Annotated in this window: 50 protein-coding genes and 1 pseudogene (1 of these 51 only partly in view); 30 read left to right on the forward strand and 21 right to left on the reverse strand. The window is 64.7% G+C overall.

Features of this window, described 5'->3' with window-relative positions; all coding sequences use genetic code 11:
* Nucleotides 1-746, reverse strand: partial view of a peptidylprolyl isomerase gene (locus ASE63_RS11765; protein WP_056801154.1) — the 5' portion only. It extends 100 nt beyond the left edge of the window; 746 of the gene's 846 nt are visible here — the first part of the coding sequence; its start codon is at nt 744-746; its stop codon lies off the left edge, out of view.
* Between the two features lie 380 nt (nt 747-1,126).
* Here ASE63_RS11765 and secA point away from each other — a divergent pair, with 380 nt between their 5' ends.
* The 6 genes from secA to ASE63_RS11795 all read left to right on the forward strand — a co-directional run bounded on the left by secA (nt 1,127) and on the right by ASE63_RS11795 (nt 8,641).
* Nucleotides 1,127-3,892 carry a preprotein translocase subunit SecA gene (gene secA, locus ASE63_RS11770; protein ID WP_056801156.1) on the forward strand — a complete coding sequence of 922 codons (2,766 nt, stop codon included), beginning with the start codon at nt 1,127-1,129 and terminating at the stop codon, nt 3,890-3,892.
* An 86-nt stretch (nt 3,893-3,978) separates the two neighbouring features.
* Nucleotides 3,979-5,052, forward strand: a complete 1,074-nt coding sequence (locus ASE63_RS11775; protein WP_056801158.1) for a MaoC family dehydratase — start codon at nt 3,979-3,981, stop codon at nt 5,050-5,052.
* A gap of 146 nt (nt 5,053-5,198) precedes the next feature.
* On the forward strand, nt 5,199-5,600 hold the full coding sequence (gene sdhC, locus ASE63_RS11780; protein WP_056801160.1) for a succinate dehydrogenase, cytochrome b556 subunit: 402 nt from the start codon (nt 5,199-5,201) through the stop codon (nt 5,598-5,600).
* Nucleotides 5,601-5,611: 11 nt separating this feature from the next.
* Nucleotides 5,612-6,004: a succinate dehydrogenase, hydrophobic membrane anchor protein gene (gene sdhD, locus ASE63_RS11785; protein WP_056801162.1), complete on the forward strand. Its 393-nt coding sequence runs from the start codon at nt 5,612-5,614 to the stop codon at nt 6,002-6,004.
* 4 nt (nt 6,005-6,008) lie between these two features.
* Complete coding sequence (gene sdhA, locus ASE63_RS11790; RefSeq protein ID WP_056801164.1) at nt 6,009-7,841, forward strand: succinate dehydrogenase flavoprotein subunit; 1,833 nt, start codon at nt 6,009-6,011, stop codon at nt 7,839-7,841.
* Nucleotides 7,842-7,855: 14 nt separating this feature from the next.
* Nucleotides 7,856-8,641, forward strand: a complete 786-nt coding sequence (locus tag ASE63_RS11795) for a succinate dehydrogenase iron-sulfur subunit (protein WP_056801166.1) — start codon at nt 7,856-7,858, stop codon at nt 8,639-8,641.
* 280 nt (nt 8,642-8,921) lie between these two features.
* On the opposite strand, the gene ASE63_RS11800 is transcribed toward ASE63_RS11795, so the two are convergent.
* Nucleotides 8,922-10,163, reverse strand: a complete 1,242-nt coding sequence (locus ASE63_RS11800; RefSeq protein ID WP_056801168.1) for an FAD-dependent oxidoreductase — start codon at nt 10,161-10,163, stop codon at nt 8,922-8,924.
* 8 nt (nt 10,164-10,171) lie between these two features.
* Nucleotides 10,172-10,969, reverse strand: coding sequence for a glutamine amidotransferase (locus ASE63_RS11805; protein WP_082609858.1), 798 nt, complete (start codon nt 10,967-10,969; stop codon nt 10,172-10,174).
* 127 nt (nt 10,970-11,096) lie between these two features.
* Between ASE63_RS11805 and ASE63_RS28725 the strand changes: the two are divergent.
* A pseudogene (locus ASE63_RS28725) lies at nt 11,097-11,372 on the forward strand (transposase); the annotation flags it as partial.
* Here the strand turns inward: ASE63_RS28725 and ASE63_RS26525 are convergent.
* From ASE63_RS26525 to ASE63_RS11845, 7 genes are all read right to left on the reverse strand, one after another.
* Nucleotides 11,369-12,055, reverse strand: coding sequence for a DUF2161 family putative PD-(D/E)XK-type phosphodiesterase (locus ASE63_RS26525; protein WP_082609860.1), 687 nt, complete (start codon nt 12,053-12,055; stop codon nt 11,369-11,371). The pseudogene ASE63_RS28725 and the gene ASE63_RS26525 overlap by 4 nt on opposite strands.
* A 257-nt stretch (nt 12,056-12,312) precedes the next feature.
* A complete protein-coding gene (locus tag ASE63_RS11820) occupies nt 12,313-12,702 on the reverse strand; it encodes a cytochrome c family protein (protein WP_056801172.1) in 390 nt (129 codons plus the stop codon).
* A gap of 11 nt (nt 12,703-12,713) precedes the next feature.
* Nucleotides 12,714-13,061: a hypothetical protein gene (locus ASE63_RS11825; RefSeq protein ID WP_056801174.1), complete on the reverse strand. Its 348-nt coding sequence runs from the start codon at nt 13,059-13,061 to the stop codon at nt 12,714-12,716.
* 2 nt (nt 13,062-13,063) lie between these two features.
* Nucleotides 13,064-14,374: a sulfite oxidase gene (locus ASE63_RS11830; protein WP_082609861.1), complete on the reverse strand. Its 1,311-nt coding sequence runs from the start codon at nt 14,372-14,374 to the stop codon at nt 13,064-13,066.
* 79 nt (nt 14,375-14,453) lie between these two features.
* Nucleotides 14,454-15,236 carry a hypothetical protein gene (locus tag ASE63_RS11835; RefSeq protein WP_156410311.1) on the reverse strand — a complete coding sequence of 261 codons (783 nt, stop codon included), beginning with the start codon at nt 15,234-15,236 and terminating at the stop codon, nt 14,454-14,456.
* 6 nt (nt 15,237-15,242) lie between these two features.
* A complete protein-coding gene (locus ASE63_RS11840) occupies nt 15,243-15,752 on the reverse strand; it encodes an RNA polymerase sigma factor (RefSeq protein ID WP_244491382.1) in 510 nt (169 codons plus the stop codon).
* Between the two features lie 54 nt (nt 15,753-15,806).
* A complete protein-coding gene (locus ASE63_RS11845) occupies nt 15,807-16,697 on the reverse strand; it encodes a LysR substrate-binding domain-containing protein (RefSeq protein WP_056801180.1) in 891 nt (296 codons plus the stop codon).
* Nucleotides 16,698-16,941: 244 nt separating this feature from the next.
* Between ASE63_RS11845 and ASE63_RS11850 the strand changes: the two genes are divergently transcribed.
* From ASE63_RS11850 to ASE63_RS11880, 7 genes are all read left to right on the forward strand, one after another.
* Nucleotides 16,942-18,612 (forward strand): hypothetical protein, encoded by a 1,671-nt coding sequence (locus ASE63_RS11850; protein ID WP_156410312.1) that lies wholly within the window; start codon nt 16,942-16,944, stop codon nt 18,610-18,612.
* A 5-nt stretch (nt 18,613-18,617) separates the two neighbouring features.
* On the forward strand, nt 18,618-19,079 hold the full coding sequence (locus ASE63_RS11855; RefSeq protein WP_056801184.1) for a tripartite tricarboxylate transporter TctB family protein: 462 nt from the start codon (nt 18,618-18,620) through the stop codon (nt 19,077-19,079).
* Complete coding sequence (locus ASE63_RS11860; RefSeq protein WP_056801186.1) at nt 19,076-20,593, forward strand: tripartite tricarboxylate transporter permease; 1,518 nt, start codon at nt 19,076-19,078, stop codon at nt 20,591-20,593. The genes ASE63_RS11855 and ASE63_RS11860 overlap by 4 nt, the downstream gene beginning before the upstream one ends.
* Before the next feature lie 42 nt (nt 20,594-20,635).
* Nucleotides 20,636-21,634 carry a tripartite tricarboxylate transporter substrate binding protein gene (locus ASE63_RS11865; protein WP_056801188.1) on the forward strand — a complete coding sequence of 333 codons (999 nt, stop codon included), beginning with the start codon at nt 20,636-20,638 and terminating at the stop codon, nt 21,632-21,634.
* A 473-nt stretch (nt 21,635-22,107) separates the two neighbouring features.
* Nucleotides 22,108-23,244 (forward strand): TRAP transporter substrate-binding protein, encoded by a 1,137-nt coding sequence (locus ASE63_RS11870; RefSeq protein ID WP_056801189.1) that lies wholly within the window; start codon nt 22,108-22,110, stop codon nt 23,242-23,244.
* 72 nt (nt 23,245-23,316) lie between these two features.
* Nucleotides 23,317-23,985 carry a TRAP transporter small permease subunit gene (locus tag ASE63_RS11875; RefSeq protein WP_056801191.1) on the forward strand — a complete coding sequence of 223 codons (669 nt, stop codon included), beginning with the start codon at nt 23,317-23,319 and terminating at the stop codon, nt 23,983-23,985.
* A complete protein-coding gene (locus ASE63_RS11880) occupies nt 23,982-25,730 on the forward strand; it encodes a TRAP transporter large permease subunit (protein WP_056801193.1) in 1,749 nt (582 codons plus the stop codon). The genes ASE63_RS11875 and ASE63_RS11880 overlap by 4 nt, the downstream gene beginning before the upstream one ends.
* 102 nt (nt 25,731-25,832) lie before the next feature.
* Here the strand turns inward: ASE63_RS11880 and ASE63_RS11885 are convergent, their stop codons facing one another.
* From ASE63_RS11885 to ASE63_RS27220, 7 genes are read right to left on the reverse strand one after another with little or no spacing between them, the layout of a single operon-like run.
* The gene (locus ASE63_RS11885) at nt 25,833-26,774 is read right to left on the reverse strand and encodes an ABC transporter permease (RefSeq protein ID WP_056801195.1); all 942 of its coding nucleotides are present in this window, start codon (nt 26,772-26,774) and stop codon (nt 25,833-25,835) included.
* The gene (gene thrC, locus ASE63_RS11890; RefSeq protein ID WP_200962555.1) at nt 26,774-27,952 is read right to left on the reverse strand and encodes a threonine synthase; all 1,179 of its coding nucleotides are present in this window, start codon (nt 27,950-27,952) and stop codon (nt 26,774-26,776) included. The genes ASE63_RS11885 and thrC overlap by 1 nt, the downstream gene beginning before the upstream one ends.
* 1 nt (nt 27,953) lies before the next feature.
* Nucleotides 27,954-28,829, reverse strand: a complete 876-nt coding sequence (locus tag ASE63_RS11895) for an ABC transporter permease (RefSeq protein ID WP_056801198.1) — start codon at nt 28,827-28,829, stop codon at nt 27,954-27,956.
* A complete protein-coding gene (locus ASE63_RS11900) occupies nt 28,826-30,139 on the reverse strand; it encodes a hypothetical protein (protein WP_056801200.1) in 1,314 nt (437 codons plus the stop codon). Before ASE63_RS11900 ends, ASE63_RS11895 begins: the two co-directional genes overlap by 4 nt.
* A 25-nt stretch (nt 30,140-30,164) precedes the next feature.
* Nucleotides 30,165-31,718: an ABC transporter substrate-binding protein gene (locus ASE63_RS11905; protein WP_056801201.1), complete on the reverse strand. Its 1,554-nt coding sequence runs from the start codon at nt 31,716-31,718 to the stop codon at nt 30,165-30,167.
* A 20-nt stretch (nt 31,719-31,738) separates the two neighbouring features.
* Nucleotides 31,739-33,370, reverse strand: a complete 1,632-nt coding sequence (locus tag ASE63_RS11910) for a D-aminoacylase (protein ID WP_056801204.1) — start codon at nt 33,368-33,370, stop codon at nt 31,739-31,741.
* Nucleotides 33,371-33,430: 60 nt separating this feature from the next.
* On the reverse strand, nt 33,431-33,820 hold the full coding sequence (locus tag ASE63_RS27220) for a hypothetical protein (RefSeq protein ID WP_156410313.1): 390 nt from the start codon (nt 33,818-33,820) through the stop codon (nt 33,431-33,433).
* Between ASE63_RS27220 and ASE63_RS11915 the strand changes: the two genes are divergently transcribed.
* The 5 genes from ASE63_RS11915 to ASE63_RS11935 all read left to right on the forward strand — a co-directional run bounded on the left by ASE63_RS11915 (nt 33,819) and on the right by ASE63_RS11935 (nt 40,374).
* Entirely contained in the window at nt 33,819-34,175 is a 357-nt protein-coding gene (locus ASE63_RS11915) for a response regulator (protein ID WP_056801206.1), read from the forward strand. The genes ASE63_RS27220 and ASE63_RS11915 overlap by 2 nt on opposite strands.
* 238 nt (nt 34,176-34,413) lie before the next feature.
* Nucleotides 34,414-37,848, forward strand: a complete 3,435-nt coding sequence (locus ASE63_RS11920; RefSeq protein ID WP_056801726.1) for a response regulator — start codon at nt 34,414-34,416, stop codon at nt 37,846-37,848.
* Complete coding sequence (locus tag ASE63_RS11925; protein ID WP_056801208.1) at nt 37,845-38,684, forward strand: CheR family methyltransferase; 840 nt, start codon at nt 37,845-37,847, stop codon at nt 38,682-38,684. Before ASE63_RS11920 ends, ASE63_RS11925 begins: the two co-directional genes overlap by 4 nt.
* The gene (locus ASE63_RS11930; protein ID WP_056801211.1) at nt 38,681-39,253 is read left to right on the forward strand and encodes a chemotaxis protein CheB; all 573 of its coding nucleotides are present in this window, start codon (nt 38,681-38,683) and stop codon (nt 39,251-39,253) included. The genes ASE63_RS11925 and ASE63_RS11930 overlap by 4 nt, the downstream gene beginning before the upstream one ends.
* A gap of 2 nt (nt 39,254-39,255) precedes the next feature.
* Nucleotides 39,256-40,374 (forward strand): response regulator, encoded by a 1,119-nt coding sequence (locus tag ASE63_RS11935; RefSeq protein ID WP_056801213.1) that lies wholly within the window; start codon nt 39,256-39,258, stop codon nt 40,372-40,374.
* A 372-nt stretch (nt 40,375-40,746) separates the two neighbouring features.
* Here the strand turns inward: ASE63_RS11935 and ASE63_RS11940 are convergent, their stop codons facing one another.
* Nucleotides 40,747-40,935, reverse strand: coding sequence for a hypothetical protein (locus ASE63_RS11940; protein WP_056801215.1), 189 nt, complete (start codon nt 40,933-40,935; stop codon nt 40,747-40,749).
* A gap of 72 nt (nt 40,936-41,007) precedes the next feature.
* Here ASE63_RS11940 and ASE63_RS11945 point away from each other — a divergent pair, with 72 nt between their 5' ends.
* The 6 genes from ASE63_RS11945 (at nt 41,008) to ASE63_RS11970 (ending at nt 46,874) form a co-directional block, all read left to right on the forward strand.
* Entirely contained in the window at nt 41,008-41,985 is a 978-nt protein-coding gene (locus ASE63_RS11945) for a tripartite tricarboxylate transporter substrate binding protein (RefSeq protein WP_082609866.1), read from the forward strand.
* Nucleotides 41,986-42,049: 64 nt separating this feature from the next.
* Nucleotides 42,050-43,162 (forward strand): isocitrate/isopropylmalate dehydrogenase family protein, encoded by a 1,113-nt coding sequence (locus ASE63_RS11950; RefSeq protein ID WP_056801219.1) that lies wholly within the window; start codon nt 42,050-42,052, stop codon nt 43,160-43,162.
* A 25-nt stretch (nt 43,163-43,187) separates the two neighbouring features.
* Nucleotides 43,188-43,874 (forward strand): GntR family transcriptional regulator, encoded by a 687-nt coding sequence (locus ASE63_RS11955; RefSeq protein ID WP_162261760.1) that lies wholly within the window; start codon nt 43,188-43,190, stop codon nt 43,872-43,874.
* A gap of 70 nt (nt 43,875-43,944) precedes the next feature.
* Nucleotides 43,945-44,412 carry a tripartite tricarboxylate transporter TctB family protein gene (locus tag ASE63_RS11960; RefSeq protein ID WP_056801222.1) on the forward strand — a complete coding sequence of 156 codons (468 nt, stop codon included), beginning with the start codon at nt 43,945-43,947 and terminating at the stop codon, nt 44,410-44,412.
* Between the two features lie 2 nt (nt 44,413-44,414).
* The gene (locus ASE63_RS11965; protein WP_056801224.1) at nt 44,415-45,920 is read left to right on the forward strand and encodes a tripartite tricarboxylate transporter permease; all 1,506 of its coding nucleotides are present in this window, start codon (nt 44,415-44,417) and stop codon (nt 45,918-45,920) included.
* A 177-nt stretch (nt 45,921-46,097) separates the two neighbouring features.
* On the forward strand, nt 46,098-46,874 hold the full coding sequence (locus tag ASE63_RS11970; protein WP_244491383.1) for an SDR family oxidoreductase: 777 nt from the start codon (nt 46,098-46,100) through the stop codon (nt 46,872-46,874).
* An 87-nt stretch (nt 46,875-46,961) separates the two neighbouring features.
* On the opposite strand, the gene ASE63_RS11975 is transcribed toward ASE63_RS11970, so the two are convergent.
* Nucleotides 46,962-48,398, reverse strand: a complete 1,437-nt coding sequence (locus ASE63_RS11975) for an amidohydrolase (protein WP_056801228.1) — start codon at nt 48,396-48,398, stop codon at nt 46,962-46,964.
* A 216-nt stretch (nt 48,399-48,614) separates the two neighbouring features.
* On the opposite strand from ASE63_RS11975, the gene ASE63_RS11980 reads away from it, so the two are divergent.
* Nucleotides 48,615-50,408 carry a peptide ABC transporter substrate-binding protein gene (locus ASE63_RS11980; RefSeq protein ID WP_056801728.1) on the forward strand — a complete coding sequence of 598 codons (1,794 nt, stop codon included), beginning with the start codon at nt 48,615-48,617 and terminating at the stop codon, nt 50,406-50,408.
* 56 nt (nt 50,409-50,464) lie between these two features.
* Here the strand turns inward: ASE63_RS11980 and ASE63_RS11985 are convergent, their stop codons facing one another.
* A complete protein-coding gene (locus ASE63_RS11985) occupies nt 50,465-51,358 on the reverse strand; it encodes a LysR family transcriptional regulator (RefSeq protein WP_056801229.1) in 894 nt (297 codons plus the stop codon).
* Nucleotides 51,359-51,831: 473 nt separating this feature from the next.
* Between ASE63_RS11985 and ASE63_RS11990 the strand changes: the two genes are divergently transcribed.
* From ASE63_RS11990 to ASE63_RS12005, 4 genes are all read left to right on the forward strand, one after another.
* The gene (locus ASE63_RS11990) at nt 51,832-52,074 is read left to right on the forward strand and encodes a DUF1427 family protein (RefSeq protein ID WP_156410334.1); all 243 of its coding nucleotides are present in this window, start codon (nt 51,832-51,834) and stop codon (nt 52,072-52,074) included.
* A 43-nt stretch (nt 52,075-52,117) separates the two neighbouring features.
* Nucleotides 52,118-52,807, forward strand: a complete 690-nt coding sequence (locus ASE63_RS11995) for a hydrolase (protein ID WP_056801234.1) — start codon at nt 52,118-52,120, stop codon at nt 52,805-52,807.
* A gap of 222 nt (nt 52,808-53,029) precedes the next feature.
* Nucleotides 53,030-54,880 carry an amidohydrolase gene (locus ASE63_RS12000; RefSeq protein ID WP_056801730.1) on the forward strand — a complete coding sequence of 617 codons (1,851 nt, stop codon included), beginning with the start codon at nt 53,030-53,032 and terminating at the stop codon, nt 54,878-54,880.
* 112 nt (nt 54,881-54,992) lie between these two features.
* Entirely contained in the window at nt 54,993-56,585 is a 1,593-nt protein-coding gene (locus tag ASE63_RS12005; protein ID WP_056801235.1) for an MFS transporter, read from the forward strand.
* 45 nt (nt 56,586-56,630) lie between these two features.
* On the opposite strand, the gene ASE63_RS12010 is transcribed toward ASE63_RS12005, so the two are convergent.
* Nucleotides 56,631-57,524 (reverse strand): LysR family transcriptional regulator, encoded by an 894-nt coding sequence (locus ASE63_RS12010; RefSeq protein ID WP_056801237.1) that lies wholly within the window; start codon nt 57,522-57,524, stop codon nt 56,631-56,633.
* Nucleotides 57,525-57,671: the final 147 nt, after the last annotated feature.

Consider the following 57,671-nt stretch of genomic DNA (forward strand, 5'->3'; position numbering starts at 1 on the left):
TGCTGGGCCTTGCGCTCGAGATACTGGTCGATCTGCGGCTTGACGGCCGCGAATTCCGGCACCGGCTTGGTGCGCTTGTCCTCGAGCTTGATGACGTGCCATCCGAACTGGCTCTTCACGGGGTCGGAGACCTGGCCCTTCTCGAGCTTGAAGGCGGCTTCGGCGAATTCCGGCACCATGCGGTCCTTGGTGAACCAGCCGAGCGAGCCGCCCTCCTTGCCCGAGCCCGGATCCTTGGAGAGCTCGCCCGCAACCTTGGCGAAGTCCTCGCCCTTCTTCAGGCGCTCGGCGACGGCCTTGGCCTGGGCCTCGTCCTCGACGAGGATGTGGCGGGCATTGACCTCCTCGTCGGGCGTCATCGCCTTGGTGGTCTCGTCATAGAGCTTCTGGGCGGCCTCCGGGCTGGCGGCCTTCTTGCCCTCGACGGTCAGGTACTGGTCGAGCAGCACCTTTTCGCGGAAATAGGCGAGGCGGGCGGCAAAATCCGGCCCCTCCGCGACCTTGGCGGCGGCGGCGGCCTTTGCGCCCAGCTTCAGGTCGACGAGATAGTTGATCACCTCGTCACGCTTGCGCTCGTCCGGCAGCTGGGCGAGGCGCTCGCCGAGGTCTTCCGTCGCCAGTGCGACCTCGCGCTCGGTGATGGCGATGCCGTCGACCTTGGCGACGACCTTGTCAGCCTGAGCGTAAACCGGCGACGCGACCAGGGCGAGGCCGAGCGAGAGCATGCCGAGACGGGACATTTTCATGGGAGCGCCCTTTCCGGAGTGGAGCCGAAAGCTGTGTTCGCGGCTGCACTGCCAGTTGAACGCGGCAAAGGCAAGGCGTGTTCAAGCCCTGTCCGGCGCCATCACGAAGCTTTGCGCGGCGCTCAGGGGCAGGGCGACGTTGCGTCGTGCAACTCCCTATTGCCGGCGGCCTTGGAAGAGGCGGGCGGAAACCTTACATCGGGCACCGTCCGCCGGATTGCGGCCGCGTGCCCGCACGAGGCGCAGCCGGAGTGCAAAGCGGCGCTGGACCCCGCACCCGCACGCGTCTAAACACGCGGTCGCATCGAGAATTCAGGGTTTCGGCTGGGCGCGGCATCGGCGCCGCGAGGCCGGAAGCCAATATCACCGAAAGGCCCAACATGCTTGGCGCGCTCGCAAAGAAACTCTTCGGCTCGTCGAACGACCGGCGCGTGAAGGGCTATGCCCCCCGGGTCGCCGCCATCAATGCGCTGGAGAAAGAGGTTGCCGCCCTCAGCGACGAGGCGCTGCAGGCGCGCACCGCCGAGTTCCGCCAGCAGCTCACCAATGGCGCCAAGCTCGACGATCTCCTGGTGCCGGCCTTTGCGACCGTGCGTGAGGCGGCCAAGCGCGTGCTCGGCCAGCGCCCCTACGACGTCCAGCTCATCGGCGGCATGGTGCTGCACGAGGGCGCCATCGCCGAGATGAAGACCGGCGAAGGCAAGACGCTGGTCGCGACCCTGCCGACCTATCTCAACGCGCTCGAAGGCAAGGGCGTCCACGTCGTCACGGTCAACGACTACCTCGCCCGGCGCGACGCCGAGTGGATGGCCAAGCTCTACAACTTCCTCGGCCTCTCCGTCGGCGTCATCGTCCACGGCATCGAGGACGAGGAGCGCCAGCGCGCCTATGCCAGCGACATCACCTACGGCACCAACAACGAGTTCGGCTTCGACTACCTGCGCGACAACATGAAGTATGAGGTCGCGCAGATGTCCCAGCGCGGCCATCATTTCGCGATCGTCGACGAGGTCGATTCGATCCTGGTCGACGAAGCCCGCACGCCGCTGATCATCTCCGGCCCGCTCGACGACAAGTCGGACCTCTATGTCACGATCGACAAGGTGCTGCCCGGCCTCGTACCGGCCGACTACGAGGTCGACGAGAAGCAGCGCACGGTTTCGCTGACGGAAGCCGGCAACGAGCATATCGAGGAGCTGCTTCGCGAGGCAGGCCTCCTCAAGGAGGGCGATCTCTACGACGCGCATAACGTCACCCTCGTCCACCACGTCAACCAGGCGCTGCGGGCGCATGCGCTCTTCACGCGCGACAAGGACTACATCGTTCGCGGCGACGAGGTCGTGATCATCGACGAGTTCACCGGCCGCATGATGCAGGGCCGGCGCTATTCGGAAGGGCTGCACCAGGCGCTCGAGGCCAAGGAGAATGTTACCGTCCAGCCCGAGAACGCGACGCTGGCCTCGATCACCTTCCAGAATTATTTCCGGCTCTATTCGAAGCTCGCGGGCATGACCGGCACGGCCGCGACCGAGGCCGACGAATTCTTCCAGATCTACAAGCTCGAGGTCCTCGAGATTCCGACCAACGTTCCCGTCTCGCGCAAGGACGAGGACGACGAGGTCTATCGCACCTTCGAGGAGAAGGTCCGCGGCGTGATCCGCGAAATCCAGGCGGCGCAGGAGAACGGCCAGCCGATCCTGGTCGGCACCACCTCGATCGAGCGCTCCGAGCTCGTCGCCGAGATGCTTGAGAAGGCGGGCTACAAGCTGCTCGACTTCACCGACCCGACGGCGCTCGAGCCGGTCTACCAGGCGGCGCGCGAGGGCAAGACGATCAAGGCCTTCGCCGTGCTGAACGCCCGCTTTCACGAGCAGGAAGCCTATATCGTCGCCCAGGCCGGCGTTCCCGGCGCGATCACCATCGCCACCAACATGGCTGGCCGCGGCACCGACATTCAGCTCGGCGGCAATGCCGAGATGCGGATCAACCACGATCTCGCCGGCATGGAGCCGGGCCCGGAGCGCGACGCGAAGGCGGCTGCGATCCGCGTCGAGGTCGCCTCGTTCAAGCAGCGCGTGCTCAAGGCCGGCGGGCTCTACATCGTCGGCACGGAGCGCCATGAGAGCCGGCGCATCGACAACCAGCTGCGCGGCCGTGCCGGCCGCCAGGGCGACCCCGGCCGCTCGAAATTCTTCCTGTCGCTGCAGGACGACCTGATGCGGATCTTCGGCTCCGACCGGATGGACGGCATGCTGACGAAGCTCGGTCTCAAGGAGGACGAGGCGATCGTCCATCCCTGGATCAACAAGGCGGTCGAGAAGGCGCAGGGCAAGGTCGAGGCGCGCAACTTCGACATCCGCAAGAACATCCTGAAATACGACGACGTCATGAACGACCAGCGCAAGGTCGTGTTCGAGCAGCGCCGCGACTTCATGAAGCAGGCGAGCGTGCGCGAGACCACCGACGACATGCGCCACGGCGTCTGCGAGGACCTCGTCGCGCGCCATATCCCAGCGGAAGCCTATCCGGAGCAGTGGGACACCGCCGCCCTGAAGGAAGGCGTCGTCCAGTATCTCAATCTCGACCTTCCGATCGAGGAGTGGGCCAAGGAAGAGGGTATCGCCGATAGCGAGCTGCGCGAGCGCATCCGCAAGCTCGCCGACGAAGACTATGCCGCCCGCATCGAGCGCAACACCGACGAGGTAATGATCTATGTCGAGAAGCAGGTTTTGCTGCAGACGCTCGACACGCTCTGGCGCGAGCACCTGGTCACGCTCGACCATCTGCGCCAGGTCATCGGCTGGCGCGGCTATGCCCAGCGCGACCCGTTGAACGAGTACAAGCAGGAAGCCTTCGAACTGTTCGACGGGCTGATCGGACGGCTGCGCGAACAGGTCACCGGCAATCTGATGCGCATCGAGGTCCGCTTCGACCAGCCGCAGGACGAGGCGCCGCAGGACGCGCTGCCGGCGCCCTTCGGCGACTACGGTTCGGGCGGCGTGCAGTTTGCGGCGCTGGAAAGCGATGCCGCGGTGCTCGAGCGCGATCCGGCGGACCCGGCGAGCTGGGGCCGGGTCGGCCGCAACGAACCCTGCCCCTGCGGCTCCGGCAAGAAGTTCAAGCACTGCCACGGGCAATACGTCTGAGGCGGCGGCGCCCCGGCCTTGCGCCGGGGCTGGACGGCTCGTAGCGGGGCATCGCACAATCGCTCACCGCAGCCGCGAGTGAGCCGATGCACGCAACCGCCAGCCAAGCCGCGACCAAGACCAGCACCGGGCGTTTCTTCGAGGATTTCCGCATCGGCGAGGTCATCGCCCATGCCCCGCCGCGGACGATCCGGGCCGGCGACGCCTCGCTCTATGCCGCGATCTACGGCTCGCGCTTCGCGGTCCAGTCCTCGGACACCTTCGCCCAGGCAGTGGGCTATCCGGCTGCGCCGATCGACGACCTGCTGGTCTTCCATGTCGTTTTCGGCAAGAGCGTGCCGGACATCTCGCTCAATGCCGTCGCCAATCTCGGCTATGCCGATGGCCGCTTCCTGAAGCCGGTCTTCGTCGGCGACACGCTGTCGGCAACCTCGGAGGTCATCGGACTGAAGCCGGTCTCGGCTGGCGATGCGGGCATCGTCTATGTCCGCTCGATCGGCCGCAACCAGCATGGCGAGATCGTGCTGAGCTATGCCCGCTGGGTGCTGGTGCGCAAGCGCCACCCGGGCACGCCGTCCGACGAGGCGCAGACGCCCGAGCTGCCGGTCGCGGTCCTGCCCGAGCAACTCGGCGAGGGCTGCCCGCCTCTGGCGCCGGCCGCCTATGACGACGCGCTGGCGGGCTCGCCCTTCCGCTGGCACGACTATGCCGTCGGCGAGCGCATCGACCATGTCGACGGCATGACCGTCGAGGAGGCGGAGCATCAGATCGCGACGCGGCTCTACCAGAACACCGCGCGCGTCCATTTCGACGCCCATGCCGCGCAGGGCAGCCGTTTCGGCAAGCGCCTGATCTATGGCGGCCATGTCATCAGCCTGGCGCGGGGCCTGTCGTTCAACGGGCTCGGCAACGCCTTCCACATCGCCGCGATCAATGGCGGGCGCCATGTCGCGCCGCTCTTCGCGGGCGACACCGTCTATGCCTGGAGCGAGGTTCTGGCATGCGCCGAGCTGCCGGGGCGCAGCGATGCCGGCGCATTGCGGTTGCGGCTGGTGGCGACGAAGAACCGCCCTTGCGCCGACTTTCCGCTCAAGGCCGGCGAAAACTACGACCCCAGCGTGATCCTCGATCTCGACTACTGGGCGCTACTGCCGCGCTGAGTTTTCGTCATCGAATGACGAATTCAGGAATCTGTAACTTCGCTTTGCGCATGTCGCATTGCAGCACCGTTCCGGTTTCGTTACAGAGCGGGGCACTCTAGAATGATCCCAAAGGGTCCGCCATGGGCGGGCCGCTTGATCGGAGAATGATTTTGGCCGAGGTCAAGCCCGCGGCGCGCCCGCTTTCGCCGCATCTGCAGATCTACCGCTGGTCCTGGACGATGGCGATGTCGATCGCCCACCGCGTCACCGGAACCGGGCTCTATCTCGGCACGGTGCTGATCGCTGCCTGGCTGGTCGCCGCTGCGTCGGGCCCCGCCGCCTACGACGCGGCCCAGGCCGTCGCCGGCTCGATCATCGGCCTCCTCGTGCTTTTCCTCTACAGCTTCGCGCTGCTGCACCACATGGTCGGAGGCCTGCGCCATTTCATCTGGGACATGGGCCACGGCTTCGATCCGCAGACGCGCACGAACCTCGCCAAATACAGCGTCTTCGTGTCCGGTGGGCTGACCCTGCTCGTCTGGATCGCTGCGCTGGCGCTGCGCTGAGGAGACAAGCCATGCAGTCCAATTCCTCGATGCGCACCCCGCTCGGCCGCGTTCGCGGCCTCGGCTCCGCCAAGTCCGGCACCGGCCATTTCTGGCTTCAGCGCGTCACCGCGGTCTCGAACCTGATCCTCGCGATCATCTTCGTCTTCGTGGTGATCTCGCTCGTCGGCAAGCCGTATCCGGCCGCGGTCGCGACGCTCGGCAACCCGTTCATCGCGATCCTCGCCCTGCTCTTCATCCTCTCGGCCTGCGTCCATATGCGGCTCGGCATGCAGGTGGTGATCGAGGATTACGTCCATACGGAGGGTCTCAAGATCCTCGCCGTGATAGCCAACACCTTCTTCGCCATCGCGATCGGCGCCGCCAGCGCCTTCGCGGTGCTGAAGCTGTCCTTTGGAGGTTGATCCGATGGCGATCACCAGATCCCGCCCGGTCCCGGCCTATACCGGCGCCGCCTACCAGATCACCGATCATACCTTCGACGTCGTCGTCGTCGGCGCTGGCGGCGCGGGGCTTCGCGCCACGGTCGGCTGCTCGCAGGCCGGGCTTCGCACCGCCTGCATCTCGAAGGTGTTCCCGACGCGCTCGCACACCGTCGCGGCCCAGGGCGGCGTCGCCGCCTCGCTCGGCAATATGGGCAAGGACACCTGGCAGTGGCACATGTACGACACCGTGAAGGGGTCGGACTGGCTCGGCGACCAGGATGCCATCGAGTATCTCGTGCGCAATGCGCCGGCTGCCGTCTACGAGCTCGAGCATTGGGGCGTGCCCTTCTCGCGCACCGAGGACGGACGCATCTACCAGCGCCCCTTCGGCGGCATGACCACGGAATTCGGCGAGGGCCCGCCGGCCCAGCGCACCTGCGCCGCGGCCGACCGCACCGGCCACGCCATGCTGCACACGCTCTACGGCCAGGCGCTGCGCTACAATACCGAGTTCTTCATCGAGTACTTTGCCATCGACCTGATCATGGACGATGACGGCCATTGCCGCGGCGTGATCGCGCTCAAGCTCGACGACGGCACGCTGCACCGCTTCCGCTCCCAGCAGACCATCCTGGCGACCGGCGGCTATGGGCGCTCCTATTTCTCCGCGACCTCGGCCCATACCTGCACCGGCGACGGCGGCGGCATGGTGCTGCGCGCCGGCCTGCCGCTGCAGGACATGGAGTTCGTGCAGTTCCATCCGACCGGCATCTACGGCTCGGGCTGCCTGATCACGGAAGGCGCGCGCGGCGAGGGCGGCTACCTGACCAATTCGGAGGGCGAGCGCTTCATGGAGCGCTATGCCCCCTCGGCCAAGGACCTCGCCTCGCGCGACGTCGTCTCGCGTTCGATGACGATGGAGATCCGGGCCGGCCGCGGCGTCGGCAAGAACAAGGACCACATTTACCTGCATCTCGACCATCTCGATCCGAAGATCCTGCACGAGCGCCTGCCCGGCATCTCGGAGAGCGCCAAGATCTTCGCCGGCGTGGACGTGACGCGCGAGCCGATCCCGGTGCTGCCGACGGTGCATTACAACATGGGCGGCATCCCCACGAACTTCCACGGCGAGGTTCTGACCAAGGTCGACGGCAACCCGGACACGGTGGTGCCCGGCCTGATGGCGATCGGCGAGGCGGCCTGCGTCTCGGTGCACGGCGCCAACCGCCTCGGCTCGAACTCGCTGATCGACCTCGTGGTGTTCGGCCGCGCGGCCGGGCTGCGCTGCGCCGAGACGGTGACGGCCGGCGAAAAGCAGCCCGAACTCGCCAAGGGTTCGGCCGACCTCGCGCTGACCCGCCTCGACAAGTACCGCAATGCGTCCGGCGGCACGCCCACCGCCGTGCTGCGCGACAAGATGCAGCGCACGATGCAGAACAACTGCGCCGTCTACCGCACCGGCGAGACGCTCGAGGAAGGCCACAAGCTGATCCACGAGATCTGGGACGGCATCACCGATATCGGCACGATCGACCGCTCGCTGATCTGGAACTCGGACCTGATCGAGACGCTGGAGTTCGACAACCTGATCACCCAGGCGGTCGTGACCATGGACTCGGCGCTGCAGCGCCCGGAGAGCCGCGGAGCCCATGCCCGCGAGGATTATCCGAACCGCGACGACAAGGACTGGATGAAGCACACCCTGTCCTGGATCGACGACGAGAAGCGGACCGTGACGCTCGACGACCGCCCGGTGCACACCTACACGCTCTCGAACGACATCGAGTACATCAAGCCCAAGGCGCGGGTGTACTGAGGACGATCTGACAGATGGCCGAATTCAACCTCCCGCAGAACTCCCGCCTCGTCGAGGGCAAGGCCTGGCCGAAGCCGGCCGGCGCCAAGAACGTCGCCGAGTTCAAGATCTATCGCTGGAACCCGGACGACACCGCCAATCCGCGCACCGACACCTATTATGTCGACCGCAACGATTGCGGGCCGATGGTCCTCGACGCGCTGATCTGGATCAAGAACAAGGTCGACCCGACGCTGACCTTCCGACGTTCCTGCCGCGAGGGCATCTGCGGTTCCTGCGCCATGAACATGGACGGCAAGAACGGGCTCGCCTGCACCACCGGCATCGACGAATGCGGTTCGAAGGGCAAGGTCGCGATCTACCCGCTGCCGCATATGCCGGTCATCAAGGACCTGGTGCCGGACCTGACGCGCTTCTACGCCCAGCACGCCTCGATCGAGCCCTGGCTCAAGACGACGACGCCGGCTCCCGAGAAGGAGTGGCGCCAGGCCAAGGATGATCGCGAGAAGCTCGACGGGCTCTACGAGTGCATCCTGTGCGCCTGCTGCTCGACCTCATGCCCGAGCTACTGGTGGAACGGCGACCGCTATCTCGGCCCGGCCGCGCTGCTGCAGGCCTATCGCTGGCTGATCGACAGCCGCGACGAGGCGACCGGCGAGCGACTCGACGATCTGGAAGATCCCTTCCGGCTCTATCGCTGCCACACCATCATGAACTGCGCGAATGCCTGCCCGAAGGGCCTGAACCCGGCAAAGGCGATCGCGGAGGTGAAGAAGATGATGGTGGCGCGCCAGGTCTGAGCTGGCGCAACCTTCGGTGCTTCGATTCAAACGCCAGCCTTACCGGGCTGGCGTTTTTGTTTTCCGCTATCGACAAACACCGATGATGAAGGGCGCGGGGAACCCTTCTCCCGTGTGGGAGAAGGGCAGGGATGAGGGCCTGCCCTTTCAGGATCATACGCGCTGCTGAAGCTGGTTTGGCATCCCGATCAACTGGATGAGCGGCGGTCCCTCACCCCTGCCCCTCTCCCATCCGGAAGAGGGGTTTCCCGCGCTTGTCCGGTGAACGTCGCGGTCCGCGTCAGCGGATATACCGCCCCGGCCGGAACGGCGTCGGGTCGATCGGCGGCTTCTCCTCGCAGACCAGGGCTGCGATCAGTTCCCCGGTGATCGGGCCGGTCGAGAGGCCGAGATGCTGGTTGCCGAAGGCGAGCCAGAGGCCCGGATGGCGCGGCGCGGCGCCGATCATCGGCAGGGAATCCGGCAGCGTCGGGCGGGCGCCGCGCCAGGTCTCGCCGGCGAACGGCTCAAGCGGCAAGGCCTCGCGGGCGCTCTTCGTCACCATGTCGATCTGGCGGTGGTCGTCCGGCGCATCGCGTTGACTGAGATCGACGCCACTGGTGATGCGGTAGCCCTGTTCCATCGGCGCCATGAAGTAGCAGGCGTCGACGTCGTAGACCGGGCGCGACAGGCTCGCGCCCTTTTCGGCCTGGAGATGGCGGTGATAGCCACGCTCGACGTCTAGCTTCGTATCGAGACCTAGCGGCGCCAGAAGATCCATACTCCAGGGACCGAGCGCGACGACCGCGATCTCCGCCTCGAAGGGGCCCTTCGTCGTCTTCGCCTGCCAGCCGGCACCTGTCCGGCCCACCCCCTCGACCCCAGCCTGCTCGATCCGCCCGCCGCGCTGGACGAACAGCTCCGCATAGGCTTGCGTCACGGCGCCCGGCGAATCCACCGAGGCGTTCTCGAGGCAGAGCAGGCCGGCATGGAAGATCGGGTTGAGCGACGGCTCGATGCCGGAGATGCCCTGCCGGTCGAGCACCTGCGAGGCGACGCCATGTGCGGCCAGGAACGCCTGCTCGGCCTTCGCCGCGTCATGGCCTGCGTCGGTCCGCCAGACCTTGAGTGTGCCGGTCTCGCGCAGCCGGTGCGGGATGCCGGCCTCGGCCATCAGGGCGCGATGGCGCTCGACCGTGCTGGCGGTCAGGGATTCGAGCGCGGCGATGCGGGCCGCAGCTTGGGAGGGGCGGGCCTCCCAGAGGAAGCGCAGCAGCCAGCTGGGGCGGGTCATGGCCCGCTTCCAGTTCAGGTTCAGCGCCGCGTGCCGGTTGCCGAGATAGCTCGCCAGCTTGCCGAACAGGCCGGGATTGTTGAGCGGCACGATCGAGGATCGAGCAAGCACCCCGGCATTGCCATAAGAGGTTTCGCGGCCTGGCTCCCGCCGATCGATCAGCGTGACGTCGAAGCCGCGCTTCTGGAGGCTGAGCGCGCAGGAGACGCCGACCATGCCGGCGCCGAGGACGAGGGCGGAACGTGTCACGGGAGGTTTCAGCTTTCTGCGGGCGGTTTCAGCCAATGGTCGAGGAAGCGGTCGAGCCAGAGCCGGACCGCCGGATCGTGCTGGTACCAGCCCTCGAGATGCAGGTGCCGCAGCTGTGCACCCGGCATCAGGGTCCGTTCATGCCCGCGCACACCCCAGCGGCACATCATCGCCGGCGTCACCTCCGGGTGGAACTGGACGCCGTAGCCGCGCGAGCCGGCGCGGATCGCCTGCACCGGAAAGTCGCCGCCGGTCGCTAGGCATTCGGCGCCGGTCGGGCAGTCGAAGCCGTCGCGATGCCATTGATAGACCGTGCCCGGCCAGTCGAACCCCGCCTCGGTGGCGTGGTCGCGGCCGGCATCGGTCTGGTCGAGCCGGTAATAGCCGACCTCGGCGCGGCCCTCGCCATGGGTATAGACGCGCGCGCCGAGATGCTTCGCGAGCATCTGCGCGCCGAGGCAGATGCCGAGGAAGGGCGCATCCTCCTTCAGGCAGGTGCCAATCCAGTCGATCTCGGTCTTGATGAATTCGTCGGGATCGTTGGCGCCCATCGGCCCGCCGAAGATCACCGCCCCGGCATGGTCGCGCATCGTCTGCGGCAGCGGATCGCCATAGCGCGGCTTGCGGATGTCGAGGGCATGGCCGCGGGCTTGCAGCAAGCGGCCGACGCGGCCGGGCGTCGAGTGCTCCTGATGCAGCACGACCAGGACCGGTTTGAGCGGGAGCAGCTTGCCAGGGCGCGGATGCTTAGCGTGCGCGCGGCGAGGTCTGCGCAGCGCGCGAGCCAGAAATGCGTGGTCGTTCATCGCAGGATCAGGGTCGCCCGGAAGCGTTCTTGAAAAAGGGTGCTGCACGAGGTGTCGTGCATGTATGGGCCGAGAATGCGGTCGCAATGCGGGTCGGGCAAGCGATTATTGGGCCAATGTTGCATGGCGCGGCGGCATCGGCAGCGACTACCGCCGTTTTGTCGAGGCTGTGCTGTGGATCGTGCGGACAGCAAGCCCGTGGCGGGACCTGCCAGCGTCGTCTGGTAAGTGGATCACGGTTGTCTTGTGCTTCCGCGATTGGGGCAGGGCGGATGTTTTCGTCAGGTTTTTCTTCGACGGATTGATCGCCGACAATTCCTTCGAGCTCAAGCGCATGACCATGAGAGCCGGGCTCCTGCGGGCCGATGTTCGCGAGGCGCGTGGATTGGTTGTCGGACCCTAAGCAGACGCCTCATTGCCGTCCGGGTAGGTCGGTGACTGAGATTGCCAGGTTGCCAACGCGGTTCGACCAATCTCGGTCAAAGCGTAGACCCCGCGCTCGGAGCGCTCGAACCAGCCATAGACATTCCGGTGCAGGATCTTCTGGGCATCGGGAAAGGAAGGCTTGAGATCCCGCGGTCGTCGTGGCGCTATTGTCATCGCCGCTGCGCAGGCAAGTGCCTGCTGGCGATACGCTGTCATGATAGGTTTGCGTGTGCCTCCGCCCGGAACGGGGTCGCCCTGGCGTCGTTTGTGCTCCTCCACCAATCTTGAGCGTCGGCGAGGATTCTTCCGCGGCGCTGGCGCAATCGGAGACACGAGGATATCGACACGGCCGTTTTCGGAAACGCCAAGCAATCCAAAGCCGAGGCGTCGGCAGAGATTGCGGTATCTCGGATCGCTTTCGCGGCCCTTGCCCTTGGCGGAAAGTTGCGCCGCCAACCAGATCTCATCGCCGAGGCTCATTCGGTCCACGCCTTGCAGAATGAGTTCGAGATTGAACGTCAGCTTCAATTCGCCGATCACCACGACGGCTGGGTCATCGTCCCGAAGGCCGACAATATCGCAGTGCCCGATTTCTCCCTTCACAGAGTAGCCCAGGCCCTCGAGGAAGCGCTTGACGGGTAGATACAGAGACGTTTCCACAGCCCACCTCGGACGACAAACCGCATAGGTGACTGACAGTCGTTTCGGAAAGGCAAACGCCGCCGAGCGCTCGCCATTGCCCCATTCGTCTGGAAGTAGATTGCAGCCTGGATCAGGGGCACATCGTCGGATTTAACGTCCTCCGATGAGTCTGGAGCAAGCCTGGGGCGATGCGGTCGCGAGAGCGCACAACTGGCCGAGGAGCTCTCCCTGAGCGGGCAACCACCTCGGCTGGGAGTTGGCGTTTGCAGCGCTCCTCAATCGGCCTTCTTGCCGGCAGCGTCGAACTGCTTGAGATAGGCGATCAGATCCGCCATCCGCTTTTCGTCCTTCAGCCCGGCATAGATCATCTTGGTGCCCGGTATTTTCAGGCGCGGATTCTGGAGGTAGGCGGCTAAGGTCGCCTCGTCCCAGGTCACGGCGGAATCCTTCATCGCGGCGCTATAGCTATAGCCCTCACGCATCGCCGCCTTCTGGCCGATCACGCCGTTGAGCACGGGGCCGACGGTATTCCTTGCCGTCTCTCCCACCTGATGGCAGGCGCGGCATTGCGCAAAGACCTTCTCGCCCGCGGCGGCATCCTGCGCATGACCGGGCTGAACGGCGGCCGCCAACATAGCGGCGCCGAGAATTATTGCAAGCTTCATATCGGATTGTCCTATGGCTTTGGAGCGAAGGGGTTGACCCAGCCGCCGCCCTGGCTCGGGGCCTTGGGCGGGAAGGCCTGCACGAGATAGTCGAGCAGGGTCTTGCGCATGTCCGGATCGGGCTCCGGCATGCTGTGCTTCTGGGTCATCCAGGTCAGGGTCTCGTCCCAGCGGGACCGCTCCATGCCCTGCCGGCTCACAACCTTCATCGAATGGCAGCCGATGCAATAACCGAAAGTCTCGTCGCGGCCGGGGAAGTCCGGAAGCTGCTCGGGCGTCTCGTCTTCCGCAAGACCGACCGAGGGGGCGAGGAGGATGGCCGCAAGCGCGGCCATCCGGAGGAAACGGCGGTTCGGCATCGTCAACCGACCAGGACCGCGACGCGATGCAGCGGATTGGAGCCGTACCCTTGCGGGTTCCAATTTGTCGCCACATGCGGCTGGGCAACGCCGCGCGAGTCGGTGGCGCGCACCCAGAGTTCGAAATAGCCGTCGCTCGGAAGCGCCGCCTTGCCGGTCCAGCGCACCCAATCGTAGCGGTTCTTCGGCTTGGCCAGCGTCATCGCATGCCAGCGCTGCCCGGCATCGAAGGAGACCTCGACCCTGGCGACCTCGTGATCGCCGGCCCAGGCGGCTCCACGAAGGGCGACCTCGCGGGTCGCGGCCGGCAGCCGCGTCCCGTTGGCCGGCGAGCTTATGATGGCCCGCAGCGGCATCGAGGTCATGTCTGTGAAGTTCGCCTTGCCATCGGCGTTTGTGCCCGGAACGATCGGTACCGTCGGGATGCGGTAGGAGGTGCCGCCCATGCCCTGTCCGTCATGCGGCGTCGCCCGCACCAGGATGCGGTTGAGCCATTTCGAGGACAGCGACGCCGGCCAGCCCGGGACGACCAGACGGAGCGGGCCACCATGGATATGCGGCAGCGGCTCGCCATTCATCGCCCAGACGATCAGCGAGTGCGGCTCGAGCGCCTTCTCGATCGGCATGCCGCGCGAGATCGCATCGCGGGTGGTATCGCCGGAGAGATGCGGGTCGGCGCCGAAATGGCCGGTGAACTTGGCGGTGTCCTTGAGGCCCGCCGCCTTGAGCACGTCGGCGAGGCGCACGCCGGTCCATTCGGCGCAGCCGGCACCGCCATTGGTCCACTGATTGCCGCGGGCCGCCGGCTGGTAGAAGGAACGGCCGTTGCCGCCGCATTCCAGAACCATCCGGAAGGTCTGGGGCGTGAAGCGGGATTTCAGCTCCGCAACGGTCAGGGTGAGCGGCTTGTCGACCTCGCCCTCGATCTTGAGCTGCCACGCCTCGGCATCCTTGATCGGCTCGGGGATCTGGCCGTTGTTGCGGATGAAGAACTTGCTGATCGGCGTGGTGTCGTCATCGAGCAGGCTTTCCGGCGTCTCGGCGACGAGCGGGCGGTCTCCGAGCAGGGTCAGCCCCTTGTCCTTGCCGGGGTAGTCGAAGGGCTGCGGGCCCTTGGGGGCGGCGGGAGCTGCCCCTTGCGCTGCCGCTGGCGACACGGCGAGGCGTGGCAGGCCGCCGAGCGCGAGACCGAGAGCGGCAAGGCTTGAGCCGAGCACGAGGCGCCTGGATCCGTTCAAGGTTGCAGCGGCATCGGTGGTGGAGGTTGCACGGGTTTCGTCCGCGGCATCCCGCGGCTGGACTTCTTTGAGCATGGCGTTTCTCCCGAGGACATATTCCTCGCTGGAGACGACGCGCGAGCGCTTCGATTTATTCCAAATCGATTGATCCAGATCAACCGATGCAGGCCGGGCGGCCGCTGCGTGCCTCGGCCAGGGCCGCGACCTGGTCGTTCGGGATGCTGTGCTCGCCACCGGTGATCCGGGCGACGAGCGCGGCGATGCCGTCGATCCGGGCCGTGTCGATGCCCTCGCCGAGCAAGGCATAGCTCGCTTTCCGGCCACGCCAGGCGCGGATCGTCAGGCCGTCGCGGTCGCGGATTGTGGGCTGCGTCGGCAAGGCATCGTCGACCGGCGCGATCCAGAGGCCGACGCGGCAGCCATTGGGCCCGACATAGCCGGCAAGAATGCCGCCTGCGCGCCCTGAGAGGTCGAGCGCGAGATGCGACAGGGTCAACGATGCGAGCGTGAGGTCCGGAAGATTGCCGAGATCGGCACCGGCCAGCGCCACATCAGCGCGCTGAGCCTGCTGCTGTGTGGGTTGGGACAGCCAGAGCCGATGCGCCGCGATCGCGTCGGACAAGGGCGGCTTCGGCGATTGCGTGTTCATCAGGCCGATCACGAGCGCGCCGATGCAGACCAGGACGAGCGCGGCAGCGGCCATGGCGGATCGGCGCAGGGGCCGCGGCCGAACCCGCGGCAGCACAAAGGGTGGGGCCTGCTCTCGCGGCTCCTCCACCCTGACGGCGGCGCGCAACCTTGTCAGCGTCGCGACCTGTGCCGCGGCCTCGCGATCGGCCACCAGGGCCGCTGCAACCTTAGCGGCGACCTCAGGCGTCAACTCGCCGTCGACATAGGCGTTGAGCATCGTCCAGGAGGTGATGTCGGGTTCCGGCACGTGATGCTAACTCGCTTGACGGCGCCGCGTTGCAAGCGCCCGGACATTTCCGCCTTCGATCGCCTCGAGGAGCGAGAGCCGCGCCCGGCTGAGACGGCTCATCACCGTTCCAACCGGCACGTCGAGGATCTCGGCGGCCTCGGCATAGCGGAATCCGGCAAGCTCGATAAGTTCGAGAATTTCGCGGTGGGGCGGCTCCAGCCGATCGAAGGCCTGTCGTACCGTGATCTCGGCGATCAGGCGGTTGTCGTAACGCCAGCGGCCGTCATCCGGCTCGTTCGGCCCCAGCTCGGCCGAAACCTGGCTGCGGCGGTACTCGTCGATCCAGATATTGCGCAAAATCGCGAACAGCCACGCCCGTATCCGCGTCTCCTCCGCAGGCGGTGCGACGGACAGCGCCTTCAGGGCGCAGGACTGGAGCAAGTCGGCTGCGGCGTCGCGGCTGCCACTCAGGCGGCGCGCATAGGAGAAAAGGCGCTCCCAATTCTGGCACAAGGCTCGCTCGACTGCCTGCACGATCTCTTCCTTATGTGAACGATTGTTCGTCCATCCGTGCAAGCTAGCAGGATTTCATGCTGCATAATGCGTGGCGGCCTGCCGGATAACTCCGATGAACGCCTGGCCCGTGCGGGACAGTGCCACGTGATTGGCGTGAATGACGCGTGGAACAATTTTCACGACAGGCAAGAACTGCTTTTTGATCGCAAGCGGGAACATCTCCGATACGCCCATCGGCTCGACAATGGCGACGCCGCAGCCTTTCATCGCAAGGGCGCAAGCACTGATCGTGTAATTGCTGCCGATCATGACGTGCTGATTGAGATCGATCGCTCGAAACGCCTGTCCGAGCAGTTCATGAATCGGCTCGCTTTGGATATTCGTGATGATCGCCTCGCCCGCCAGGTCGCTCGGCCGAATGACGGCGCGGTCTGCAAGCGGGTGATCGGGGGCCATGACGCAGACCAGTGCGGTTTCGAACAGGGGAAGCGTCGTGACGCCCGCGTGGTCGCCCGGGGTGAAGATGATGCCGAGATCGATTTGCCCGCTGGCCGCCATCGCCAGGATTTCCTTCGTCTTGGCGACCTGGAGCCAGACGCGGACGCCAGGGTGCCGTCGTCTGAACTGCGCGATCGCATCGGCGACGAAGCTGCAGGACAATGTCGGCGTGCAAGCCAACGTCAGAACGCCCGAGCGGCTCTCCTTGAGATCCCGCGCATATTTCTCGACCACGCCGACCGAGTGGAAGACCTTCTCCACCTCGCGATAGAGGTTGAGCGCCTCCGGGGTCGCCTGAACCCGGCCTCGACTGCGCTGGAACAAGGCAAACCCGACCAGGTCCTCCATCCGCCGGACGGCCTTCGAGATGGCGGGCTGCGACATCTGCAGATGCCGCCCGGCGGCGGTCAGGGTGCCTGCCATCATGACGGCACGGAACACTTCGAGTTGGCGCAGGCTGAACATGCGTCACCATAACTCGAGGTTATCGAATGCGCATCATCCAGCGCTCGACGTCGCGGTGAGGCTCGTCCAGTCTCGGTTCACGAACAGCGCCACAAGGCGCGGCAGGGAGGAGACATCGGGCGGCAGGCGGCATAGAGATGCCGTGCGTGCCAGCGCGTCCTCCCGCTTGAGGAGTTGACGGATGGCGCGATTTTCCACGCGAGCGATCGAAATCCACAGCGCCTATGCCTGGAATTTCGACTGGGTGCGCAAGGCGATCGAGTTCGCGCGTCGTCACGAGATGACGTCACTCGTTCTCCACCGCAACGACATCGTCGACATGGTGGTTTATCCCGGCAAGCTGTTTGGTGCTTCCGATGCGGGACGGAACATTTTCGAGCGCTATCGCGAGATTTTTCCGAAACTTTACAAGTATACGCCGACACGACGCAGCGGGCCGTATCAGCGCCGCGACTACCTGCGGCGTGTGATCGAGCTGGCGGGTCGCAACGGCATCGATGTCTGGTTCGAGAACAAGGAGTTGTCCTTCCCCGACATCCTGCTCGAGCTGAATCCACAGCTGGTCAAGAATGGCACGCTGTGCCCGAACGACCCGTTCTGGTGGGATTTCGTCGATACCAAGTACACCGAGCTGTTTCAGGACCTGCCGGAGATCCGCGGAATCATCACGGCGCCGGGGACCGGCGAAAGCCGGTTGGCGATCTCGTCGAACCGCTGCACCTGCGAGGCTTGCCGGGGCAGCACCCCGCAGGGCTGGTACCGCAAGCTGATCATGGCGATGCACGCTCCGATCCGCGCCGCGGGGCGGGAACTGGTCGTGCGCGACTTCGTCTTCGACCGGAAGGCGCAGACCGAACTGGCCGAGACGATAACCAGTCTGCCCTCAGATGTGATCGTCAGCCTCAAGAATACGCCGCACGACTACTATCCGACATTCCCCGACAATCCGCGCCTCGGCGATGTCGGCGACCATCGGCAATGGGTCGAGTTCGATACCATGGGCCAGTATTTCGGCTGGGGGATCGGGCCGGCGGTGATCACCGACGACTATCGTCGACGCATGGAGACGGCACTGCGCCATGGCGTCGAAGGCATGATCCTGCGTACGGACTGGGAAAGCCTGGACGGCCATTCCTGCTTCCATACGCCGAACCGGCTCAACCTCCATGCCGCGGCGGCGCTGGCGGTCGATGCCGATGTCTCCGACCGTGAGATTCACCGCTCATGGCTCACGGAGACGGGCATGACGGCCGACGGCACCGGGGATGAAGAACTCGACGCCGCGGCCGATTGGAGCGTGCGCCTTTTCGCGAGGTCGTGGGAGATCGTCTCGAAAAGCCTGTACGTCAACGATTGCGTCTTCTCGGACTCCAGCAACTATCCCGTTAGCCTCGACCATGCCTGGTGGCTGGCCGAGGAGAAGAACAGCCTGAAGGACTGGGACCCGTCGAAGGAAAATGCGCTCGAGACCTCGGAAGCCAATATCCGCCGCATCCTGGCCGAGAAAGACGAGGCGCTGAGGCTTGTCGGGCAGCAGCCCGGCCTTGCCGGCGAACGGCCGGCGGCTTTGACCGAAACGGCCCATCGCGATCTCGTCAGCCGCATGGAGACCTTCAGGCTTTACGTCGCCGGTTGGCGGGCGGCCGTCCGCGCCTGCATCTTCACGAAGTTTCTGCTCGACCATCCCGGAAGCGATGACGCGTTCGGCACCGAAATGCGTGACGCATCGGAGGAAGCGTTCGAACTGCTGCGGACGCTGGCCGATGAGATGAAGAGTTACGCCGCCGCCACGGACCAGCATTTCGCCGCCTACAACATGCTGGGGTGGGAACGGCTGTTGACGCTTCGCGACGATCTGTCAGGGCGTCTCGCCGCCTTGTCGCAGCGCGCCGCGGATCCTGTCCCAGCGGAGTAGATTCCTTGCAGAAGACCGATCGCTCCGGCCCGTCGCCGCGTCTCGTCCAGCTCGTGGTGGCGGTCGCCCTTTTCGCAGGTTGCTCGCTTTACCTGTATGCGGCGCTCGGGTTTTCCTTCGGGGCCTGGAGCAATCCGCGGGCCGGTTTCATGCCGACGATCGCCGGCTGCATCGGTGTCGCGCTGGCGTTGGGCAATCTCCTGCGCGTCTGGCGTGCCGGAGACGCGGCTTCCGCCGATCTCGGCTTGTCGCCGAGCCGTGCGCTGGCATTTCTCGCAATCCTGGCAGGCTATGCCGCGCTGCTCGGCCGCCTCGGCTTCCTGCCGGCGACGTTCGGCGCCGCGCTGGCTCTGCTGATGGTCAGCAGGGGCATGCGGGGACCCGTCGTCACGCTCTCGCTCGCGGCGGTGTTCTCGCTCGGCATCTGGCTCTTGTTCTCCCGCGCCCTCGATCTGCCGCTGCCATGACCTCGCTCGACGCGCTCATCCAGGGTTTCCAGCTTGCGGCTACCCCGACCAATCTGGTCGCGGCGGGGATCGGCGTCATGCTCGGGACCTTCGCCGGCATGCTTCCGGGTCTCGGGATCTCGGGCACGATCGCCCTGCTGATCCCGATCAGCTTCGGGCTCGATCCGCTGACCGCGCTGGTGATCTTCGGCGGCATCTACTACGGCGCCGCCTATGGCGGTTCGACCACGTCGATCCTCCTCAACGTGCCGGGCGAGGGCGCGTCTGTCGTGACCTGCGTCGAAGGCTATGCCATGGCCCGCCGCGGCCGCGCCGGGGCGGCGCTCTCGGTCGCGGCGCTCGGCTCGTTCTTCGCGGGCATGCTGGGACTCGTCGGCCTCGTCCTGTTCGCGCCGACCATCGCGGGCTGGGCGCTCGCATTCGGCCCGCAGGAATATTTCTGCATCGCGCTGCTCGCGCTCGTGGTGCTGTCGGGCATCAGCGGCCAGTCGATGGTGCAGTCCGGCCTGATGGTCGTCGTCGGCATCATGCTCGGCACGATCGGCATCGATCCGATGACGGGCGTCGAGCGGTTCACCCTGTCGAGCGACGTCCTGCTCGACGGCATTTCCTTCATCATCGTCGTCATGGGCGTCTACGGCATGGCGGAAGTGTTGCAGACGGCGGCCGATGGCGACGCCGCGGTCTCTGCGCCGCGCGTCGCCTTCCGGGATCTCTACCCGACGCGCGAGGAGCTGTCGCGCTCGATGCCCGCGATCGGCCGCGGCAGTCTCATCGGTCTTCTGATCGGCCTCGTTCCCGGCCCGTCGGGGACGATTTCGACCTTTCTGTCCTATGCGGTCGAGAAGCGTTTGAGCCGCGGTCGCGATCAGTTCGGCTCGGGCGCCATCGAGGGCGTGGCCGGGCCGGAAGCCGCCAATAACGGAGCCGATACCTCCACCCTGATCCCGCTGCTCTCGCTGGGCCTGCCGTTCAATGCCGGCGCGGCCCTTCTGCTCAGCGGCTTCCTGATCCACGGCATCACGCCCGGTCCGAATCTCGTGAACACGCGCCCCGATTTGTTCTGGGGCCTCGTGGCGAGCCTCTTCATCGGCAATCTCATGCTGCTGGTGATCAATCTGCCATTCGTCGGGTTGTTCGCCTCGCTGCTGCGCATACCGCTGGGCATCCTGATGCCGCTTGTGGCCGTCGTGGTGATGAGCGGGACCTATTTCATCAACAACAACCTGTCGGACCTTTGGCTGGCCGTCGCCTTCGGCCTGGTCGGCTGGCTTCTGAAAGGAACCGGGTACAGCGTCGCGCCGCTGATCATCGGACTGTTCCTGGGGCCGCTCATCGAAAAGGGCTTCATTCAGTCGATGGTGCTCGCCGATGGCAGCTTCCTGACGCTGATGTCGCGGCCGTTCAGCGGCCTCATGCTCGGCACTGCGGCCCTGTTCATCCTGGTTCGTATCGGTCTCGGGCTTCGCAGCCGCTTCGCCCGCGCGCCGCTCGCGCCCACTCCGCCTCGATGAACGGATGAACGATCACAACAACTGAAAATGGGGAGAGAAACCATGAATAGCGCTGCCACACGCCGCCTGGCGCTCGCCGCCTTCGGTCTCGCATCGGTCGCGATGACGTTGCCGGCCCTCGCTCAGGCCTATCCGCAACGGCCGATCCGCGTGATCGTGCCGTTCCCCGCCGGCGGCGCCACAGACGTGATGGGCCGGATCGTGACGAAGGCTGTGGAAGCTCGTCTGGGCAAACCCCTGATCATCGAGAACAAGCCCGGAGCGGGCACGATGACCGGATTGAACGAACTGGTCGGGGCCCGTCCCGACGGCTACACGATCGGCATGGTCACCAGCACCATGGTGCTCCAGCCGCTCTATGGCGGGTCGCGACACGATTATCCCAACGCCCTTCAGCCCATCGCGCAGATCACGGTCACGCCGCCCGTGCTCGTCACCGGCTCCGACACGCCCTGGAAGACGGCTCAGGCCCTGATCGACGACGCCAAGGCCAATCCCCGCAAGATCAAGTACGGTATCACCGGCTTCGGCAATTCGTCGCATATCGGCCCGACACAACTCGCTCGCGTTGCCGGGATCGAGATCGAGCCGGTCTCCTTCGACGGCGGCGGCACGCTGCTGACGGCGCTGCTCGGCGGCCACATCGCGGTCTCGGCGGGCAGCACCGTCGACTACAAGCCCCATATCGAGGCGGGCAAGTTGCGCCCGTTGCTGAATTTCGGGCCGGAGCGCAGCCAGGATCCGCTCTACAAGGACGTACCGACGGCGAAGGAGCTCGGCTACGACGCCGAGATCGTGTCCTGGACTGGCGTGGCCGCTCCCAAAGGCGTTTCCGCCGACGTCGCCACCAGGCTCAACGAGGCGTTCACGGCGGTGATGGCCGATCCCGAGGTCAAGGCCGCCATCGCCAAGCTCGGGTCAGAGCCTGTCCATCTCGATGCAGCCGGTTTCGGAGCGCGGTGGGCGTCCGAAACCACGAAGCTCCGCCAGGTCGTGACGGAGACCGGCATCCTCGAACTCGTGAAGAGCCAGAGGCGGTGAGCGCCATCATGGTCTTGCTGTATGGAGGCCGGCGCGGAAACCTGAGCACTCTCCCGCCCAGCTGCCGAGGGCATCGAGGCTGCTGCACTCGGCTTCCGCAAGGACGAAAACGACCAGATCAATCGCTTCGACAACGCGACAAGCGATGCCACCAGTCGAAAGCAATGATGGGGCGGATCACGTCGCGCAGCGGCTCTCATCACGCCCTGCTGCGATAGCGCGAACGTTCCCGATCATGCGCTTTGCGGATGGGATGATTGCGTAGCGGGAGATCCTGGCGAAGCAGGCATCGCGTCATAGGGCAGTGTAATAGCGTTATACCCCAGCCAGAGCCTGGGGCCGCGGGTCCCTTCTGCGCACGTTTCCACCAAAATTCTGTCTTTTGACTGAAGACTATTGCGTTCCGAAGGCCTTCCTGCTCTGCTGCGGCTAAGACGCCAAACAAAACGGCGCTTACTCAGAGGGAGAGAAACATGAACACCGATAAAACGGCTGGGGGATCACGTCGAAAATTCTTGAAGACCTCGCTGATTGCGTCGACCGCGACGTTAGCGGCCCCCGCGATCGCGCAGCAATCCGGGCCCATCGCTATGCGCTGGCAGAGCACCTGGCCATCCAAGGACATCTTCCACGAATACGCTCTCGACTTCGCCAAGAAGGTCAATGACATGACCGGTGGCGAATTGAAGATCGAGGTGCTGCCTGCAGGCGCGGTCGTCCCGGCATTTGGCCTGCTCGAGGCGGTGTCCAAGGGCACGCTCGACGGCGGCCATGGCGTCCTCGTCTATCATTACGGCAAGCAGACGGCGCTGGCGCTGTGGGGCTCCGGCCCGGCCTATGCAATGGATGCCAACATGCTGCTCGCCTGGCACAAATATGGCGGCGGCAAGGAACTGCTGGCCAAGCTCTACGCCTCGATCGGCGCCAATGTGCAATCGTTCTGCTATGGGCCGATGCCGACGCAGCCACTCGGCTGGTTCAAGAAGCCGGTGACCAAGCTCGAGGACCTGCAGGGGCTCAAGTTCCGCACCGTCGGCATCTCGATCGACATCTTCACCGGCATGGGCCTGGCCGTGAACGCGCTGCCGGGCGGCGAGATCGTCGCGGCGATGGATCGCGGCCTGCTCGATGCGGCCGAATTCAACAATGCCAGCTCCGACCGCGTCCTCGGCTTCTCTGACGTTTCCAAGGTCTGCATGCTGCAGAGCTACCATCAGAACGCCGAGCAGTTCGAGATCATGTTCAACAAGACCAAGTTCGACGCGCTGCCGGAGAAGATGAAAGCCATCATCGCCAATGCGGTCGAGGCCGGCTCGGCCGAGATGTCCTGGAAGGCGATCGATCGCTATTCGCAGGACTATCTCGACCTGCAGACGAAGGACAAGGTGCGCTTCTACAAGACTCCGGACGCAGTTCTGAAGCGCCAGCTCGAACTCTACGACGAGGTCGCGAAGAAGAAGGCGGCCGAGAACCCGCTCTTCGCCGAGATCCTGCAGTCGCAGCTTGCCTTTGCCAAGCGCGCGACGCGCTGGGAGCAGGACACGGTGGTCAACCGCAAGATGGTGTTCGACCATTACTGGGGTCCCAACGGCGTCGCGGCCAAGCTCTAAGCCCGAGTCAATGACATCGGCGACGACCCGCACCTTGCGTGCGGGCCATCGCTGCTGCCTGCGAGGTCCCGCATGAGCGTCGAAAAGCTTCTTCTCGCCTGCGACAGCATCAGCACGTTCTTCGGCAAGCTGGCTGCCTGGCTGATCATCGGGCTGATGCTTCTGGTCTGTGCCGAGGTCTTCAAGCGCTATGCGCTGAACGCCCCAACGGCCTGGATCTTCGACGCCAGCAACATGCTCTATGGCTCGCTGTTCATGCTGTGCGGCGCTTACACGCTCGCCCAGAACGGCCATGTCCGCGGCGATTTCCTCTATAGCTCGATGAAGCCGCGGACGCAGGCGTCGCTCGATCTCGCGCTCTACATCCTGTTCTTCCTGCCGGGCATCTGCGCGCTGGTTTATGCGGGCTATGACTATGCCGGCGATTCCTGGCGGATCAACGAACACTCGAACGTTACCGCAGACGGCCCGCCGGTCTATCATTTCAAGACCGTCATTCCCATCGCCGGCGCGCTCGTCCTGCTGCAGGGCGTGGCGGAAATCGTCCGCTGCATCGTCTGCCTGAAGACCGGCGTCTGGCCGAGCCGCCTCAAGGACGTCGCCGAGATCGACGTCGTCGGGGAGCAGCTCGCCGCCAGCGAGCACATCGACGAGGCGACGCGCCGCGCCGCGATCGAGCAGGCCCAGGCGATCGATGAAGCGGCTCGCCAGCGCGGCCTCGGCGGAGACAGGCAGCCATGAGCGATCCAGCCCTCGGCCTGAGCATGCTCGGCCTCATCGTCGTGGTCATCATTCTGGGTTTCCCGACGGCGTTCACCCTGATGGGGCTCGGGATGCTGTTCGGATATGCCGCGTTCTACGACCCGTCGCAGGCCTGGTACACGAACAAGATCTTCGATCTGATGGTCCAGCGCACCTACGGCGCGATGACGAACGACGTCCTGATCTCGATCCCGCTCTTCGTTCTGATGGGCTATGTGATGGAGCGCGGGGCGCTCGTCGACAAGATGTTCTATTCGGTGCAGCTCGCCTTCCGGAACGTGCCGGCGGCCCTGGCCGTCGCGACGCTGCTGGTATGCACCTTCTGGGGCATCGCGAGCGGGCTGGTGGGCGCGGTCGTCGTGCTGATGGGCGTGATCGCCTTCAACCCAATGCTGAAGGCCGGCTATGACGTGCGGCTCGCCGCCGGCGTCATCACCGCCGGCGGCACGCTCGGCATCCTCATCCCGCCCTCGGTGATGATCATCGTCTACGCGGCGGTCGCAGGCCAGTCGGTGGTCAAGCTCTATGCCGCCGCAATGTTTCCGGGTTTCTTCCTGGCCCTTCTCTACCTGCTCTACATCGTTGGCTGGGCGCTTCTGAATCCCCGGATCGCGCCGAAGCTTCCCGCTGAGAACACGCAGGTTCCGGTGCCTGAATGGACGGAAGCGCTGTGCGGGGCTTATGGCAAGCGCATCTTTCCGGCCTTGTTCCAGGCGCTCTTCGCCCCGGCGAAGGCGCGGCGGATCGTCAGCGACGGTAAGCCCGTCGGCTATGGCGATATCCTGCGGGCCTTCGCCTATGCGCTCGTGCCGCTGACCATCGTCGCGGTGACGCTGGCCGTGGTGTGGTGGTATGTCGTGATCCACCAGCAGTCGGGCGCCGCCGAGGCCGTGACGGCCGTCGAACAGCTCGGATCGCCGGATCTGCCGCCGGACGAGGCGAGCGATGCCTCCAACGGGCCGGCGCCCGCCTTCTACTGGTGGTTCGGAGCGATCGCCCTGGGCTTCGCTGCCCTGATGGTGCGTTACTATCGCCGGATGTCGCCGGAGCGGCTCGAGATCATTCGCCTGCTGACGGACTCGGTCGCGCCGCTCGGATTTCTGACGGCGATCGTTCTTGCCGTCATCCTGTTCGGCATCACGACAGCCACCGAATCCGCCGCTGTCGGCGCCGCAGGTGCATTCCTGCTCGCCTTCCATGCCAGGACCCTGAACTGGAAGCGCACCAAGGAAGCGGTGTTCCTCACCGCCAAGACCACATCGATGGTCTGCTGGCTGTTCGTCGGCTCAGCCATCTTCTCGGCGGTCTTCGCGCTGCTGGGCGGGCAGGCCCTGCTGGAGAGCTGGGTCCTGTCGCTGAACCTGTCTCCCCTGCAGTTCATGATCCTGTCGCAGGCGATCATCTTCATTCTGGGCTGGCCGCTCGAGTGGACCGAAATCCTGGTGATCTTCGTGCCGATCTTCCTGCCATTGCTGAAGCATTTCAGCATCGATCCCATTCTCTGGGGCGTGCTGGTCTTCGTGAACCTGCAGGCAGCGTTCCTGTCCCCGCCGGTCGCGATGTCGGCGTTCTACCTCAAGGGCGTCGCGCCCTCGCATGTCACGATCAACCAGATCTTTGCCGGCATGATGCCCTATATGCTGATCGTGATCCTCTGCATGGTACTGCTGTATCTTTGGCCGGGGCTGACCCTGTGGCTGCCGCAATATCTTTACGGCGGCTAAGCTTGCTCGGCGCAGGGCGTTCTCGCGAGATGCAGAGCGCCGATACAGCCAGGTGGGTGCGAACCCTGGCGGCTGGGCGGGCTTCTGTTTGCACGTGGCGGACTATCGGCTGACTCTCGGATCGATCAAGCTGTAGAGCACGTCCACGATCAGGTTCACGACGACGAAGGTCAGGGCCATGAACAGCACGATGCCCTGGATGACCGGATAGTCGCGCCGCGAAACGGCATTGATCAGCAGGCGCCCGACGCCGGGGATGTTGAAGACCATTTCGATGGCGATGGCGCCGCCCATGAGGACCGCGAAGGTGATGCCGATCGCCGTGAGTATGGGCATCAGGGCGTTTTTGAGCGCATGGCGAACGATGACGACGCGGCCGGCCAGGCCCTTGGCGCGGGCCGTGCGGATGAAGTCCTCGCCGAGGACGTCGAGCATGCTCGAGCGCGTGATGCGCGCGATGAAGGCCGCCTGGACGAGACCGACCGACAATGCGGGCAGGGTCAGCGACCAGAGGCATTGCCAGAGGCCGCGATCGAGGGGGATATAGCCCGCGACCGGGAACAGCCGAAGCTCGACGGCGAACAGCAGGATCAGCATCAGGCCAAACCAGAATTCGGGCATCGAAACCCCGAGCATCGCGATGCCCATCGCCACCTGGTCCGCCGGGCCGCCGCGATTTACCGCCGAGATCACGCCCGAAACCATGCCGATGCTGACGGCGATCACGAGCGCATAGAGCGTCAGGATCAATGTCGGCTCGACGCGCTGCAGGATCGCCTGCGTCACCGGCATGCGCAGGAAGATCGACTCGCCAAGATTGAACGTGGCCATCTGCTTCAGCCAGGAGACGAGCTGGATCAGGAAGGGCTCGTTCAGCCCGAGCCGCTCGCGCAGGGCTGCGACCTGGTCGGGCGAGGCATCGGCGCCGAGCATGACGGCTGCCGGATCGCCCGGCGCCAGATGCAGCAGGATGAAGACGAGGAACAGCGGAACCAGCAGGCTCGGCAGGAGCAGCACGAGGCGCTGCAGGATGAAGCGTGCCATCAGTGCAGGGCTCCCGGCCCGGTGATCTCCCGCAACGCCCCGGTGATGACGGTGGCGGGAGCGTCGGCCTCGACCCTGATCTCATGCACCGGCATCTGCCGGTAGATCGCAAACTGCTTGAAGCCGTGGCCGGTCACCATGCAGACGACGCGCTCGCCCGGCCTGATTTCGCCGCGCGCCATCAGCTTCTGCGCGGCTGCGAGCGAGCTCGCTCCGGTCGGCTCGGCGAAGATGCCGTTGCCGGCCGCCAGCACCTTCATGGCCTGGATGATCTCGTCGTCGCTGACGGCGATCGCCCGGCCGCCGCTTTCACGGACCAGCCGCAGCGTATAGGTGCCGTCCCGCGCATAGCCGATCAGCGGGTCCGAAATGCCCGAGGCGATCGTTTTTGGCTCGCCCCAGGGCTGGACCTCGGCGGCGCCCTCGTCGAAGGCCTTGACGATCGGCGCGCAGCCTTCCGCCTGGACCGCCACGATCTTCGGTGTCCGTCCGCCGCGGTCGGCGAAACCCTGAACGACCCCCTTCACCAGCGGACCGGAGCCGGTCGGCACGATCACCCAATCCGGGGCGGTTTCGCCGAGCTGGGCGTGGATCTCGTGCCCGACAAGGCGCAGCGCATCGGTGCCGTAAGGGTTGATGAACGTGGTGGTGACGTTGACGAAGCCGGTTTCCTCGGCCACCGCCAGCGCCATGGCGTAGGAGTTGCTGTAGTGGCCGGCCACGCGCACGAGCAGGGCGCCATAGGCCGCAATCTGGGCCATCTTTTCGGCCGGGGTCTGCTCGGGCACCAGGATGACGGCGGGAATGCCCGCCCGCGCGGCATAGGCGGCGGCCGAAGCTCCGGCATTACCGCTCGACGCGCAGACCAGCCCTTTCGACCCGAAGCCGAGGGCGGTCGTCAGCGCGGCGCTGACGAGGCGATCCTTGAAGGAGCCGCTCGGATTGCGGGTCTCGTCCTTGATCCAGATCGCGCCCTCGGCGGAGCCGGCGCGGGCCCGCAGAAGTGGTGTTCCGCCCTCGCCGAGCGTGACCTCCGGCGCGACCAGTGCGGCGGCGTCCGATGGCGGGCCGCCGGCATGGACGACTTCGAGAATGCCCCCGCATTCCTCGCAGGCATAGCGCAGCGTGGCTGTATATTCGGCGCGGCAGTCCACGCAGCTCAGCATCATCGTCGTCATCTCAACGCTCTCGCATCTTGGGGTCGAGCGCATCGCGCAGCCCGTCACCGAACAGATTCAGTCCGAGAACGGTGACCATGATCGCGACGCCGGGAAACACCGCCATCCACCACGCCATGACCACGAAGGTTCGCGACTCCGCCAGCATGTTGCCCCAGCTCGGCTGGGTCGGCGGGACGCCCGCGCCGAGAAAGCTCAGGGCGGCTTCACCCAGCACGGCATAGGAGAAGATGAACGAGGCCTGGACGATGATCGGGGACAGGACATTGGGCAGGACGTGGCGGAACAGCGCGTAGAGACGGCTGCCGCCGACGGCGATGCAGGCCTCGACATAGGGCAGCTCCCTGACGACGAGGACCGAGCTCCTGACCACCCGTGCCACGCGCGGCATGTAGACGGTGCCCAAGGCGATGACGACGGTCGAGCTGCTGGCGCCGAGCACGCCGGCCATCGCGATCGCCAGCACCAGTCCCGGAAACGACATCAGGCCGTCGAGGATGCGCGACAGCACCATGTCGATGCGGGAATAGAAGCCTGTGAGCAGGCCGAGCAGGCTGCCGATGCCGACCGCGACGAGAACGACCGCGCAGCCGATCACCAGCGAAGTCCGGGCGCCGTGCATCACGCGCGACAGCACATCGCGGCCGAACTCGTCCGTACCCATTAGATGGGTGGAGGAGGGCGGCTTCAGGCGGTTCTGCACCGCCAGCGCATTCGGATCGGCCGGGGCGAGCAGGTCGGCCGAGAAGGCGGTTGCGAGGACCAGGACGAGCAGGCCCGTTCCGATGATGACATTGGTGCGCGAAAACAGCTTGGCGAGGAAAGGTGCCTTGCGCGGCTCGGCCCAGGCTCCGGGCTCATGTGCGGCCATGCTCATGATGGGGCGTGCTCGCGCATGTCGAGATCGATCCTGTAGAGGGTTGATGGCCGGCCGTGGCCGATCGGGGTGCTTTCTCCGACCGGGATGGCGAGCCCCGCCTCGGTGAGTTTGGCCAGCACGCGGCGGGCGGTCCGCGAGGTGGCGTCGAGGATGTCGGCGAGCTCGACGGCGCTATAGGCGCGCGAACGCTCGTCGCCGATGGCTTCCAGCATGCGCGCCAGATTGGCAGCGGTGATGCCGGTGCGCTCGGCCAGCGCCACCAGCATGCTGTCCTCGACCCGGATCAGCCGCGTGCGGCCCTGGCCGAGAGGGCCGATCAGCCGATCGTCGTCGAAGACGATGTAGAGCCCGTCGCCATTCTTCAGCTCGGCCTGATGCAGCGCCTTGCGGGCGCCTTCCTCCGCGAGGGCGGCGCTGGTGCCGGTGCCGATGCCGATCTGCAGGGAGAAGCCCGGCAGCGGAACCGGCTCGAGCGCCGGCGCGACGGTGAAGTCCTGCGTCTGCTGCCGCAGAGCCCCATATGTCGTGTAGAACAGGTGCAGACCGCTGCCGATGTCCAACAGGTTCACCGACAGCCTGTCGGCGAAGGCGACGAGATAGGTCTCGACCGCGAGCGCATGACGGCGGGCATCGGCGATGGCGCCGTTGAATTGCGGCGTGTTGACCCGCAGCAGGCCGATGGCGATCTGGGAGCCGCGATAGCGCTGCTGGAGCACGTTGGAGACCAGCAGGTCCAGTGCCTTCAGGATCGTATGCTTGGTCCAGAACATGAAATGGCAGGGTATGCCCGCCTGCTCCAACTCGCGCTTGACGATCGAGCGGCAGGTCAGGGCATGGCGGACGCGACCCGCCCGATAATTCTCGATGTGGAAGCCGGCGAAATCGTCATGGATGCGCCCGTTCACCAGCGGCATGCTGGCGATCCGGCTCGGGTTGATCTGCAGTTCACGGCAGACATTGGCGATGGCGTCGTCCGACACCGTGTCGACGCTGATCGTCGCGGGATCGATCCCGGCCCGGACGAGATCGAAGAAGGCCTTCACCAGCGAGACTTCGTCGAACAGGACGTGCGAGACCGGCACCGTCAGTGGCCGCTCCGCCAGCGCGACGTGATACGGTACCGGGCCGGAGAAGAGGATCGCGTCGACGCTTCCCTCCAGCCCATAGGCGAGGTCGCGTGCCTCGTCCTGGTGATCGTAGAGGCGGATCTTGACGTCGAGATCCGGGCCGGCATCGCGGAGCGCGAGCTCGAGCGGCTCGCTGAACTCCGCATTGGCGATGATGCCGATTCGAATCCTGACTGCCATGAAACGCCCCTGCCGAACCCGTTGCTTACTGCTTCCAGGCGTTCCAGTAGAACGGGAACGGCGTCGCCGCGACATTCTTCAGCTCGGCGCTCTTGACGCCGAGGATGAAGAAATCCCCGAACTTGGCCATCGGCGCCTGCTGCCAGAAATGGTCCTGCAGCTCTTCCCAGACGCCGTAGCGCTTCTTGGTGTCCATCTCGGTGTTGAGCTGGCGGACGAGCTCGTCCTTGCGCGCATCGACCCAGAAACCCGGCCAGGCGGAATCGAAGCACGGCCAGACGCCGGGATCCGGCGTGAACGTCGTCGCCCCGCTGAAGATGTCGTAGGCTTCGGGGTTGTTTCGTTGCTGGACGATGGTCGCCCAGTCGACGACCTCGAGCTGAATGTTGAAGCCGACGGCCTTGAGTTGCTCGACCGCGACCAGTGCGTTCTTGTACATGAAGTCGTATTCGCGCGTCGTCAGCCACTTGATCGGCTGCCCGGCATAGCCCGATTCCTTGAGCAGCGCCGTTGCTCTGGCGACGTCGTGCTTGTTGTAGAGCCCGCCATCGGCCTTGCTCCACCACTGCTTCTGCTCCTGGAAGAGGATGCCCGGATCGAGCCGGTAGAACTCCTCCGAGGCGAAGGCCGCGCCCATCACGTCCTTGTTGGCGACGCCGAGCACGAAGGCCTGGCGGGCGCGCACGTCGTTGAACGGCGCGCGCTTCTTGTTGAACACCGCCATGGTCCACCAATAGGGCTTGGTCACCAGCGGCTCGACATTCGGATACATCTTGATCATCGGGAGCATGTCCTGGCTCACCTGATCCGCGATGTCGTAGATGCCGGTCTGGACGCCGTCGAGCCGCACCGAGACCTCAGGCGTCGGGACGAGGCGCAACTCGTCGAAATGGGCTTCGCGGCGCCCGCCCATACCGTCGGCCTCGCCCCCGATCGCGGCATATTTGTCGAAGCGGGCCAGGATCAGGTGGCGGTCCGGGACGTGCTCCTTGAAGCGGAACGGACCGGTGCCGATGTAGCTGCGGATCTCGTTGTCGCCGAACTTGTCGATGACGCTCTTCGGATAGATCGCGGCCTGCTGGTTCGGGAAGGCGAGCATCATCGGCACGACCGGCGAAGCTTCCTTGAGCGCGATCTCGACCGTCAGCCCGTCGACCTGCTTCAGCCCGCTGACATTGGTGAACATCATGCGCCCGTAATTCGACTTGCGGCCCCAGCGCTCGAGCGAGGCGACGACGTCGTCGGCACCGAGGATCGAGCCGTCATGGAACGGCACATTGGCGCGCAGCTTGATGACATAGGTCTTGCGGGCTTCGTCGAAGGCGACGCTCTCGGCCAGCATCGGGACGGCGTCGTACTTGGCGTCGAGCGTGAAGAGTCCTTCATAGATGTGCCAGCCGACCGACTGGGTGATGAAGGCCGTGGAATGATGCGCGTCGAGCGTCGGCGGCTCGCCGGTGATGGCGACGTTCAGGACGCCGCCCTTCTTGGCCTGTGCGAAGGCCGGCAGGCCTGCGGCTCCGAACGTGGCCGCGAGGCCGGCGACGGCTGCCCGGCGCGTGATCCTTCCAAACGTCATGGTCTTCCTCCCGTTTCTTCTCAATTGCAGGCGTAGGACGGCTGCGGCGTGCAGCAGGCACAGCGATGCCGGATCAGCTGCCCGGCGCGCTCCGCCGACGGAACGCCACCCTCGGCGGCGAGCCGCCCGTTGACGTAGATGGCGTCGAGGCCGACCGGATGACGCCGCGGATCCTCGAAGGTCGCCGTGTCGGCGATGGCCCCGTCGTCGAAGACGAGCAGGTCGGCAAAGGCGCCCTTGGCGATCACGCCGCGCTGCGCGAGCCCGAAGCGCGGAGCGGAGATCGAGGTCATCTTCCGCACGGCCTCCTCGACCGACATGATCCGCTCCTTGCGGACATAGTGGGCGATCATGCGGGGGAATGTGCCGTAATGGCGCGGATGGACCTTGCCGGTTTCGAGCGGAATGCCGTCCGAGCCAACCATGGCGAAATCGGAGCGCAGCACCGACTTCACATCCTCGTCCGACATCTGGTGCAGGATCATGGTCACGCGGCCGCTCTCTTCGAGCAGGATGTCGAGCATGCAGTCGATCGGGTGCTGGCCGCGCTCCGCCGCGATCGTCTCGATGTTGCGGCCCTCGAGGCCGCGGTTCGCCTCGGTATCGACGCCGGAGATCACCACCCGGTCCCAGCCCAACATGCCGGCGAAGTTGTCCCAGCCGGGGAGATTGCCGGCCATGTCGCGATGGATGCGCTCGCGCGCGGCCGGGTCGGCGAGGCGCGCCAGCACTTCGTTGCCGCCGCCGGCAGAGACCCAGGGCGGCAGGACCGAGAGCAGCGTACTGCTGCCTGCGGTGTAGGTGTAGATGTCGCAGGTAACGTCGAGCCCGCGTGCCCGGCGGCCGGCGATCAGGTCGAGCGCGCGGCCGATCGTGCCCCAGTTGTGCTTTCCGACGACCTTGAGATGGCTGACATGAAGCGGCGCGCCGGCCGCCTCGGCGATGTCCATCACCTCGTTGAGGGAGTCGAGCAGCGTGTCGCCCTCGGTGCGGATATGGCAGTTCAGGATGCCGCCCGCGCGTGCCGCCGTCGTCGCGACCGCGACCAACTCGCGCCGATCGGCGAAGCAGCCCGGCGCGTAGAGCAGGCCGAATGACAGGCCGATCGCGCCGGCCTCCATCGCTTCCCGTACCATCGCGCACATGCGCTCGACCTCCGCCGGCGTGGCGGGGCGGTTCTCGAAGCCCATGACCGCGATGCGCACCGCGCCATGCGCGACCTGGGAGACGGCATTGACGGAACTCGGCGCCGACGAGAGCGCGTCGAGATAGTCGCCGAACGCGTGCCAGGCACCGGCGCCGGGCATCGGGCCGAGCACGGGCGCGGCATAGCGGACGAGGTCGTCACGACGCTCCCGGGTCGACGGGCTGCCGCCGAAGCCGCAATTGCCGAGCACGACCGAGGTCACCCCCTGCAGCAGTTTGGGAGCATGGCTTGAATCGCGCAGCACCGCCAGATCGTCATGGGTGTGCACGTCGATGAAGCCCGGCGACAGGACGCGCCCGGCGACGTCGATGATCTCGCGGGCCTCGCCTTCGATGTTCCGGCCGACTTCGGCGATGCGCCCCTCGGCCACAGCGACCTCGCCGCGAAACCAGGGCGAGCCGGTGCCATCCATAATCCGGGCATTGATGAATTTACGCTCGAGCATCGATTTACAGAAATGTCCGTTAATGTCCCTAAAGCGATTATGCGAGGCGTTGCGGGAATGTCAAATGCCTATCGCCAAGAGGCAGTTTGGAAATGGTTCAGTGGGCGGCGCGGCGTAAGGTGAGGCTTCCCACGGCAAGCTGGAACATCGCCTCCGCAGACGGCGATGCGTGCCTCGTGGTCGCGGGCGAGGCGGCGCCAGCGTGGCATCCAGCCGAAGCTCGGTCCACTCAGCGCCGCGGCAGAGCCTTGAAGCCGACTCGCCGTCGATCTGACGGACGATCTCGATGACGAAGTCGAGGAATGCCGCCTTGTCCATCAGCTTGGCTGTGTCATAGGCGCTGTCGGCAAACGGATGGCTGAGCGAGTAGTCCGGACAATTCTTTCGAATCGAGCGCAACAATGATCGCTGGCGGCAGTTGGCTCGTCGTGACACTTGAAAGTCGGCCATGCCAAAACCTGTCGTGTTGATTGTTGAGGACGAGCCCATCCTCCGAATGGATGCGGCCGATTTTCTTGAGGATGCGGGCTTCGAGGTGATCGAGGCCGCCCATGCCGACGAGGCAATCGCCGTCCTGAACAGCCGCCACGACATCGCCGTCGTGTTCACGGACATCGAGATGCCTGGTTCCATGAACGGCATAGCCCTCGCGCACGCCGTGCGGCTCGGTTGGCCGCCTATCGTGATCGTCGTCGCAAGTGGGCGTGTCGCGCCGCGCGCGGGCGAGTTGCCGCCGAACGTTCGCTATTTCCAAAAGCCATATGGGGCAGCCGAGTTGATCGACGCCTTGAGGCCGACTGACTGAGCGGCCGGCCTGGGGCGTCCGTTGAAGTCATGCTCCCAAGTTGCTGCAGGGGTGATCTCGGTCGGCTCGGATCAGAAGGCACTCCGCCTGATGCCGGCCGCGCGCTCGAGCTCAGCCGTTTCAAAGCCCATCTGGACAAACAGGCAGCTCCATTGAGCAAGCCGTGCCTCGGGCTGGCGTCGATCGAGCTGCTCGGCTATGCCCGTCGGCTTGGTCCTTCTGGTTGATGAGAGTGTATATGAAACAGGTTCGTATGCCCGATCACTCGAAGAGGACCTTAGGCCTCGAGCCGCTTGTCACACTAGGCCTTGCCGGCGCGCTCGCGTTCTTCCTGATCAGCGGCGTCATTGCGTATTTCAATCTGCAAGCCCTGCGAGTGGGTAATGAACGGATCGCCCAGACACATCAGGTGATCATCGCGCTTGAGAGACTGCTGTCGAACACGCAAGACGCAGAGACCGGGCAGCGCGGCTTCCTATTGACGAACAACGAGAGATACCTTTCGCCTTACAACGCCGCGGTGCTGGCAATTCCGCAGCAACTCGATGAGATCGCTCAGCTAACAAGCGACAGCCCCGCGCAGAAGCTGAGGGTCGACGCGTTGCGGGGCCATGTCGGCGCCAAGCTCGCGGAGCTCAAGGAGACGATCGAACTGCAGAGAACCCAGGGCCCTGAAGCGGCGCTGGCAGTCGTGAATTCGGACCGCGGAAAAGCTGAAATGGACGCGATCCGTGCGCACGTGGCATCCGTTTCCCGGGTGGAGGCAGAAACCCGCGCTATCCGCCTCATCGAAATGAACGACGTCCAGAAGACCGCGCTGGCCACCAGCCTTCTCTCGGGGCTTCTCGGCCTTCTTCTCACGGCAACGATCGGCGTTTTGATCCGCAGAGCCACTCTCGCGCGCCGGCGGGAGGAATGGATTCAGGCGGGCCAGACTGGATTGGCTACCGCGGTGTTGGGGAGCCAGCATGTAGAGGAACTCAGCAGCGGCATTCTCGAGTTCCTGGCGCGGTATCTGGGCGCTGTCGCCGGGGCGCTCTTCGTCGGGGGCGACAAGGGTTTTCGGCGCGCGTCGACCTACGGCGTTCCCGCTAATGCAGCAATCGCAGCGCAGTTCAAACTGAGAGAAGGCTTGCTGGGTCAGGCCGCCGCCGACAATCGTCCGATGCTCATTGGTGAGGTTCCCTCAGGTTATCTCGCATTCGGCTCGGCCTTGGGCCAGGATAAGCCGAAACACTTGGCCATTCTGCCCGGCAGTGTCGACGGTTCAGTCAATTCGGTCATCGAGTTGGGTTTTCTTCGTCCCGTCGACGAACGTGTCATGGCTCTGCTCCAGCTTGCCTCTGAAACGGTGGCAGTCGCGATCCGTTCGGCGGACTATCGCGACGAGCTTCAAAATCTCCTCGAGGAGACACAGCGTCAGTCGGAGGAGTTGCAGACCCAGAGCGAGGAATTGCGCGTTTCAAACGAAGAGCTGGAGGAGCAGAGCCGCGCGCTCAAGGAGTCCCAGGCGCGGCTCGAACAGCAGCAGGCCGAACTCGAACAGAACAATTCGCAGTTGGAGGAGCAAACCCTCCAATTGGAGAGGCAACGCGATGATCTGGAGCGGATCAATGCCGCCATGCAGCTCAAGGCGCGAGAAGTCGAGCAGGCAAGCCGGTACAAATCGGACTTTCTCGCCAACATGTCGCACGAGCTGCGAACGCCGCTCAACTCATCGCTTATCCTCGCCAAGCTCCTTGCTGATAATCCGGATGACAATCTCACGGACGAGCAAGTCAAGTATGCCAAGACCATCCAATCGTCCGGCAATGACTTGCTTAATCTAATCAATGATATCCTCGATCTTTCCAAAATCGAGGCCGGCCATGTGGACATCAGGTCGGAATCGGTCTCGATCGAGCGGCTGGCCGGGAATCTACGGCAGACATTTGAGCCTGTGGCTCAGGACAGGAAGCTGAATTTTGTTGTGGAGGTTGAGGCGGACTGCCCCTCTCACATCGAAACCGACCTGCAGCGGCTGGAACAGGTCCTGAAGAATCTCTTGTCGAACGCCTTCAAGTTTACCGAGCGCGGGCAGGTCGGCGTCTTGATCCGGAGAGCCGGCGACGGCCAACTGGCCCTGTCCGTTTCGGATACAGGCATTGGCATCGCCGACGACCAGCAGCGAAGCGTCTTCGAGGCATTTCACCAGGCCGATAGCACCATCAGTCGCAAGTTCGGCGGCACCGGTCTGGGCCTTTCGATCTCGCGACAGCTCGTCCGCTTGCTGGGCGGCTCGATCCATCTCGAGAGCCGTGAGGGCCAAGGTAGCACCTTCACCCTTACCATCCCCGAATCCTACGATCCGGCGAAGGTCGGTCCGCGGCTGCCACGCGAAGCCCCTTCAATCGCGCCTGCGCCATCAAACCAGGAAGCGCCCCGCGCAGCGGTGCCGGTTCGCCAGCGCAAGGTCGAGGATGACCGCGACGCGCCATCCGATGCCAAGCGCGTCCTCCTCGTCATTGAAGATGACGACTCCTTCGCCAGCATCCTGCGTGATCTCTCTCGGGAAATGGGTTTCCGATCCCTGGTCGCAGGCACGGCCCACGAGGCGCTCGGCCTGGCCAGGGAGTTCATGCCCAATGCGATCATTCTCGACGTCGGTTTGCCGGACCAGTCCGGGCTTTCCGTCCTCGATCGGCTCAAGCGTGACGTTCAAACCCGCCATATTCCCATTCACATCGTCTCAGCCGGAGACCACGCCGAAACCGCGTTCTCGCTGGGCGCCGTCGGCTATGTTACGAAGCCGGTCCAACGGGAGCAGCTGGTCGACGTTCTTGCGAAGCTCGAGAACAAACTGTCCCAGAAGATGCATCGCGTCCTCATCGTCGAGGATGATTCGGTGCAGCGCGAGGCCGTCGCAAGACTGCTGACGTCTCACGACGTCGAGACCGTGACTGCCGCTACCGCGGCCGAATGTCTCGAGCGGCTTAAAGAGCAGACATTCGACTGCATGGTGCTCGACCTGTCGCTTCCCGATGCGTCCGGCTACGCGCTCCTGGAGACGCTCAGCCAGCAAAGCGCCTACGCCTTTCCGCCGGTCATCGTTTACACCGGTCGCGAGCTTTCGGCGGATGACGAGCAGCGGCTGCGCCGCTATTCGAAGTCGATCATCATCAAGGGGGCAAAGTCGCCGGAACGCCTGCTCGATGAAGTCAGCCTCTTCCTGCATCAGGTCGTTTCCGAGTTGCCGGACGAGCAGCAGAGAATGATCCGCAAGGCGAGAAGCAGGGACGCTTTGCTGGAGGGACGGCGTATCCTCGTGGTTGAGGATGATGTTCGCAATGTCTACGCGCTGACCAACATTCTCGAGCCCCGTGGCGCGATCATCCAGATCGCTCGCAATGGCAAAGAGGCGCTGGCTGCTCTGGAGAAGTCCACGAACCAGCCAGGGCCCCGAATCGATCTCGTCCTCATGGATGTCATGATGCCGGTCATGGACGGGCTCACCGCCACCCGCGAGATCCGCAAGAACCCGCAGTGGACCAAACTGCCGATCATCACCCTGACCGCGAAAGCAATGCCCGACGATCAGCAGCGGTGCATCGAGGCCGGTGCGAACGACTACATGGCAAAGCCGCTGGATGTGGAGAAATTTCTGTCGCTAGTACGGGTCTGGATGCCCCGATGAAAGAGACTGTCGCTATCGAGAAGATCGAGGATATCGAGATCCGGCTGTTGCTTGAGGCGCTATACTCTCGATATCACTATGATTTTCGAAATTATGCGATGGCTTCGATCAAGCGCCGCCTCAAACAGGGGCGGGACCAGCTGGGATTTGCCAGTTTTTCTGCGTTGCAAGAAAGCTTGCTACACGATGCGGCCATGCTGCCGCGAATTCTCGGATACCTGACCGTTCAGGTCAGCGAGATGTTCCGTGATCCGACCTACTTTCGAGCCATCCGGGAGAAGGTCGTGCCACATCTGCGGACCTACCCCTCTCTCAAGGTTTGGGTCGCCGGTTGCAGCGGCGGAGAGGAACTATATTCCCTGGTCATCCTGTTCAGGGAGGAAGGTCTCGAGGAGAGGACGCTGTTCTATGCGACCGACATCAATCAGGACGCGCTTCGTTCGGCGGAGGCAGGCGTTTTCGCGATAGATCGGGTGCCACTTTTCACTGAGAACCATCGGAATTCCGGGGGGAAATCGTCGCTTTCCGACTATTATCATGCAGCCTACGGCAAAGTTTCGTTCGACAAAACTCTGCGCCGCAATGTCGTTTTTTCTGACCATAGTTTGGTGACGGATGCGGTTTTTGCCGAAATGCAGCTGATCTCGTGCCGGAACGTGCTGATCTATTTTGATCGCTCCTTCCAGGATCGCGCGCTCGGGCTCTTCAAGGACTCGCTCTCACGGAGCGGCTTCCTTGGATTGGGCGCGAAGGAAAGCTTGCGCTTCTCGCAGCATGCGGGAGCCTTCAAGGATTTCATCCGCGAAGAGAAGATCTATCAAAGGCGCGGCGCATGAACTCAAGGCAAGCCGAGGCCGTGGTGATCGGCGCGTCCGCAGGCGCGCTCGAAGCTTTGTCGGTGATCCTGCCCGCACTGCCTGTGGGATTCAGCCTCCCGGTGATCGTCGTCGTCCACGTGCCGCCGAACAAGCGAAGCATGTTGACCGAACTCTTTCAGGCCAAGTGCCAGGTTCCGGTTCGCGAAGTCGAAGACAAGGAACCGATCAGTGCGGGCACGGTCTTTTTCGCGCCCCCTGACTATCACCTCCTGATCGAGGTGGATAAGAGCCTGGCGCTCTCCAGCGACGAGGCCGTTCTTTTTTCCAGGCCGTCGATCGATGTCCTGTTCGAAAGTGCGGCTGATACCTACGGTTCAGCGTTGATCGGCATCATTTTGACCGGTGCCAATCAGGATGGAGCTAGGGGATTGAAGGCGATTGTCGAAGCCGGAGGTTTGGCGCTCGTCCAAAGTCCGGCTGGCGCCTTTGCATCGACCATGCCCGAAGCTGCCATCGCAGCCTGCCCCAGCGCGCAGGTCATGTCACTCGACGCGCTGGCAGCATGCCTGAAAAAGTTTGGAGGTTGACCTTGGGTCCCGTTTCTTTCTTGCTGGTCGACGACCTCGAGGAAAATCTGCTCTCACTCGAAGCCCTGTTGCGGCGCGACGGCCTTAAGCTTCTAACGGCGCGGTCCGGCGACGAGGCACTTGAGTTACTGCTTACGAACGATGTCGCACTGGCATTGGTCGACGTTCAGATGCCTGGCCTGGATGGCTTCGGATTGGCCGAGTTGATGCGCGGCAACGAGCGCACTCGACGCATCCCGATTATTTTCGTGACCGCTGGCAGCGCCGATCGTCAACGCCGCTTTCGCGGCTATGAAGCCGGCGCCGTCGATTTCATGCAAAAGCCCATCGAGCCCGACATTCTACGCAGCAAGGCCGACGTATTCTTTGAACTTTACCGGCAGCGGCAGCAGATCGCGGCCCAACGCGACGAGCTGGCGGCGCAGACCAAAATCCTCGAGGAAGCAGGGCAGCGCAAGGACGAATTCCTCCTCGCTCTGACGCAGGATATCAACCTGCATGAGAATGCGCGGGCGCAGCAAGACGTCCTCCTACGTGAGATCAATCATCGCATCAAAAATCTCTTCAGCGTAACGGCAGGACTGATCTCCCTCAGTGCCAAGACGGCGAAAAGCGCAGAGGAACTTGCGACCGATCTGAAATCGCGGCTGCAGGCGCTCGGACGTGCTCACGAGCTGACCTTGCCCGATCTGAGCCAAAACGGGACTTCGGAAAATGCAACGACCGTATTGGCCTTGACGCGCGCCATCCTGGCGCCCCACGAACATGAGCAGGGCTCGCGAATTGCGATCACTGGTTCTGACATTCAGCTCTCGGGCAATGTGTTGACGTCCCTCGCACTTCTGCTTCACGAGCTGACGACGAACGCCGCAAAATACGGCGCCCTTTCCACGCCCGCGGGTCGATTGACCATAGATGTCGATGCGGCAGGCGATCTTCTCCATGTGAAATGGGAGGAGCGCGGGCCGGCTCCCAAGTCCGGGTTGGGCTTGCCCGAGGGATTTGGATCGATCCTCGAAAAGGCGCTGCTGAAGGGTATGGGTGGGGCGATTTCACGAGATTGGAAAGCTGATGGGCTTTCCCTTACGCTTCAAATTCCACTGGCAAGGCTCGCGCACTGAAGCCGTGACGTCTCCTATCGAGGGGCCCTCATGGCTCTCCGGCGCCCCTGCCGGCATGAGCCCTAACCCCGGAAAATTCCAGCTCGCACTGGCCCAAAGTCGGGGGGCACCAATTGCGTGCTCCGCACTCCCCGGTTTCGGCTACCTAGCCAATGAGGCCATGCGCAGCGCCAGTTGCGCCTCGGCAAGCTCCTCGCACATGTCGTAAAAGTCCTCGCTTCACCAGCGGCGACAACCGCCTGACCTTCGTCAACGGCACGTCCGGCCTGACCGGCGGCATCGTCATCGATTCCGGCACGCTGCCTTCGCCCAGCCCACCGATGCCAATCTCGGCGACGCCTCCGGCGGGCTCGCCTTCGGCGGTGGCACGCTTCAGGTCAGCAGCAGCTTCAGCTCGGCGCGCAATGTGACGCTGGACGCCGGCGGCGGCACTTTCGCGGTCGATTTCGACCAGTCCCTGCTCATGACCGGCGACATCACCGGCACTGGCGGCCTGACCAAGAGCGCGACGGCATATTCGTGCTGCTCACTCGGACCGCCACGCTGCAGGTTGCTTGACATTCTAATTGAAATATCACGTCATACATCAGACCTGCCGTAGAGTGGGAAGAGAGAAATGCCAGGGAGAAATTCATGACCTCTAAAATGCTGCGTCTCGCTCTCGCGATGGTGGCCGCGGGCGCCGCGCTGGCCACTGCGGCTCACGCGGAAGGGTATCCGTCCCGCACGGTCACCATCATGGTCGGCGCCAATCCCGGCGGCGGCAGCGACGCGATCGGACGGCTGATCTCGCAGAAATTCTCGCAGTTGCTCGGCCGCTCGGTGGTTGTCGAGAACCGGCCGGGCGCCTCCAACACGATCGGCGCCGCGGCGACGACGAAGGCGAAGCCCGACGGGCACACGCTGTTCGTCGCGGCGAGCACGCCGGTCTCGATCGCGCCGCACCTGCTCAAGCTGGATTACGATACGCTCAAGGATCTGCAGCCCGTCGGCCTGATCACGCTCGTTCCCAACGTCCTCGTCATCAACAAGGACATGGGCGTCAACACGGTGGCCGAGCTCGTCGCGTACATGAAGGCGAACCCCGGCAAGGTGAAGTACGGCTCGTCCGGCTTCGGCACGACCCACGTCATCCTGGCCGAACAGTTCAACATGGCCGCCGACGTGAAATCCGTGCACGTGCCCTATCCGGGCGCCGCGCCGACGCAGGTCGACATCATCTCCGGTGTCATCCAGATGACCTTCGACACGGTCCCGGCCGCGACTGCCCAGATCAAGGCCGGCAATCTGAAGCCGATCGCAGTGACCTCGCCGGAGCGCCTGCCTGACATGCCCGATGTCCCGACGATCCGCGAGGCGGGCTATCCGCAGGTCGAGATGCAGACGATGTACGCGCTCTATACCACCGGCGGGACGCCGCGTCCGACCGTCGAGAAGCTCAACGCCACGCTCGCCAAGGCGCTCGAGGACCCCGATTTCAGGAAGCGCATCGAGGCGTTCGGCGGCACCGTCAAGGTGATGAACACCGCCGAGTTCGAGCGGTTCAACCGCGAGGAATACGACCGCTACGGCGAGATCATCCGCAAGGCCGGCCTAAAGGCCACCAACTGAGCCTCCATTGCCACAATCATGGCGGCCGGACGGCTCGCCATACTTCTCTCATCGAAGGAATGTCATGGTGTCGAAGACTTACAACATCGCCGTCGTGCCAGGCGACGGCATCGGCCCCGAGGTCTGCTCGGCAGCCGTCGAAACCATCTGCGCGGCGGCCGGCCGCGATCGCTTCAAGCTGACGGACTATCCCGCAGGCGCCGAGCACTTCCTCAAGACCGGCACAGCGCTGCCCGAAGAGACGTTCGAAGCTTGCAAGGCGGCCGATGCCATTCTGCACGGCGCCGCCGGCATTCCTGGGGTGGTCTATCCGGATGGCACCGAAGCCGGCATCGAGTTCGGCTTGCAGCTGCGTTTCCGCCTCGACCTCTACGCCAATGTCAGGCCGATCAAGCTTCATCCCGGCGTGAGTTCGCCCCTCAAGGACGTCGAGCCGAAGGATATCGACTACATTATTCTGCGGGAGAACACCGAAGGACTCTATGCGAGCCGTGGCGGCGGCGTGAGCGTACGCGGCGAGGTCGCCACCGACACGGTCGTAATGACCCGCAAAGGGGTCGAGCGGATCGCCCGCAAGGCCTTTGAGCTCGCCCGCAAGCGCAATGGTGCGCCGTTCGACGGCAAGAAGCGCGTCACGGTCTGTGACAAGGCGAACGTCCTGCGCAGCTATGCCTTCTTTCGGAAGGTCTGCACGGAGGTGGCGGCAGACTATCCTGATGTCGAACTCGACTTCGGTTATGCCGACGCCATGATGGTCCATATGGTACGCCGCCCGTCATTCTACGACGTCATCGTCACCGAGAACATGTTCGGCGACATTATCTCCGACCTCGGCGCGGTCACCGTCGGCAGCATGGGCATGTCGCCCTCCGCCGAGCTCGGAGACAGCCGCGGCTTCTTCCAGGCGGCTCACGGCTCGGCGCCCGACATCGCCGGGCAGGGCATCGCCAACCCGCTCGGCACGATCCTCGCCAGTGCGATGATGCTCGACTGGCTCGGCGAGCGGCACCAGGATCGGGCTCTGGTGGAAGCCGCGGTCCGGATCGACGCGGCCGTGCAGCAGGTGCTCTCCAGCGGGCAGATGCTGCCCCGCGATCTCGGTGGCCAGGCCGGCACCCGTTCGGTTACCGATGCGGTGCTGCACGCGCTCGACGGACATCGGGTCGCGGCGGCATAGAACAGCCACGCGAGGGAACGGGCAGATGTCGGTCGAGGCAACAGCAGGCGAAGTGGAATCGGGTTCGCTGGTCGACCGTGCCTACGGTTGGCTCAAGCGCTCGATCATCACCAATGAACTGCCCGCGGGCGCCTTCATTGACGATGCCAAGATCGCGCACGGGCTCGGCATGAGCCGTACGCCCGTGCGCGACGCCCTGCGGCTGCTGCAGGTTCAGGGCTATGTCGAAGTTCTGCCGCGAAAGGCGACACGCGTCGCCTTTCTGAACGTCGAGGATATGCGGCAGATCTACCAGATCATCACTGCCCTGGAGGTCCAGGCGGTGTCGCTTCTGGTCAATCGTCGCCTCGGCGCCGCAGACATCGAGCCGCTGTGGCTGGCCGTTGCCGGGATGCGCGATGCCGAGGGCGGCGAACTGCCGGAATGGCATTCGGCCGACGAGCGCTTCCATCGCGCACTGCTGCAGCTCTGCGGCAATGCCCGTCTCGCCACGGTCGCGTTCGAGCACCGGGATTTCGTGCAGCGGGCTCACCTCGTCGCGCTCCGGCTGCGCTCGGTCACGAAGCGTTCGACGGAAACGCATGCGGAACTGGTCGAACTGATCGCGGCCGGTGATGCGCCGGGCGCCTATACCAACCACCTCGGCCAGCGGACCCGCATGGAACACGATCTGATCGGCGCGGTCGAGCGCGCCGGTCTCCGCATGCTCTGACGATAACGCCCCTCCAGAGGGCGATGACGACGCCGGCGCGACGACGCGGCGTCCTGAGGGAGGATTCAAGGTGGCTTTCACGCTCAACAAGCGGGCGCTGTCGAGCCTGCTGTTCATCCTGATCGGCGGCGGCTTTGCAGCAATGTCCTGGTTCCAGCACCCGCTCGGTACGGCGGCGAGCATGGGACGCGGCTTTTTCCCGTTCTGGGTCGGGCTGACACTAGCGGCCCTGGGCAGCCTCGGCCTGGTCCGCTCACAAGCCCTGGAGGGAGACGGGGGGATCGCGATCGCCTGGCGGCCCTTCATCCACATCATCGGTGCGGTGCTGCTGTTCGCGATCCTGCTGCCCGAGGGCGGACTCTATCTGGCCACGCTGGCGGGCACCTTGCTCGCTTCGCGCGCCGACCGAGGCTTCCCCATCGGGGCGGCGCTGATGCTGGGGCTCGGCCTCGCCATCGCCGCGCATCTCGCCTTCGTCGCCGGACTGGGCTTGCCGGTCACGGCGTTCCCCTCCGCGCTATCGCTCTGGGGGAGGTGAACATGGATCTTCTCGCCAATCTCGTCCTCGGCTTCGAGGCAGCGCTGACGCTGCAGAATCTGGGCTATGCGACCTTGGGGGTCGTGCTCGGCACGGCCATCGGCGTGCTCCCCGGTCTGGGCCCGGTTCCGACCATCGCGATGCTGCTGCCGCTGACCTATGCCCTGCCGCCCGAGAGCGCGGTGATCATGCTCGCAGGCATCTTCTACGGTTCGCAATATGGCGGCTCGACCACATCGATCCTGGTCAACATTCCCGGCGAGTCCTCGTCGGTCGTGACCTGCCTCGACGGGCACAAGATGGCTCGGAACGGACAGGCCGGGCTTGCGCTCGCGACGGCGGCGCTGAGCTCATTCTTTGCCGGCTGCGTCGCGACCGTGCTGCTCGCGGCCTTCGCGCCGACGCTGGCTTCGGTGGCCTTCAAGTTCGGCCCGGCAGAGTATTTTTCGCTGATGGTCCTGGGTCTGCTCGGTGCCGTAGCGCTGGCGCATGGTTCGGTGTTGCACGCGATCTGCATGATCCTGTTCGGCATCCTGCTGGGACTCGTCGGCACCGACATCACCTCAGGGGGGCAGCGCTTCACCATGGGCTTCTCGGAGCTGTTCGACGGCATCGAGTTTGTCGCGCTCGCGATGGGGCTGTTCGGTCTCGCGGAAGTCATCAGCAATGCTGGCCGGCAGGACGACCGCCAGCTCGTCACGAAGAAGCTCTCAGGACTATGGCCCAGCCGGGCAGACCTTCGACGCATGACGGCTCCCGCCGTGCGGGGCACGGCCCTGGGTTCCCTGCTCGGACTGCTTCCCGGCGGTGGCGCCACGCTGTCGTCCTTCGCCGCCTACGCGCTGGAGAAGAAGGTCTCGAAGCGTCCGCGCGACTTCGGCACCGGCGTGCTCGAAGGCGTCGCCGCTCCGGAGGCCGCCAACAACGCCGCTGCCCAGACTTCGTTCATCCCGATGCTAACGCTGGGCATGCCGAGCAATGCGGTGATGGCCCTGATGATCGGAGCCCTCATGCTGCACAACATCCAACCCGGTCCGCAGGTGATCACGAACAACCCGCAGCTGTTCTGGGGCCTCGTTGCGTCGATGTGGATCGGTAACGTCATCCTCGTCGTGCTCAACTTGCCGATGATCTTCGTCTGGGTGAAGATGCTCAGCATTCCCTATCGCTACCTGTTTCCGTCGATCATCCTGATTTCCTGCGTCGGCGTGTTCAGCGTGACGAACGATGTCTTCGGAGTGTTTCTGATGGCTGCGTTCGGGGCGATCGGGTACATCCTGCTCAGGCTCGACTGCGAGGTCGCGCCGATGCTGCTCGGCTTTGTGCTGGGGCAGTCCCTCGAGGCCTATTTCCGGCGCGCGATGCTGATCAGCGACGGCAGCCTCTGGGTCTTCGTCGAGCGACCGCTTTCGGCGGCGATGCTGATCCTGGCAGCGACGATCGTCATGACGTTCTTCATCCCGACTTTGACGCGCAAGCGAACCGAGGTCTTCCGCGAGGCCGAATAGGGCGGCCCTGTCGACGGCGAGGCTGTCGCGATGGCACGTCCGGCCGCGGCAGCCGGCAGTTTCGCGCTGGCCGTTCGCTCCCCGCGCGGGGCGCGCGTCATGGCGTGTCCATGCCTTACCCCATCAGCCGATTCGGCTCGTATCACGGCCGATTCCAATCCGGTGCAGGAGACAATCATGAGTGGACTGGATGTGGCGAGCTCGCCCTTTCGCCTGGATGGCCAGGTCGCTGTGATCACCGGAGCTGCGCGAGGAATCGGCCGAAGGACGGCCGAGCTCTTCGTCGCGAGCGGCGCCCAGGTCGCTCTGCTCGATCGCGATGAGGCGGAGGCCGCGCGCACGGCCGAGGCGATCGGCCCGGCTGCATCCTTTCACATCGCGGATGTCGCGGACGAGAGCCAGGTCGATGCCGCATTCGCCGCCGTGGCGTCGCAGAAGGGCAGGATCGATATCCTGGTCAACAATGCTGGCCTTGCCGTCCGCCGGCCGACGACGGAGCTTTCGCTGGCCGACTGGCAGCGCGTCATCGACATCAACTTGACGGGTGTCTTCCTATGCTGTCGCACGGCCGGACGGTTGATGACCGCGCAGGGGTCCGGTGCCATCATCAACCTGGCCTCGATCATGGGCTTGTCGGGCGGCGGGCTCTATCCGAACATCTCCTACCAATCGAGCAAGGGCGCGATCGTGAACCTTACGCGCGCGCTTGCCGTCGAGTGGGCACGTAGCGGCGTACGGGTGAACGCGGTCGCGCCGACCTGGGTGGACACCGATTTCATCGCAACGCTGAAGGCGGATCCCGCCCTTATGGCCGAGGTTCAGCGGATGACCCCGATGGGGCAACTCGCTTCAACCGACGATGTCGCCAACGCTATCCTGTTTCTGGCGAGCTCGGCCGCGGGCATGGTGACCGGGCATACTCTCGCTGTCGATGGCGGCTTCTTGGCACAGTGAGAAATTACCATCCTCAAGCCCCACTCGCTTGAGCGCGCCAGGAGCGGACGTCCAGCTCGCACCTGACACGGGACGTCGTCGAATAGTTCACATTGGTAAAGCAGGCAAAACCTCCGGCGGGATCGGGCAGGTATAGGGTTCGCCATTGCGCCTTTCATCGAGCTCGGCCCGGGCTTGCCGAAGCAGCTCCGGATCGCCAAGCGCATGGAGGCCGGCAAGCGCGAGGGCGCGCGCTGCCTGCAGCATGCCCTTGTGGGCCGTCGCCAGCTTGCCCTGCGCAACCATCTGCCAGGAGTGATAGCTGGTCCCGATGGCGTAGCACGGACCCCAGACGCGCCCCGTGGGCGTCAACCAGCTCACATCGCCGACATCGGTCGAGACCGGCATACGCGTCGGTTTTCCGTCGAACGGGACGATGCCGTCATGAAGGCTGCGGCGGGCCGGAACGCCCCCACCGAAAGTCTTGATCGAATGGCGGATCTGATCGGCCGTGAAGGTCGCGGCAAAAGCGTCGGCGGCAACGAAGTCTTCGGTGCCGAAAGGCGTGGTGCCGATCTGCCGTATCTGTTCGTCGAGAAGCCGTTCCAGGACGGAATTCGGCAGCACGTTGGAAACGCCGGATTCGACGTTGATCTTCACCTGCGTGCCCGTCATCAGCGCGGCACCGCGGCCGACATCCTTGACGCGTTCGAAGAGGCTCATGACTTCGGTCAGGTTCGGCGCGCGGATGACGTAGGACAGAGCCGAGGAAGCCTGCACGACATTGGCGGCGATGCCGCCGACATCCCGGAAGGCATAGTGGACCCGCGCCTCCGGAAGCATGTGCTCGCGCAGGAAGTTGACGCCCACATTCATGAGCTCGGCGGCGTCGAGCGCGCTGCGCCCGAGATGGGGTGAGGCCGCAGCATGGGAGGATTGGCCGCTGAACGTAAAGATGGCGTGGATTACCGCGAGGGTGTCGCTCGCGTAGACGCCCCAGAACGAGCTCGGATGCCAGCTGAACGCGGCATCGAGATCATCGAAGGCGCCTGCCCTCGCCATGAAGACCTTGCCGGAACCGCCTTCTTCCGCCGGGCAGGCATAGTAACGTACCCGGCCCGGCAGGCCGTGCTCCTTGAGGGCGGCTGCCACGGAAGCCGCCGCCAGCGCAGAGCCTGTGCCCAGGAGATGATGGCCGCAGCCGTGACCGGGCTCATCCGCCGCCAAAGGCTTCTGCTCCGCAAGGCCCGGGAGCTGGCTTAGATTGGCGAGGGCGTCGAATTCGCCAAGGAATCCGATGACTGGGCCGCCTTCGCCGGCCTCGGCGACGAAAGCGGTCGGGATCGCCGCGATGTTCCGCGTGATCCGGAAGCCCTCGCCTTCGAGGGTCGAGATCTGGTCGGCCGCCGAGCGTGTCTCGGAGAATCCAAGCTCGGCATATTCCCAGATCCTGTCGGCGAGGCCGGCATAGTCCCCGGCGCGTGCGTCCAACTCCGCGAGCAGGTGCTCCGAGATGGCGGTGCGATTGCTGCGTTCGCTTGCCATGTGCTTCTCCGTGCCGCGGATCGAAAGCGGGCCAGAGCCGAACGCCCAGCCTCAGCTGCGCTCGTTTGAAGCAAGGACCGCTGCGTTCGTGCAATGGACGAAAACAGGATGCTCGATCCTGAAATTGGCCAGCCGCGGCGTGTTGACCCTCGAAACCCGCCATGCCCTCCTCGCGTCTTGCCCCAGCCATCATCGGGTTCAAGGCGGATGGAAGCCATGCAGCAAGACGAGCTCAACCGCCTCGTGGCGGACACGAAAGAAGGCCGGCTGTCGCGTCGCTCCTTCATCGGCAGACTGGCTGGGGTCGGCATTGCGGCGCCGTTCGCGAGCCGGATCCTCGCCTGGAACGACGTGGCCATGGCGAATGCGACGCTTGAATACAAGCCGAGCAAGGCCGGCGGCGGCGGCCCGCTAAAAATGCTGCTTTGGCAGGCCCCGACGTTGCTGAACCCCCATTTCGCCGCGGGTACCAAGGAGCAGGTCGCCTCCCGCGTCTTCTTCGAGCCGCTCGCAGGGTGGGACAAGGAGGGCAACCTCGTCCCGCAGCTCGCCGCCGTGGTTCCCAGCAAAGCCAATGGCGGCCTGTCAGAGGACGGCACGAGCGTCGTATGGACGCTGAAGCAGGGCGTAAAATGGCATGACGGCAGGCCGTTTACTGCCGATGACGTCGTCTTCACCTGGGAATATGCGAGGGATCCGGAAACCGCCGCGTACACCTCCGGCGCCTACAGGGATATCCAGGTCGAGAAGATCGACGATTTCACGGTGAAGGTGGTCTTCGCCAGGCCGACGCCGTTCTGGGCCGACCCCTTCGTCGGCGTCGCCGGCATGATCCTCCCGAAGCATCATTTTGGCGAGTACAAGGGCGCCAGATCGCGCGAGGCCCCGGCCAATCTCAAGCCTGTCGGCACCGGCCCCTACAAGTTCGCCGAGTTCAAGCCGGGCGACATCCTCACCGGTACGCGCAACGAGGACTACCACGTCCGAAACCAGCCGCATTTCGATAGCATCGAACTCAAGGGAGGCGGTGACGCGGTCTCGGCGGCGCGCGCCGTGCTGCAGACCGGCGAGTTCGACTATGCCTGGAACCTCCAGGTCGAGGACGAGGTCCTCAAACGCATGGAGAACGGGGGGCGGGGGCGCGTCATCGCATCGCCGGCGGGCGATCTGGAATTCATCACGCTCAACACAACCGACCCATGGACCGAGGTCGACGGCGAGCGCTCCAGCGTCAAGACCAAGCACCCGACGCTGAGCGATCCGGCCGTGCGCGCGGCGATCAACCTGCTGATCGACCGCGACTCCATCCAGAAGTTCATCTACGGACGCGGCGGCACCGCCACGGCGAGCTTCGTCAACGAGCCGAAGCAATTCAAATCGACGAAGCTCAAATACGAGTTCAACATCGACAAGGCCAACAAACTCCTCGACGACGCCGGCTGGAAGAAGGGCGCCGACGGCATCCGCGAGAAGGACGGCAAGAAGCTCAAATACGTCTTCCAAACCGCAATCAATGCCCCGCGCCAAAAGACGCAGGCGATCATCAAGCAGGCCTGCCAGAAGGCCGGCATCGATCTCGAACTGAAGTCGGTGACGCCTTCGGTGTTCTTTTCATCCGATCTCGCCAACCCGGATACGAACACGAAATTCTACTGCGACATGCAGATGTACACGACGTCTCAATCTCAGCCGGATCCGGAGCGGAGCCTCAACCAGTTCGTGTCGTGGGAGATCGCGACCAAGGAGAACAAGTGGCAGGGCCGGAATATCTCGCGCTATTCCGACCCTGCTGCCGACGAGGCTTATCGCGCATCCCAGAAGGAACTCGATCCGGTCAGGCGGGCCGAACTGCTGATCAAGGTCAACGAGATCTTCTGCGAGGCCAACGTCATTCTGCCTGTGCTGTCGCGCACGCGGCTGGTCGCCGCCGGCACGCGGTTGAACGTCGACCATTCGGGCTGGGATGCGGACACCTGGAATCTGGGGGCTTGGTATCGCGATACTGCCTGAACCCGAAGTGCAAGCGCCGCATCCCGCGCTTCGCATGACTAGGGTGCCCGTACGCGTTACGATGTGTCGCGCAGATGCTGCATCAGTTCGTCCAGGAACAGGCGCCCGGCCAACTGGAGAGAGTGGCGGCTGCGATAGATCGCATGCAGCGACACCGTTCGGGGCCGCCACCCGGGAAGCACATGGCGAAGCAGGCCACTGCGGAGATCGTCGCGGCATAGCGTGATCGGAATGCGCGCCATGCCGAGCCCCTGGAGTGCCGATTTATAGGCGACCGACAGGCTGTTGGTGATGAAGCGCCCGCGCACCCGGACATCGGCTTCCTCGCCTGTGTCGGAGACAAGCCGCAACTGCGCATGGCGTTCTCCAGCCCACCAGTCGATCGCGTCGAGATCGACCAGATCGGCCGGCTCGCGGATTTCCGGAGCGCGATCCAGCCAGGACGGCGCCGCGACCAGCACGTATTCGGCGTGCCGGATGCGGCGCGCGATCATGTCCGCGTCGGCTAGATCGCTGCCGGACGCGATGATCGCGATGTCGTAACTGTCCATCGAGGACGGCTTGGTGCCGTCCGACAGGTCGAGCGTGACGGTGACGAGTGGATAGCGGATGGCGAACGCGATGCAGAAGCCGGCGACCGCGCGCTCGGCCAGTGAAGAGGGGCAGGCGATCCTCAGCGATCCCGTGGGCTTCGAAAGGCTTTCCTGGACGGTCTGGAGCGCCCGGTCTCCCTCGGTCCGAATGGCGTCGCCGCGGCGCGCCAGCTCGATGCCGATCGGTGTTGCCGTGAAATGGCGCGACGATCGATCGATCAGGCGCACGCCCAGCCGCTTTTCCAGTTCGTCGATCCGGCGGCTCAAACGCGATTTTGGGATGCCGCTCCGATTGCTGGCGAGGGTGAAGCTGCCTGCCTCGATGACGAGCGAAAGAAGGGCCAGGTCGTCATGCATCAATGAAGCGGAAGCGGCCGGAGGGATACCAAATCCAATATGATGCCAAGCCTATGCCAGCGCAAATTATGTCGCGCGCGCAGGCGCTCGGCCACGCTTGCGCCACTTCCGGACCTTGAGGCCTTGCCCGAGAGCGGCCGTTCTGGAGACGCCTGACTTGGTCGCGAAAAGCCGTAGCTCGGATTTCAACGTGGCCTTATGATGCGGAAGCCCTGCAGGCGGTTGGCTAGAGTGCCATTATTGCGACCTGCGCAATTCAATAGGGCCAGTTCCGAGAATTCTCAGCAATGGTGATCATCGGTATCTAGCTTCGGGGCCATCACGCAGCCGGATAGAGGACCGATACGAATGCCCGATCAGATCAGACTCCTGCAGCGGGCCGGCTGCCCAACGGTGGCCGAGCCTAATGCACAAGGGTTGTTTTCGAAGAAGATCGGGCTGTTTCGGAATCCGCGGCGGCAACCATGAGCCAGCTGCATCCCTATCTGATCTCGCTCGTCGTCGGGCTAGGGGTCGGTGTGGCCTACGGCCTCGTTTCCGTCCGGTCACCGGCTCCGCCGATCATCGCTCTGCTCGGCCTGCTGGGCATGCTGGCCGGCGAAGCCGGCGTGCAGTGGCTGAAAGGCCATGCGAACGTCCTGCAGGCATGCCTTCACGAGAAATCCTTCGCCCTACGTCCATCCGACAAGGCGCCGAAGAACAACGACCTCGGCTGAGGTCTTCTGCATCAACTCCGATCAATCGAAAGGGAACGTATCCATGTCCGGCAAGCTCCAGGTCCTCACACCTCAGAACAGCCAGCTCATCTTCATCGACCAGCAGCCGCAGATGGCTTTCGGTGTCCAGTCGATCGACCGGCAGCTGCTGAAGAACAACGTCGTAGGCCTCGCCAAGGCGGCGAAAGTCTTCGGCATCCCGACGACCATCACCACCGTCGAGACGGAAAGCTTCTCGGGCCACACCTATCCGGAGCTGCTCGCGGTGTTCCCGGAGGCACCGGTGCTGGAGCGGACCTCGATGAACTCCTGGGACGACCTGAAGGTGCGTGAGGCATTGGGGGCCAACGCGGCCGGGGGGCGCAAGAAGATCGTCGTGTCTGGTCTCTGGACCGAGGTTTGCAACACGACCTTCGCGCTGTCCTGCCTCGCCGACACCGATTACGAGATCTATATGGTGGCCGACGCTTCAGGCGGCACCACTGCCGACGCGCACAAATACGCCATGGACCGCATGGTTCAGGTCGGCGTCGTACCTGTGACCTGGCAGCAGGTCCTCCTGGAGTGGCAGCGCGACTGGGCGCGGCGCGAGACCTACGACGCGCTCATCTCCATCGTGCAGGAGCATTCCGGCGCCTACGGCATGGGCGTCGATTACGCCTACACCATGGTGCACAAGGCGCCCGAGCGCGCGACGCACGGGCCGATCTTGGCACCCAAGCCGGCCGCCTGACGAGCTCCGCTCAACGGGTCGGTTTGGCGGTCCCGCCGCACCGGCCCGTCCACGCCTATCGCGGCACGGTCGAGGCTACGTATTTCCCCGGCTCACGGAATCATCTCCGGCAAAAGGGAGGAACCAAGGACCATGGTCGAAAACACCCGACGCCAGACCCTCATGGGCGCTGCGGCCGCCGCACTTCTCACATCGACCCGTTCGCATGCGAAGGAGAACGTCATGGCCAGCAAGGACATGATCATCGTCAACGCCAAGGTGACGACCCTCGACCGGCAGAATCCGACCGCCGATGCCGTCGCCATCCGCGACGGGCGCTTCCTGCTCGTCGGCTCCCAGGCCGAGGCCCGGGCCGCCGCACCGGAGGCGGAGATCGTCGACGCCAAGGGGCGCCGTGTGATCCCCGGCCTCATCGACAGCCATACCCACATCATCCGCGGCGGACTGAACTACAATATGGAGTTGCGCTGGGACGGCGTGCCGAGCCTGTCAGAGGCACTTGGGATGCTCAAGGCACAGGTCGCACGCACGCCAGCACCGCAATGGGTGCGCGTGGTCGGCGGATTCACCGAGCATCAGTTCGCGGAGAAGCGGCTGCCGACGCTGGACGAGATCAACGCCATCGCGCCCGACACGCCGGTCTTCATCCTGCATCTCTACGATCGGGCCCTGCTCAATGCCGCCGCGCTGCGCGTCGTCGGCTACACGAAGGCGACTCCGAACCCGCCCGGCGGCGAGATCGTCCGAGATGCCGCGGGCAACCCGACCGGCCTGCTGCTGGCGCAGCCTAACGCCACGATCCTCTACTCGACCCTGGCCAAGGGGCCGGCCTTGCCACCGGAGTACCAGGTCAACTCGACGCGCCACTTCATGCGCGAGCTCAATGCGCTCGGCGTCACCAGCGTGGTCGATGCCGGCGGTGGCTTCCAGAACTATCCCGACGATTACGAGATCATCGAGAAGCTGCACGCCGACGGCCAGATGACCGTGCGCATCAGCTACAACCTCTTCACGCAGAAGCCCAAGGATGAGCTCGCCGACTTCTCGTCCTGGGTGAAGCAAGTCTCGCCGGGACAGGGCGACGACGTCTACCGTCACAATGGTGCCGGTGAAATGCTGGTCTATTCCGCAGCGGATTTCGAGGATTTCCGCGTCGAACGGCCGGACATGCCGCCCAGCATGGAGGCCGATCTCGAGCCGGTGGTGCGTCTGCTGGCCGAGAACCGCTGGCCCTGGCGATTGCATGCCACATACGACCAAACGATCGACCGGGCGCTCGACGTGTTCGAGAAGGTCAACCGCGACGTGCCTCTCGCCGGCATCAACTGGTTCTTCGACCATGCCGAGACCATCAGCGACCGCAACATCGACCGGGTCGCGGCGCTGGGCGGCGGCATCGCCGTTCAGCACCGCATGACCTTCCAGGGCGAGTATTTCGTCGAGCGCTACGGGGCGAAGGCGGCGGAGCGCTCCCCGCCGATCCGCAGGATGATGGAGGCAGGCGTGCCCGTCGGCGCCGGCACCGATGCGACCCGTGTCGCCAGCTACAACCCGTGGCTCTCGCTGTCCTGGCTGGTGACGTCGAAGACGGTGGGAGGCCTGGCCCTCTACCCGCAGCACAACCGCCTCGACCGCGAGACCGCATTGCGGCTGTGGACGGAGGCGAACACCTGGTTTTCGAACGAGCAGGGCAAGAAGGGGCAGATCAAGGCCGGGCAGCTTGCCGATCTCGTGATGTTGTCGGACGACTATTTCTCGGTGCCGGAAAGCGACATCGTCCACCTGCGATCCGTCCTCACCGTGCTCGGAGGCAAGGTCGTGCATGGCGAGGGCGACCATGCGTCCCGCGCCCCCGGCCTCCCACCTCCGATGCCGGACTGGTCGCCGGTCGCGACGGTCGGAGGCTACTACAAGACCAAGGAAGCTCGCGCCAAGCTCGCGTTGAACTGCAGCTGCGTGAACGACTGCGCCGTGCACGCGCATGATCATGCGGCAGCTCTCGGCGCGCATGTTCCTGCCGCGGACGCCCGTAGCTTCTGGGGGGCTCTCGGCTGCGGATGCTGGGCCGTCTGACCTCGCGGCTGCCTGGCAGCGATCGAGTTTCGTCCGCGCCGCCAACCAAGCGGCGTGGCCGAAGCGGTTTCAATGAATTTGGCCCGCCGGAAGGCGGGCAAAAGGAGCGGGCATGACTGCGCTGCAACCGACGAAATCCACTGATGCGTCCGGGCCGCTGAGCTTTCCGGTCTTCCGGGCGCTGTGGATCGCGACGATCATCTCGAATGTCGGCACCTGGATGCACGATGTCGGCGCGGGCTGGCTGATGACTTCGCTGTCGCCGAACCCGCTGCTCGTCGCGCTGGTTCAGGCCGCGACCACGCTGCCGATGTTCCTGTTCGCCCTCCCGGCCGGGGCGATGGCCGATATCGTCGACCGGCGGAAAATGCTGCTGGCGGCCCAGACCCTCGGCCTGATCGCCGCGGCCATCCTGGCGGTCCTGACTGCCCAGGGTCTCACCACGCCCGAGGTTCTGCTGGCGGCGACCTTCGTCCTCGGCATCGCCGCGGCGCTGAGCGCGCCGGTGTTCCAGGCGATCGTGCCCGAACTGGTCGACAAGCCGGCCCTGCCGGACGCGATTGCGTTGAACAGCCTCGGCGTCAACATCTCGCGCGCGATCGGCCCGGCGCTCGGCGGCGTCATCGTCGCCTTTGCCGGGACGCCCGCCGTCTTCGCTTTGAATGCGATATCGGTTCTGGCCGTGCTTCTGGTGCTGTTCACCTGGAAGCGCCCCGAAACCGTTCGCGCCCTGCCAGCGGAACACTTCTTCGGCGCGCTGAAGGCCGGATATCGCTACACCCGGCACTCGCCCGCCATGCGGCTCGTGCTGGTCAGGGCGGTGGGCTTCTTCCTGTTCGGGAGCGGGCTATGGGCGATGCTGCCGCTCGTCGCTCGACGTGGACTGATGCTCGACGCGGCGGGCTATGGCGCGCTGCTGGGCTGCATGGGAGCCGGCGCCGTGCTGGGCGCGATCGCGCTGAAGCGATTGCGGAAGGCGATCTCCGCCAACACGATCTCTGTCGGGGCAACGCTGCTCTTCGCGCTGGCGACGCTGGCGCTGGCGCTTGTTCCCAATGCCTGGATCGCCGGAGCGGTGATGTTCGCGGCCGGCCTCGCCTGGATCGGCATGCTGACGGCGCTGAACGTCGCGGCGCAGATGGCCTCGGCGGGATGGGTGAAGGCGCGCGCGCTTGCTGTCTATCTGCTCGTCTTTCAGGGAGCGATGACAGGCGGCAGCATCCTGTGGGGCTCGCTGGCCGCCAGCACCAGCGTCGCTACGGCTCTGTCGGTGGCAGCCGTCGGGCAGGCGGCAGCGCTGGTCCTCGCCTTACGCTGGCGCCTGCCGCAGGATTCGACCACGGATCTCGCACCCTCGAACCATTGGGCGGAACCGGTGATCTCGGTGCAGCCGGCGGACGACCGAGGGCCCGTCCTGATCGAGATCGAGTATCGCGTGGAGCCGGCGCGGCTCGCTGAATTCGTGGACGCTTTGCGCAAATTCCGCTTCGTACGTCAGCGCGACGGCGCGATCCGCTGGGACGTCTGGGAGGATGTCGCCGAGCCCGGCCGTGTCGTCGAAGCCTTCATCGTGGAAAGCTGGCTGGAGCATCAGCGCCAGCATGCGCGCACGACCCGCACCGACCGGCTCAATCAGGAGGTTCTGACGGCCTTCCATCTCGGCGATCGGCCTCCTGCCGTCAGGCATATGCTCAGGCCGCTCTGAGCGGGCTGGCGTTCAGAAAGCCCACGCCGCCGCCGCCGATCCCGTTCAAGGGTTCAGATCGCGCGGGAGGTGCTCCTCGAAGAACTTCGAGAACGCCGCGATGCGCGGAGGCAGTTTCTGGAACGGGGGATAATAGAGGGTCAGCCAGAGCTCGGGTGGCGCCCACCCTTTGAAGACATGCACCAGGCGGCCGGCCCGCAGATGCTCGGCGATGTTGAAGCCGGGCAGGAGCGCTACGCCGAGGCCAGTGGCCGCCATGTCAGCGAGAACCTCGCCACTATTGGCGCCGAAAAAGCGCCCTGCCGACAGGCTGACCGTGGAGCCCCCGTCGGACAGCGACCATGTCTCGCGGCGGCTGTCGCCGCTATACGCCAGGCAGTCATCTGGCTTGAGTTCGCTCGGATGCTTCATCGCCACGAAACGGCTGCCGGGCGCGGCCACGAGTATCCTGGGAACGACGCAGATCTTCCGCCAGATCGTATACTTGTCCGATGGCTGAAGGGAGATGCGTATCGCCAGATCGTAATCGTCCTCGATGATGTTCACCAGCCCGTCCGAAAGGGAGACTTGAAAGCTCATCTTCGGATTGAGCTTCAGGAACCCCGCGATGATTTCGGGCAGGACGGCCTTCCCCAGCCAGACCGGGGCGCTGATCCTGAGGCGGCCTTCATCGACCTTGTTGGCGTTCATGACGTCACGGCGCGCCAGGTCGATAGTCTCGAGGGCCGGCTTGATCTGCGCGGCGTAGATCGCACCGTCAGTCGTGAGCGAGACCTGTCGCGTCGTTCGGACGAACAGCTGCACGCCGAGCTCCGCCTCCAGCGCGGCGATGGCGCGCGTGACGGCTGCGGGCGTCATGTCCAGCTCGCGCGCGACCTGGGCGAAGTTCTTCTTCTCGACGGCGAGGAGAAACGTCCTAAGGCTCCGGTAATGATCCATGAGATTATTTCGGTCCTGGCAATTCAATCGTGAATAATATTGCAATTTATGAATGCCTGCAATCGGCCTAGTAAAAAAGGGGCGGATCGGAACGGGCCTTTGGAGGGGCCGCTCACTTTCCCACGCATCGCCTCGTCTCTCGCGAGA

The sequence above is a fragment of the Allobosea sp. Root381 genome (assembly GCF_001429395.1).
GTDB lineage: Bacteria > Pseudomonadota > Alphaproteobacteria > Rhizobiales > Beijerinckiaceae > Allobosea.

Excerpts from the sequence above, each read along its gene's own strand:
- secA (WP_056801156.1), top strand. The coding sequence starts at position 1,127 with ATGCTTGGCGCGCTCGCAAAGAAACTCTTCGGCTCGTCGAACGACCGG.
- ASE63_RS11775 (WP_056801158.1), top strand. The coding sequence starts at position 3,979 with ATGCACGCAACCGCCAGCCAAGCCGCGACCAAGACCAGCACCGGGCGT.
- sdhC (WP_056801160.1), top strand. The coding sequence starts at position 5,199 with ATGATTTTGGCCGAGGTCAAGCCCGCGGCGCGCCCGCTTTCGCCGCAT.
- sdhD (WP_056801162.1), top strand. The coding sequence starts at position 5,612 with ATGCAGTCCAATTCCTCGATGCGCACCCCGCTCGGCCGCGTTCGCGGC.
- sdhA (WP_056801164.1), top strand. The coding sequence starts at position 6,009 with ATGGCGATCACCAGATCCCGCCCGGTCCCGGCCTATACCGGCGCCGCC.
- ASE63_RS11795 (WP_056801166.1), top strand. The coding sequence starts at position 7,856 with ATGGCCGAATTCAACCTCCCGCAGAACTCCCGCCTCGTCGAGGGCAAG.
- ASE63_RS11805 (WP_082609858.1), bottom strand. The coding sequence starts at position 10,969 with ATGAACGACCACGCATTTCTGGCTCGCGCGCTGCGCAGACCTCGCCGC.
- ASE63_RS11820 (WP_056801172.1), bottom strand. The coding sequence starts at position 12,702 with ATGAAGCTTGCAATAATTCTCGGCGCCGCTATGTTGGCGGCCGCCGTT.
- ASE63_RS11825 (WP_056801174.1), bottom strand. The coding sequence starts at position 13,061 with ATGCCGAACCGCCGTTTCCTCCGGATGGCCGCGCTTGCGGCCATCCTC.
- ASE63_RS11830 (WP_082609861.1), bottom strand. The coding sequence starts at position 14,374 with ATGCTCAAAGAAGTCCAGCCGCGGGATGCCGCGGACGAAACCCGTGCA.
- ASE63_RS11845 (WP_056801180.1), bottom strand. The coding sequence starts at position 16,697 with ATGTTCAGCCTGCGCCAACTCGAAGTGTTCCGTGCCGTCATGATGGCA.
- ASE63_RS11860 (WP_056801186.1), top strand. The coding sequence starts at position 19,076 with ATGACCTCGCTCGACGCGCTCATCCAGGGTTTCCAGCTTGCGGCTACC.
- ASE63_RS11865 (WP_056801188.1), top strand. The coding sequence starts at position 20,636 with ATGAATAGCGCTGCCACACGCCGCCTGGCGCTCGCCGCCTTCGGTCTC.
- ASE63_RS11870 (WP_056801189.1), top strand. The coding sequence starts at position 22,108 with ATGAACACCGATAAAACGGCTGGGGGATCACGTCGAAAATTCTTGAAG.
- ASE63_RS11875 (WP_056801191.1), top strand. The coding sequence starts at position 23,317 with ATGAGCGTCGAAAAGCTTCTTCTCGCCTGCGACAGCATCAGCACGTTC.
- ASE63_RS11880 (WP_056801193.1), top strand. The coding sequence starts at position 23,982 with ATGAGCGATCCAGCCCTCGGCCTGAGCATGCTCGGCCTCATCGTCGTG.
- ASE63_RS11885 (WP_056801195.1), bottom strand. The coding sequence starts at position 26,774 with ATGGCACGCTTCATCCTGCAGCGCCTCGTGCTGCTCCTGCCGAGCCTG.
- thrC (WP_200962555.1), bottom strand. The coding sequence starts at position 27,952 with ATGACGACGATGATGCTGAGCTGCGTGGACTGCCGCGCCGAATATACA.
- ASE63_RS11895 (WP_056801198.1), bottom strand. The coding sequence starts at position 28,829 with ATGAGCATGGCCGCACATGAGCCCGGAGCCTGGGCCGAGCCGCGCAAG.
- ASE63_RS11900 (WP_056801200.1), bottom strand. The coding sequence starts at position 30,139 with ATGGCAGTCAGGATTCGAATCGGCATCATCGCCAATGCGGAGTTCAGC.
- ASE63_RS11905 (WP_056801201.1), bottom strand. The coding sequence starts at position 31,718 with ATGACGTTTGGAAGGATCACGCGCCGGGCAGCCGTCGCCGGCCTCGCG.
- ASE63_RS11910 (WP_056801204.1), bottom strand. The coding sequence starts at position 33,370 with ATGCTCGAGCGTAAATTCATCAATGCCCGGATTATGGATGGCACCGGC.
- ASE63_RS11915 (WP_056801206.1), top strand. The coding sequence starts at position 33,819 with ATGCCAAAACCTGTCGTGTTGATTGTTGAGGACGAGCCCATCCTCCGA.
- ASE63_RS27220 (WP_156410313.1), bottom strand. The coding sequence starts at position 33,820 with ATGGCCGACTTTCAAGTGTCACGACGAGCCAACTGCCGCCAGCGATCA.
- ASE63_RS11920 (WP_056801726.1), top strand. The coding sequence starts at position 34,414 with ATGAAACAGGTTCGTATGCCCGATCACTCGAAGAGGACCTTAGGCCTC.
- ASE63_RS11925 (WP_056801208.1), top strand. The coding sequence starts at position 37,845 with ATGAAAGAGACTGTCGCTATCGAGAAGATCGAGGATATCGAGATCCGG.
- ASE63_RS11930 (WP_056801211.1), top strand. The coding sequence starts at position 38,681 with ATGAACTCAAGGCAAGCCGAGGCCGTGGTGATCGGCGCGTCCGCAGGC.
- ASE63_RS11940 (WP_056801215.1), bottom strand. The coding sequence starts at position 40,935 with ATGTCAAGCAACCTGCAGCGTGGCGGTCCGAGTGAGCAGCACGAATAT.
- ASE63_RS11945 (WP_082609866.1), top strand. The coding sequence starts at position 41,008 with ATGACCTCTAAAATGCTGCGTCTCGCTCTCGCGATGGTGGCCGCGGGC.
- ASE63_RS11950 (WP_056801219.1), top strand. The coding sequence starts at position 42,050 with ATGGTGTCGAAGACTTACAACATCGCCGTCGTGCCAGGCGACGGCATC.
- ASE63_RS11955 (WP_162261760.1), top strand. The coding sequence starts at position 43,188 with ATGTCGGTCGAGGCAACAGCAGGCGAAGTGGAATCGGGTTCGCTGGTC.
- ASE63_RS11965 (WP_056801224.1), top strand. The coding sequence starts at position 44,415 with ATGGATCTTCTCGCCAATCTCGTCCTCGGCTTCGAGGCAGCGCTGACG.
- ASE63_RS11970 (WP_244491383.1), top strand. The coding sequence starts at position 46,098 with ATGAGTGGACTGGATGTGGCGAGCTCGCCCTTTCGCCTGGATGGCCAG.
- ASE63_RS11975 (WP_056801228.1), bottom strand. The coding sequence starts at position 48,398 with ATGGCAAGCGAACGCAGCAATCGCACCGCCATCTCGGAGCACCTGCTC.
- ASE63_RS11980 (WP_056801728.1), top strand. The coding sequence starts at position 48,615 with ATGCAGCAAGACGAGCTCAACCGCCTCGTGGCGGACACGAAAGAAGGC.
- ASE63_RS11985 (WP_056801229.1), bottom strand. The coding sequence starts at position 51,358 with ATGCATGACGACCTGGCCCTTCTTTCGCTCGTCATCGAGGCAGGCAGC.
- ASE63_RS11995 (WP_056801234.1), top strand. The coding sequence starts at position 52,118 with ATGTCCGGCAAGCTCCAGGTCCTCACACCTCAGAACAGCCAGCTCATC.
- ASE63_RS12000 (WP_056801730.1), top strand. The coding sequence starts at position 53,030 with ATGGCCAGCAAGGACATGATCATCGTCAACGCCAAGGTGACGACCCTC.
- ASE63_RS12005 (WP_056801235.1), top strand. The coding sequence starts at position 54,993 with ATGACTGCGCTGCAACCGACGAAATCCACTGATGCGTCCGGGCCGCTG.
- ASE63_RS12010 (WP_056801237.1), bottom strand. The coding sequence starts at position 57,524 with ATGGATCATTACCGGAGCCTTAGGACGTTTCTCCTCGCCGTCGAGAAG.